Source organism: Actinomadura litoris, from assembly GCF_009733595.1.
Classification (GTDB): Bacteria; Actinomycetota; Actinomycetes; order Streptosporangiales; family Streptosporangiaceae; genus Spirillospora; species Spirillospora litoris.
The window spans coordinates 1-55,545 of the sequence record NZ_WOFH01000015.1; the positions used below are offsets into that span (position 1 = coordinate 1).

Annotated in this window: 51 protein-coding genes (1 of these 51 only partly in view); 20 read left to right on the top strand and 31 right to left on the bottom strand. The window is 75.6% G+C overall.

Annotated elements, in window-relative coordinates:
- The 4 genes from GNZ18_RS33695 to GNZ18_RS33710 all read right to left on the bottom strand — a co-directional run.
- The coding region (locus tag GNZ18_RS33695) for an FGGY family carbohydrate kinase (protein WP_156220711.1) at positions 1-126 on the bottom strand (126 nt) is incomplete at its 3' end.
- A gap of 74 nt (positions 127-200) precedes the next feature.
- Positions 201-1,049 (bottom strand): MIP/aquaporin family protein, encoded by an 849-nt coding sequence (locus GNZ18_RS33700; protein WP_156220712.1) that lies wholly within the window; start codon positions 1,047-1,049, stop codon positions 201-203.
- Positions 1,050-1,133: 84 nt separating this feature from the next.
- Entirely contained in the window at positions 1,134-2,840 is a 1,707-nt protein-coding gene (locus GNZ18_RS43865; RefSeq protein WP_312874890.1) for a thiamine pyrophosphate-binding protein, read from the bottom strand.
- Positions 2,837-3,610, bottom strand: coding sequence for a cyclase family protein (locus GNZ18_RS33710; RefSeq protein ID WP_156220713.1), 774 nt, complete (start codon positions 3,608-3,610; stop codon positions 2,837-2,839). The genes GNZ18_RS43865 and GNZ18_RS33710 overlap by 4 nt, the downstream gene beginning before the upstream one ends.
- A 157-nt stretch (positions 3,611-3,767) precedes the next feature.
- On the opposite strand from GNZ18_RS33710, the gene GNZ18_RS33715 reads away from it, so the two are divergent.
- Positions 3,768-4,613, top strand: coding sequence for a siderophore-interacting protein (locus GNZ18_RS33715; RefSeq protein WP_156220714.1), 846 nt, complete (start codon positions 3,768-3,770; stop codon positions 4,611-4,613).
- A gap of 28 nt (positions 4,614-4,641) precedes the next feature.
- On the opposite strand, the gene GNZ18_RS33720 is transcribed toward GNZ18_RS33715, so the two are convergent.
- Positions 4,642-6,027: an ABC1 kinase family protein gene (locus tag GNZ18_RS33720; protein WP_214620291.1), complete on the bottom strand. Its 1,386-nt coding sequence runs from the start codon at positions 6,025-6,027 to the stop codon at positions 4,642-4,644.
- A 92-nt stretch (positions 6,028-6,119) separates the two neighbouring features.
- Complete coding sequence (locus GNZ18_RS33725; protein ID WP_173390964.1) at positions 6,120-6,860, bottom strand: QsdR family transcriptional regulator; 741 nt, start codon at positions 6,858-6,860, stop codon at positions 6,120-6,122.
- Between the two features lie 127 nt (positions 6,861-6,987).
- Between GNZ18_RS33725 and GNZ18_RS33730 the strand changes: the two genes are divergently transcribed.
- Entirely contained in the window at positions 6,988-7,821 is an 834-nt protein-coding gene (locus GNZ18_RS33730) for a cyanophycinase (protein ID WP_214620293.1), read from the top strand.
- Positions 7,822-7,824: 3 nt separating this feature from the next.
- The gene (gene cphA / locus GNZ18_RS33735) at positions 7,825-10,479 is read left to right on the top strand and encodes a cyanophycin synthetase (protein ID WP_216651525.1); all 2,655 of its coding nucleotides are present in this window, start codon (positions 7,825-7,827) and stop codon (positions 10,477-10,479) included.
- 8 nt (positions 10,480-10,487) lie between these two features.
- On the opposite strand, the gene GNZ18_RS33740 is transcribed toward cphA, so the two are convergent.
- From GNZ18_RS33740 to GNZ18_RS33790, 11 genes are all read right to left on the bottom strand, one after another.
- Positions 10,488-11,315, bottom strand: coding sequence for a phosphatase PAP2 family protein (locus GNZ18_RS33740; protein ID WP_156220715.1), 828 nt, complete (start codon positions 11,313-11,315; stop codon positions 10,488-10,490).
- Positions 11,316-11,594: 279 nt separating this feature from the next.
- Positions 11,595-12,752, bottom strand: a complete 1,158-nt coding sequence (locus tag GNZ18_RS33745; RefSeq protein ID WP_156220716.1) for a 4-hydroxybenzoate 3-monooxygenase — start codon at positions 12,750-12,752, stop codon at positions 11,595-11,597.
- A gap of 54 nt (positions 12,753-12,806) precedes the next feature.
- Positions 12,807-13,643, bottom strand: coding sequence for an IclR family transcriptional regulator (locus GNZ18_RS33750; RefSeq protein WP_308166411.1), 837 nt, complete (start codon positions 13,641-13,643; stop codon positions 12,807-12,809).
- Positions 13,640-14,035 carry a 4-carboxymuconolactone decarboxylase gene (gene pcaC, locus GNZ18_RS43870; protein ID WP_156220717.1) on the bottom strand — a complete coding sequence of 132 codons (396 nt, stop codon included), beginning with the start codon at positions 14,033-14,035 and terminating at the stop codon, positions 13,640-13,642. Before pcaC ends, GNZ18_RS33750 begins: the two co-directional genes overlap by 4 nt.
- A complete protein-coding gene (locus GNZ18_RS43875; protein WP_312874891.1) occupies positions 14,032-14,847 on the bottom strand; it encodes an alpha/beta fold hydrolase in 816 nt (271 codons plus the stop codon). Before GNZ18_RS43875 ends, pcaC begins: the two co-directional genes overlap by 4 nt.
- Positions 14,844-16,037, bottom strand: coding sequence for a 3-carboxy-cis,cis-muconate cycloisomerase (gene pcaB, locus GNZ18_RS33765; protein WP_156220718.1), 1,194 nt, complete (start codon positions 16,035-16,037; stop codon positions 14,844-14,846). The genes GNZ18_RS43875 and pcaB overlap by 4 nt, the downstream gene beginning before the upstream one ends.
- A complete protein-coding gene (gene pcaG / locus GNZ18_RS33770; protein ID WP_156220719.1) occupies positions 16,027-16,632 on the bottom strand; it encodes a protocatechuate 3,4-dioxygenase subunit alpha in 606 nt (201 codons plus the stop codon). Before pcaG ends, pcaB begins: the two co-directional genes overlap by 11 nt.
- Positions 16,632-17,300 (bottom strand): protocatechuate 3,4-dioxygenase subunit beta, encoded by a 669-nt coding sequence (gene pcaH, locus GNZ18_RS33775; RefSeq protein ID WP_156220720.1) that lies wholly within the window; start codon positions 17,298-17,300, stop codon positions 16,632-16,634. The genes pcaG and pcaH overlap by 1 nt, the downstream gene beginning before the upstream one ends.
- Positions 17,297-17,962, bottom strand: coding sequence for a CoA transferase subunit B (locus GNZ18_RS33780; protein ID WP_156220721.1), 666 nt, complete (start codon positions 17,960-17,962; stop codon positions 17,297-17,299). Before GNZ18_RS33780 ends, pcaH begins: the two co-directional genes overlap by 4 nt.
- Positions 17,962-18,714 carry a CoA transferase subunit A gene (locus tag GNZ18_RS33785; RefSeq protein ID WP_156220722.1) on the bottom strand — a complete coding sequence of 251 codons (753 nt, stop codon included), beginning with the start codon at positions 18,712-18,714 and terminating at the stop codon, positions 17,962-17,964. The genes GNZ18_RS33780 and GNZ18_RS33785 overlap by 1 nt, the downstream gene beginning before the upstream one ends.
- 257 nt (positions 18,715-18,971) lie before the next feature.
- Entirely contained in the window at positions 18,972-19,949 is a 978-nt protein-coding gene (locus tag GNZ18_RS33790) for a sigma-70 family RNA polymerase sigma factor (protein WP_156220723.1), read from the bottom strand.
- A 188-nt stretch (positions 19,950-20,137) separates the two neighbouring features.
- On the opposite strand from GNZ18_RS33790, the gene GNZ18_RS33795 reads away from it, so the two are divergent.
- Together GNZ18_RS33795 and GNZ18_RS33800 are read left to right on the top strand one after the other, a co-directional pair.
- Positions 20,138-21,511 carry a B12-binding domain-containing radical SAM protein gene (locus GNZ18_RS33795; RefSeq protein ID WP_156220724.1) on the top strand — a complete coding sequence of 458 codons (1,374 nt, stop codon included), beginning with the start codon at positions 20,138-20,140 and terminating at the stop codon, positions 21,509-21,511.
- Positions 21,512-21,696: 185 nt separating this feature from the next.
- Positions 21,697-22,266 (top strand): universal stress protein, encoded by a 570-nt coding sequence (locus tag GNZ18_RS33800; RefSeq protein WP_173390965.1) that lies wholly within the window; start codon positions 21,697-21,699, stop codon positions 22,264-22,266.
- A 43-nt stretch (positions 22,267-22,309) separates the two neighbouring features.
- Here the strand turns inward: GNZ18_RS33800 and GNZ18_RS33805 are convergent, their stop codons facing one another.
- Positions 22,310-23,182, bottom strand: coding sequence for a LysR family transcriptional regulator (locus GNZ18_RS33805; RefSeq protein ID WP_156220726.1), 873 nt, complete (start codon positions 23,180-23,182; stop codon positions 22,310-22,312).
- Between the two features lie 95 nt (positions 23,183-23,277).
- Here GNZ18_RS33805 and GNZ18_RS33810 point away from each other — a divergent pair, with 95 nt between their 5' ends.
- The 5 genes from GNZ18_RS33810 to GNZ18_RS33830 all read left to right on the top strand — a co-directional run bounded on the left by GNZ18_RS33810 (position 23,278) and on the right by GNZ18_RS33830 (position 27,432).
- Positions 23,278-24,267, top strand: a complete 990-nt coding sequence (locus tag GNZ18_RS33810) for a nitrilase family protein (protein ID WP_216651526.1) — start codon at positions 23,278-23,280, stop codon at positions 24,265-24,267.
- Positions 24,264-25,262: a Gfo/Idh/MocA family protein gene (locus GNZ18_RS43880; protein WP_173390963.1), complete on the top strand. Its 999-nt coding sequence runs from the start codon at positions 24,264-24,266 to the stop codon at positions 25,260-25,262. The genes GNZ18_RS33810 and GNZ18_RS43880 overlap by 4 nt, the downstream gene beginning before the upstream one ends.
- 67 nt (positions 25,263-25,329) lie before the next feature.
- Positions 25,330-25,974, top strand: coding sequence for an adenylate kinase family protein (locus GNZ18_RS33820; RefSeq protein ID WP_156220728.1), 645 nt, complete (start codon positions 25,330-25,332; stop codon positions 25,972-25,974).
- The gene (locus GNZ18_RS33825) at positions 25,971-26,903 is read left to right on the top strand and encodes a 1-aminocyclopropane-1-carboxylate deaminase/D-cysteine desulfhydrase (protein ID WP_156220729.1); all 933 of its coding nucleotides are present in this window, start codon (positions 25,971-25,973) and stop codon (positions 26,901-26,903) included. Before GNZ18_RS33820 ends, GNZ18_RS33825 begins: the two co-directional genes overlap by 4 nt.
- Before the next feature lie 4 nt (positions 26,904-26,907).
- Positions 26,908-27,432 (top strand): SRPBCC family protein, encoded by a 525-nt coding sequence (locus tag GNZ18_RS33830; RefSeq protein ID WP_156220730.1) that lies wholly within the window; start codon positions 26,908-26,910, stop codon positions 27,430-27,432.
- An 18-nt stretch (positions 27,433-27,450) separates the two neighbouring features.
- Here GNZ18_RS33830 and GNZ18_RS33835 read toward each other — a convergent pair whose 3' ends face one another.
- Complete coding sequence (locus tag GNZ18_RS33835; protein WP_156220731.1) at positions 27,451-27,849, bottom strand: nuclear transport factor 2 family protein; 399 nt, start codon at positions 27,847-27,849, stop codon at positions 27,451-27,453.
- 82 nt (positions 27,850-27,931) lie between these two features.
- Here GNZ18_RS33835 and GNZ18_RS33840 point away from each other — a divergent pair, with 82 nt between their 5' ends.
- Entirely contained in the window at positions 27,932-28,594 is a 663-nt protein-coding gene (locus GNZ18_RS33840) for a TetR/AcrR family transcriptional regulator (RefSeq protein ID WP_156220732.1), read from the top strand.
- Here GNZ18_RS33840 and GNZ18_RS33845 read toward each other — a convergent pair.
- The 4 genes from GNZ18_RS33845 to GNZ18_RS33860 form a co-directional block, all read right to left on the bottom strand.
- A complete protein-coding gene (locus tag GNZ18_RS33845) occupies positions 28,584-30,593 on the bottom strand; it encodes a HelD family protein (RefSeq protein ID WP_156220733.1) in 2,010 nt (669 codons plus the stop codon). The two genes, GNZ18_RS33840 and GNZ18_RS33845, sit on opposite strands and share 11 nt — an antisense overlap.
- A 56-nt stretch (positions 30,594-30,649) precedes the next feature.
- Complete coding sequence (locus tag GNZ18_RS33850) at positions 30,650-31,927, bottom strand: M1 family metallopeptidase (RefSeq protein ID WP_214620305.1); 1,278 nt, start codon at positions 31,925-31,927, stop codon at positions 30,650-30,652.
- Between the two features lie 33 nt (positions 31,928-31,960).
- Positions 31,961-35,767, bottom strand: a complete 3,807-nt coding sequence (locus tag GNZ18_RS33855) for a Pls/PosA family non-ribosomal peptide synthetase (RefSeq protein WP_312874892.1) — start codon at positions 35,765-35,767, stop codon at positions 31,961-31,963.
- Positions 35,768-35,968: 201 nt separating this feature from the next.
- Positions 35,969-37,345 (bottom strand): M28 family peptidase, encoded by a 1,377-nt coding sequence (locus tag GNZ18_RS33860; RefSeq protein ID WP_156220735.1) that lies wholly within the window; start codon positions 37,343-37,345, stop codon positions 35,969-35,971.
- 156 nt (positions 37,346-37,501) lie between these two features.
- On the opposite strand from GNZ18_RS33860, the gene GNZ18_RS33865 reads away from it, so the two are divergent.
- From GNZ18_RS33865 to GNZ18_RS33890, 6 genes are all read left to right on the top strand, one after another.
- Complete coding sequence (locus tag GNZ18_RS33865; RefSeq protein WP_156220736.1) at positions 37,502-38,332, top strand: SDR family NAD(P)-dependent oxidoreductase; 831 nt, start codon at positions 37,502-37,504, stop codon at positions 38,330-38,332.
- Between the two features lie 15 nt (positions 38,333-38,347).
- A complete protein-coding gene (locus GNZ18_RS33870) occupies positions 38,348-39,166 on the top strand; it encodes an ATP-binding cassette domain-containing protein (RefSeq protein ID WP_312874893.1) in 819 nt (272 codons plus the stop codon).
- Between the two features lie 44 nt (positions 39,167-39,210).
- Positions 39,211-39,807 (top strand): TetR/AcrR family transcriptional regulator, encoded by a 597-nt coding sequence (locus tag GNZ18_RS33875; protein WP_156220737.1) that lies wholly within the window; start codon positions 39,211-39,213, stop codon positions 39,805-39,807.
- 121 nt (positions 39,808-39,928) lie between these two features.
- Entirely contained in the window at positions 39,929-41,266 is a 1,338-nt protein-coding gene (locus GNZ18_RS33880) for an MFS transporter (protein ID WP_312874894.1), read from the top strand.
- A 10-nt stretch (positions 41,267-41,276) separates the two neighbouring features.
- On the top strand, positions 41,277-41,942 hold the full coding sequence (locus tag GNZ18_RS33885) for a response regulator transcription factor (protein ID WP_156220738.1): 666 nt from the start codon (positions 41,277-41,279) through the stop codon (positions 41,940-41,942).
- Positions 41,943-41,979: 37 nt separating this feature from the next.
- Positions 41,980-43,347, top strand: coding sequence for a sensor histidine kinase (locus GNZ18_RS33890; RefSeq protein ID WP_214620309.1), 1,368 nt, complete (start codon positions 41,980-41,982; stop codon positions 43,345-43,347).
- Here GNZ18_RS33890 and GNZ18_RS33895 read toward each other — a convergent pair.
- The 4 genes from GNZ18_RS33895 to GNZ18_RS33910 are packed head-to-tail and all read right to left on the bottom strand — an operon-like array spanning position 43,338 to position 46,802.
- Positions 43,338-44,270 carry a TAXI family TRAP transporter solute-binding subunit gene (locus GNZ18_RS33895; protein ID WP_156220739.1) on the bottom strand — a complete coding sequence of 311 codons (933 nt, stop codon included), beginning with the start codon at positions 44,268-44,270 and terminating at the stop codon, positions 43,338-43,340. The genes GNZ18_RS33890 and GNZ18_RS33895 overlap by 10 nt on opposite strands.
- 18 nt (positions 44,271-44,288) lie before the next feature.
- Positions 44,289-45,083 (bottom strand): enoyl-CoA hydratase/isomerase family protein, encoded by a 795-nt coding sequence (locus GNZ18_RS33900; protein ID WP_156220740.1) that lies wholly within the window; start codon positions 45,081-45,083, stop codon positions 44,289-44,291.
- Positions 45,080-46,042: an alpha/beta hydrolase gene (locus tag GNZ18_RS33905; protein WP_156220741.1), complete on the bottom strand. Its 963-nt coding sequence runs from the start codon at positions 46,040-46,042 to the stop codon at positions 45,080-45,082. The genes GNZ18_RS33900 and GNZ18_RS33905 overlap by 4 nt, the downstream gene beginning before the upstream one ends.
- Before the next feature lie 16 nt (positions 46,043-46,058).
- A complete protein-coding gene (locus GNZ18_RS33910) occupies positions 46,059-46,802 on the bottom strand; it encodes a gamma-glutamyl-gamma-aminobutyrate hydrolase family protein (RefSeq protein WP_156220742.1) in 744 nt (247 codons plus the stop codon).
- Between the two features lie 505 nt (positions 46,803-47,307).
- On the opposite strand from GNZ18_RS33910, the gene GNZ18_RS33915 reads away from it, so the two are divergent.
- A complete protein-coding gene (locus tag GNZ18_RS33915) occupies positions 47,308-48,594 on the top strand; it encodes a globin domain-containing protein (RefSeq protein WP_156220743.1) in 1,287 nt (428 codons plus the stop codon).
- Here GNZ18_RS33915 and GNZ18_RS33920 read toward each other — a convergent pair.
- The 3 genes from GNZ18_RS33920 to thyX form a co-directional block, all read right to left on the bottom strand.
- On the bottom strand, positions 48,489-49,640 hold the full coding sequence (locus GNZ18_RS33920) for an MBL fold metallo-hydrolase (RefSeq protein ID WP_216651528.1): 1,152 nt from the start codon (positions 49,638-49,640) through the stop codon (positions 48,489-48,491). The two genes, GNZ18_RS33915 and GNZ18_RS33920, sit on opposite strands and share 106 nt — an antisense overlap.
- A 128-nt stretch (positions 49,641-49,768) precedes the next feature.
- On the bottom strand, positions 49,769-50,563 hold the full coding sequence (locus GNZ18_RS33925; protein WP_156220906.1) for a helix-turn-helix domain-containing protein: 795 nt from the start codon (positions 50,561-50,563) through the stop codon (positions 49,769-49,771).
- Between the two features lie 94 nt (positions 50,564-50,657).
- Positions 50,658-51,455: an FAD-dependent thymidylate synthase gene (gene thyX, locus GNZ18_RS33930; protein WP_214620316.1), complete on the bottom strand. Its 798-nt coding sequence runs from the start codon at positions 51,453-51,455 to the stop codon at positions 50,658-50,660.
- A 197-nt stretch (positions 51,456-51,652) separates the two neighbouring features.
- On the opposite strand from thyX, the gene GNZ18_RS33935 reads away from it, so the two are divergent.
- Positions 51,653-53,731, top strand: a complete 2,079-nt coding sequence (locus GNZ18_RS33935; RefSeq protein ID WP_156220744.1) for a molybdopterin-containing oxidoreductase family protein — start codon at positions 51,653-51,655, stop codon at positions 53,729-53,731.
- 46 nt (positions 53,732-53,777) lie between these two features.
- On the opposite strand, the gene GNZ18_RS33940 is transcribed toward GNZ18_RS33935, so the two are convergent.
- A complete protein-coding gene (locus GNZ18_RS33940) occupies positions 53,778-54,338 on the bottom strand; it encodes a GNAT family N-acetyltransferase (RefSeq protein ID WP_156220745.1) in 561 nt (186 codons plus the stop codon).
- A gap of 156 nt (positions 54,339-54,494) precedes the next feature.
- Between GNZ18_RS33940 and GNZ18_RS33945 the strand changes: the two genes are divergently transcribed.
- A protein-coding gene (locus GNZ18_RS33945; RefSeq protein ID WP_156220746.1) for a DUF1266 domain-containing protein crosses the window boundary here: on the top strand, positions 54,495-55,545 show its 5' portion. It continues 182 nt past the right edge of the window; the window shows 1,051 of its 1,233 coding nt (coding positions 1-1,051); it begins with the start codon at positions 54,495-54,497; the stop codon falls past the right edge of the window.

A 55,545-nucleotide genomic window follows, 5' to 3' on the forward strand; every position in this document is an offset into this window, starting at 1 on the left:
CCCCGCCCGCGGCAGGATCTGCTCATGCTCCAACTGATGCCGCGCGACCTCGCCGCCGCCATGGTCGAACACCATGAACCGGGTACTGGTCGTGCCCTGGTCCAACGCACCGACGAACTCAGCCATGCGGGCCCTGCCTCTCTCGCACCGTTTCTCACTTGGTCATGCCGACGGGGGGCGGGGCTCCCGCCGGGTGACGTTCAGGTGACGTCGTATTCGGGCCTCGGCTCGCCGCCGCCCGGCTGCGGCGGCTCGTCCTCGGGGATGTTGCGTCCGATCAGCAGGATGTAGAGCGCCGCTCCGACGATGCTCCCGATCAGCGGCCCGGCGATCGGCACCCAGAAGTAGAGGTCGCCGTTCTGGTCGCGCCAGGCGTCGGCGTATCCGGTGAGGTACTGGGCCAGGCGCGGGCCGAGGTCGCGGGCGGGGTTGATCGCGTACCCGGCGTCGGAGCCGAACGCCATCCCGATCGCCACCACGACCAGCCCGATGACGAGCGGGGCCATGTTCGCCAGCGGCGGGGAGTTGCGCAGGTCGGTGAGCGCGAGCACGAGGAACAGCAGGATCGCGGTGCCGATCACCTGGTCGCGGAACGCGCCCCAGGTGCCCACCGGAAGCGACCCGTTGCCGGGCATGGTGGAGAACACGAACTGCGTCTTGGCGGTGTGGCCGGGGTCGAACTTCGCGAGGATCTCGCTGTAGTCCCACCGGACGATCAGTGCCGCGACGAACGCCCCGAGGAACTGCGCGATCCAGAACGGCCCGACCTTGCGCCAGGGGAACCCCTTGAACACCGCGAGCGCGAACGTCACGGCCGGGTTGATGTGCCCGCCGCTGATCCGGGCGGAGACGTAGACGCCGAGCGTCACCGCGATCCCCCACGCCCAGGCGATGGCGTCGTGCCCGCCGAGGCTCTGCGGTTCGCCGAGCCCGCTCCCGGCGACGGCCTGGGCGACGACGCCCACGCCGAACAGGATGAGGATCAGCGTCCCGGCGAACTCGGCCGCCAACTCCCGGGCGAGTTCCGGCATCGCGGGCCCACGCGTCATCTGTCCCCCTCCGGATGTGACGTAGGGCAGTGATCATGCCCAGCCAGGGGGCGCCTACACGGTCGGTGACCGAGCGATTACACTTCAGTGGCCGCGGAAGGCCTCCTCCAGCCACCAGGCCGCGCGCCCCCGGGTGACCTTGGCGTCGACCAGCATCGGGCGGTCGCGCGGCCCCGCGAGCCAGTCGGCCACCGCGCCGAGGTCCTCGCGCCGCCGGACGGTCGCGGCGGCGCAGCCGTAGCCCCGTCCGATCGCGGCGAGGTCGGCGGGCGGGAAGGTGACGGTGTCCAGCGGGTGGCCGTCCGGCCCGAAGTGGTGCACCTCGGCGCCGTAGGCCTCGTCGTCGTAGACGACGATGAGCAGCCCGAGGCCCAGCCGGACGGCCGTCTCCAGCTCGGCGGCCGCCATCAGCGCGCCGCCGTCGCCGAGCGCGGCGACCGTCAGCCGGTCGGGGCGGGCCACGGCCGCGCCGATCGCGGTGGCGAGGCCCAGCCCGACCGACTGGAACGCCTGGGTGAACACGAGCCCGTCGGCGTCGGGGACGTCCAGGAACATCGCCGGATATCCCATGAAGTTCCCGGAGTCGACGGCGACGGTCCGCTCGCGCGGCAGCAGCGCGTCGAGCGCGATCGTCAGCGTGCGGGGGTCGAGGCGGGGCCCGCCCTCGGCCGGGTCCCCGCCGGAGTCGTCCTCGTAGGGGACGTCCCGCCAGCGGCCCTCGCGGGCGAGCCGCGCGGCGACCGCGCCGGTCCGGTAGCCGGTGGCGGAGTGCCCGCGCGCCTCAAGCTCCGCCGTGACGGCGAGCGCGGTCTCGGCGGCGTCGCCGATCAGGCCGAGGTCGACGGGCCGGTGCGCGCCGAGGGCCTGGGCGTCCACGTCGACCTGGACGACCCGCGTGTCACGGCCCACGAGGGCGCCGTGGCGGGTGGTCCACGCGTTCAGCGAACAGCCCCACCCGACGACGAGGTCGGCGCCGGCGATCAGGTCGGCGGCGGCGGGCGTGGCGAAGCCGCCGCTGACGTCCAGCCCGAACGGGTCGCCGGCGAACAGCCCGCGCGCGACCGCGGAGGTCGCGGGCAGCGCCCCGCAGCGCGCGGCCAGGTCGGCGAGGGCCGGGCCGGCGCCCGCCAGCCGCGCGCCGCGCCCGGCGACGAACACCGGCCGCTCCGCGCCCTGGAGCGCGTCGGCGAACCGGGCGATCGCGCCCGCCGTCGGGACGGGCAGCGGCGGCACCGCGGGCGGCCGGGCCCGCTGCCCGGCCTGGTGCGCGGCGGTCGGGCGCTCCAGGCCCGCGGGCCCGGGGAACGCGGCGCCCTGGACGTCCAGCGGCAGCCCGAGCAGCACCGTGCGGCGCTCGGCGACCGCGACGCGGCAGGCGCGGGCCACGTCGGCGAGCGCGGTCTCGGGCGAGTGGATCCGCTCGGGGACGGCGCCGACGGCGGCGGCGAGCGCGGCCTGGTCGACGCGGAAGTTGGAGCGGACCTCGGCCGCCGCGACCTCCCCCGCCAGCACCAGCAGCGGGGTGCGGCTCTTGGCGGCCTCGGTGATCCCGGTGAGCGCGTTGGTGAGGCCGGGGCCCTGGTGCACCGACAGCACGCCGAGGCCGCCGGTGACGCGCGCGTAGGCGTCGGCCATCGTCGCGGCCCCGCCCTCGTGCCGGGCCGCCACGTACCGGGCGCCGCTCGCGACGAGCGCGTTGGTCACGTGGAAGTTGCCGCTGCCGACGACGCCGAAGGCCGTGTGGGCGCCGAGCCGGACGAGGGCCGCGCCGACCGCCTCCGCGACGTTCACCGCTCGACCAGCGCGAGCACGCGGGCCGGGCTGCCCGAGCCGCCCACGATGGGCAGCGGCGCGGCGAGCAGCACCGCCCCGCGCGGCGGCAGCAGCGCGAGGTTCTGGAGCTGGGTGAGGCCGTACTTGCCCGCGCCGAGGAAGTAGGAGTGGCAGGGGAAGGGCGGGTCGAAGGAGTGCGCGGCGCCCGCGTCGGTGCCGACGGTCTCGGTGCCGAGCCCGAGCAGCGGGGTCTCCTCGGCGAGCCAGCGGGCGCACGCGGCGGAGATCCCCGGCGTGTGCGGGCCGGTCTCGTCGGCGTTGAGGAACCGCTCCTGGTCGCCCGAGCGCGCGTCCCAGCCCGTCCGGTAGAGCAGCCAGCCGCCGGGCGGCAGCGGCCCGTGCGCCCGCTCCCACTCCCGGACGTGGTCGATCTCCAGCAGGAAGTCGGGGTCGGCGGCGGCCTCGGACGAGGCGTCCAGCACCACCGCCGGGGCGACCAGGCGGCCGGGCGGGACCTGCGAGACGTCCTCGCCGCCGCGTCCGGTGGCCCAGTGCACGGGCGCGTCGAAGTGGGTGCCGACGTGCTCGCCGGTCGTGATGTCGTTCCAGTACCAGCCGGGGCCGCGCTCGTCGTACCGGCTGATCTCCCGGAGCGAGAACGGGACGGTGTTGGCGAACGGCTCGGGGAGCCGCAGGATCGGGGTCCGCTCCGACAGGGGCGCGGTCAGGTCGACGACCTCGACCGTCCCTCCGGCGACGGCGTCGAGGAGCTGGGCGAGCACGGACATCGTTCCTCCGGCGGCACGGGCGGCTGAGGGTTCCGGCAGCGTCCACCGAACGTACCGCAGATGGCCCCCTCCGGAGGGTCACCCCGGAGGTCCTCGGTCACGAGGCCCCGCCCCTACAGGTTAGGCTTGCCTAAGACGATCGATCATCGGAGGGCGCATGGCGACGGAACCGGCGCGCAGGAGGCCGAGGCTGCACCGGGGGACGGTGCTGCGCACGGAGCGGATCACCCCGCACATGATCCGCGTGGTGCTCGGCGGTGAGGCCCTGGCCGGGTTCGGCGCGGGCGAGTTCACCGACCACTACGTGAAGCTGCTGTTCCCGCAGCCGGGTGTCACCTATCCCGACCCGCTGGACATGGAGAAGGTCCGGGAGGAGCTGCCCCGGGAGCAGTGGCCGGTCACGCGGACCTACACCGTCCGCTCCTGGGACCCGGACGCGGTGGAGTTGACGATCGACTTCGTCCACCACGGCGACAAGGGGCTCGCGGGGCCGTGGGCGGCGCGGGTCCAGGCGGGCGAGGAGATCTACTTCAACGGGCCGGGCGGCGCCTACGCGCCGAGCGCGGACGCGGGCTGGCACCTGCTCGTCGGCGACGAGAGCGCGCTCCCGGCGATCGCCGCGTCGCTGGAGCGCCTCCCCGTGGGCGCGCCCGCGCGGGTGTTCGTCGAGGTGGCCGGGCCCGAGGAGGAGCAGGACCTGCGGGCGCCCGCGGGCACCGAGATCGTGTGGCTGCACCGGGGCGGCGGGCAGGTCGGCGAGCTGCTGGTCGAGGCCGTCCAGAAGCTCGACTTCCCGGGGGACGACGTGCACGCGTTCGTCCACGGCGAGGCGAACTTCGTCAAGGCGCTGCGGCGCCATCTGCGCGTCGACCGGGGCCTGCCGCTGGAGCGGCTGTCGATCTCCGGGTACTGGCGGCGGGGCCGCGACGAGGACGGCTGGCAGTCCTCCAAGCGCGAGTGGAACCGCCAGGTCGAGGAGGAAGAGGCCAGCGCGCTGAGCTGAGCGCCGAGCACCGGCGGGCCCGGGGGCCTCAGGCGGTCGCCTGCTCGGCGCCGTCCGCGTCCGGGCCCCGCTCGTCGTCGTGCCCGTCGTCGTACTCGTCCTCGGCGAAGCCGGGCAGCCACCGCTCGGCCTCGGCGCGGAAGGGGCCCTCGGCCTCCAGCTGGCACAGCACGCCGCCGCAGCCCGACAGCGCGCGGCTGACCGCGAGGTACTGCGGCGGCAACCGGAACTGCCGGGCGAGGGCGCCGGGCCGCATGTCCGAGGCCAGGCCGAGGCCCCGCGCGGTCTGCTCGCGCAGCCACTCGCGCGAGTAGCGGAACCGGGGGGCGGCGAACGGCGCGGCGTGCGGGGCGACGAACGCGGCGACCTGCTCGGCGTCGACGTCGCCGTCGGGGGCGAGGAAGCCCTGCTCGCGCAGCGCGGCGACGATCTGGTCCGGGTCGCCGAGCGTCCCGATGCGCAGCAGCCGCCCGATCGACCACTGGAGCTCGGCGGGGACGCGCGCGGCGCCGCCGAAGTCCAGGACGCCGAGGCGGCCGTCCTCCAGCAGCCGGAAGTTGCCCGGGTGCGGGTCGATGTGGATCATCTCGCAGCGGGCGGGACCCGACAGCAGGAAGCGGAACAGCAGCAGCCCCGCGCGGTCGCGCCGCTCCTGGTCGTCACCGGCGATCACCTGGGAGAACGGGGTCCCCTCCAGCCACTCGGTGACCAGCACGTCGCCCGCCTGCGCGACCACGGCGGGGACGGCGAAGTCGGGGTCGCCCGCGTAGGCGTCGTGGAAGGCGGTCTGCGCGCGGGCCTCGTCGGCGTAGTCCAGCTCCTTCTCCAGCCGCCGCTTGAGGTCGGCGACGACGGGCTTGACGTCGACGCCGGGGAACAGCGGGGTGAACAGGCGGCTCAGCCGGGAGATCTGGTTGAAGTCGCTCATCAGCGCCTGGGCGGCGCCGGGGTACTGCACCTTGACCGCGACGGCGCGCCCGTCGTGCCACACGGCCCGGTGGACCTGCCCGATCGACGCAGCGGCGGCGGGCCGGTCGTCGAACTCGGCGAACCGGTCGCGCCAGCCGTCGCCGAACCCCTCGGCCAGCACCCGGTGCGTGGTCGCGGCCGACATCGGCGGCGCGGCCTCCTGGAGCCGGGTCAGGCTCGCGCGGAAGGGCCCGGCGATCTCCTCGGGCAGCCCCGCCTCGAAGATCGACAGCAGCTGCCCGACCTTCATCGCGCCGCCCTTGAGCTCGCCGAGCACCGCGAAGAGCTGCTCGGCGGTCCGGCGCTGCACCTCCAGCGCGACGGCCTCGGCGGGCCGGCCGATCGTGCGCTTGCCGAACCCGAGGGCGGTGCGCCCGGCGAAGCCGAGCGGCAGCGTCGCGAGCTTGGCGGTCCGCGTCACCGCGCGGCGGGGGATGTCGGTCACGGCCTGCCCTCCCTCGATCGACGAAGCCTCCGGTGGTCCAGCCTCTCACGGCGACCGAACACGACAAAGCGGTCATCCGCCCTGCGGGGGATTCAGCGTCCGGGACGGCGCGGAGATTCCCCGGCGCCTCCCCCGCCCGCCTCCGCGGCCCCGTCGGGCGCGGGCCGCAGCAGCAGCGCCACGACCTCCAGCGCGGTGTCGATCTCGGGCCGGTTCCCGCCCAGGTAGTGGGCGTACATGAACGAGTCGGCGACACGGACGATGGCCTGCGCGAGCGTCCGGGTCGGCAGCGGCGCCGCCAGCGCGCCCCGGTCGATCTCGGCCTGCAGTTCGCGGGCGAGCAGCCCCGCGGCGCGGTCCTCGACCGCGCCGGGCATCGTCGCCAGCCGGACGAACAGCCGGGGCTCGCGCTCGGTGAAGGCTCGCAGCGGCGGCGCGTCCACCACCGCGCGCATGAACCGGTCGAGCACGGTGAGGATCCGGTCGGGGCCGCTGCCGTCCACGCCGCGCGCGGCGGCGTGGTAGGTCCGCTCGGTCATCTCGGCGAGCACCGCGGCGACCAGCCGCTCCCGGCTGCCCACCCAGCGGTAGAGGGTGGCGCGGCCGACGCCGAGGTCGGCGGCCAGCGCGGACATGTCGATCGGCTCGCCGCGCAGGTAGCGGGCGGACGCGGCGGCCAGCGCCCCCTCGGGCCCGTGCGCGCGCACGGCGGCGCGCACGGCGGCGCGGCCGGGTGCGGGGCCGGGTGCGGGGCCCGGCGCGGGCGAGGGGTCGCGCGCCGGCGGCCGGGACAGGCCGTCCGTGGTGGGCGGGCGGGGCGGGCTGCCGCTCATCCGCTCAGCATGGCACGCCGCGGATGGGCGCGGGGAGGTGCCGGAGCGACCGGCCCCGGATCGGATGCGCCGGCGACTCCTCGCGATCAAAAGACTACCGACCGTGATCAAAGGGTAGCTACGGGAGGTGACAGCGAATCAGGGGGGCGCCGGACGCAAGGGCCGGCTGCTCATCATCGGCGGCGCCGAGGACCGGACCTGCGGCGCCGGCCCGCTGGAGACCTTCGTCGGCCTCGCGGGCGGCGAGGACGCCCGCATCGTGGTGGTGACGACGGCCACCGAGGTCCCGGACGAGGTCGTCGAGGAGTACACCGGCGTGTTCGGGCGGCTCGGCGTGGCCTCCGTCCGCGAGCTGCGGCTGCTCGGCCGCGCCGCCGCCGACGACGCGGCCACGCTGCGCGCGCTGGAGGCGGCCGACGGGGTGCTGTTCAGCGGCGGCGACCAGTCCCGGATCAGGACACTCGTCGGCTCCCGCACCAACGAGCTGCTGAAGCGGCGCCTCGACCAGGAGGGCCTGGTGATCGCCGGGACGAGCGCGGGGGCGACCGCGATGGGCCACTGGATGATCCTCGGCGGCCACGGGCACGAGGTCGCCGCGTCCAGCGTGCGGGTCGGCCCCGGCCTCGCGCTGCTGGACAACGTCCTGATCGACATGCACTTCAACGAGCGGGGCCGGCTGCCGCGGCTGATGAGCGGGATCGCGCTGGACACGCGGCTGCTCGGCGTCGGCATCGACGAGGACACCGCGATCGTGGTGGGCGACGGCCAGTTCGGCGTCGTCGGCACCGGCGTCGTGACCGTCGTGGACGCCGGGCAGGCCACCGTCGCCTACGCCGCCTCGGACGACGAGCCGATGGCGATGTTCGATGTGTCGCTGCACCTGCTGCCCGCCGGATGCTCGTTCCAGATGAACGACAAGCTCCCGGCGATCGGCACCATGCGCGGCCCGGAGGAGGGATAGCCCGTGCGGCTCGACCATGTGCGCCGCCTGAGCGGCCCCAACGTCTACCTGTCCCGTCCCGTCGCGGTCGCGCGGCTGGACCTGCGGGGCCTGACCGGCCACGAGACCACCGACCATCCGGGGTTCGCCGACCGGCTGGTGGCGGCGCTGCCGGGGCTGACCTCGCACCACTGCTCGGCGGGCCGCCCCGGCGGGCTGCTGGAGGCGATGGCCCGGGGCACCTACTTCGGCCACGTCACCGAGCACGTCACGCTGGAGCTGTCCGGGCTCATCGGCCGGGAGGTGTTCTTCGGCCGGACGGTGCGCGCGGGCGGGCCCGGCGACTACGAGGTGGTGCTGGAGTGCCCGCGCGACGAGCCGCCCGGCTCGGCGGTGGTGGAGGACCTGGTCGGCATCGCGATCCGGCTGGTGAACGGCGCGATCGCGGGGGCGGTGCCCGACCCGGCCGCCGACCTCGCGCGGGTGGCGGCCGACCACGAGGCGGGGCGGCTCGGCGTGAGCACGGCGGCGCTGGCGCGGGCGGCGCGGCGGCGCGGGATACCGGTCCGCCGCGTCGGCGGGCTGAACCTGCTGCGGCTCGGATACGGGCGGCACCGCCGGACGGTGTGGGCGGCGATGACCGACGCGACGTCCGCGATCGGGATGGAGGTCGCGGCCGACAAGCGGCTCACGCACCGGCTGCTCGCCGACGCGGGCCTGCCCGTCCCGGAGGGGCGGGTCGCGGGGTCGGCGGCGGAGGCGCTGGAGGCGCTGCGCGAGATCGGCGGGCCGGTGGTGGTCAAGCCGCTGGCGGGGCACCAGGGCGAGGGCGTGCACATCGAGCTGACCAGCCCGCCCGAGGTGGTGGCGGCGTTCACGGCGGCGGCGGGCGCCGGGGACGGGGGCGCGGGCGGCGAGGTGCTCGTCGAGACCTACGTCCCCGGCCGCGACTACCGGGTCCTGGTCGTCGGCGGGCGGGTGGCGGCCGCGGCCGAGTTGACGGCCGCGCGGGTGACCGGCGACGGCGCCGCGACGGTCGCCGCGCTGGTGGAGCGGGTGAACGCCGACCCGGCGCGCGGCGCGGGGCACGACCGCCCGCTGACCCGGCTCGCGCTCGGCCCGGCAGAGCTGGCGCTGCTGGCGCGGCAGGGGCACGGCCCGCTGACCGTCCCCGCGGACGGCGAGACGGTGTGGCTGCGCCGCAACGCCAACCTGTCCACGGGCGGCACCAGCCGCGACGTGACCGGCGACGTCCACCCGGACGTGGCGGGCGTGTGCGTGCGCGCCGCCGCGACCGTCGGGATGGACGTGTGCGGCATCGACCTGCGGCTGCCCGACATCGGCTCCGCGCCGCCCGAGGAGCGCGGCGCCGCCGGGATCCTGGAGGTCAACGCCGCGCCGGGGCTGCGCATGCACCTGGCCCCGCACGAGGGCGACCGGCGGGACGTCGCCGCCGACATCATCGGCCTGCTGTACCCGGAGGGGGCGCCCTCGCGGGTGCCGGTCGTGTCGGTCACCGGCACCAACGGCAAGACCACCACGGTCCGGATGATCGCCCACATGCTGGAGCTGCGCGGGCTGCGCACCGGGATGACCAGCACCGAGGGCGTGTACGTCGGCGGACGGCTCGTCCACCGGTCCGACGCGTCCGGGCCGAGGTCGGCGGAGATGGTGCTCGGCGACCGGTCGGTGGAGGCGGCGGTGCTGGAGACGGCGCGCGGCGGGATCGTCCGGCGCGGCCTCGGCTACGACCGCGCGGACGTCGCGGTCGTCACCAACATCACCCGCGACCACCTCGGCATGGACGGCACCGAGTCGCTGGACGACCTGGTGGAGATCAAGGCGCTGGTCGCCGAGGAGATCCGCCGCGGCGGGCACCTCGTGCTCAACGCCGAGGACGCGGCGGCGGCGGGCCTCGCGGAGCGCCGGGCGGTCCGCGAGCGGGAGCCGGTGCTGCGCTACTTCGCGCTGTCGCCCGGCGCGCCGGGGATCGCCGCGCACCTGCGCGGCGGCGGCACCGCCTACTTCGTCGAGCGCGGCCGGCTGACCGAGGCGCGCGGCGACCGCCGCGTCGGGGTCCTGCCGGTGGAGGAGGTGGCGGGGGCGTTCGGCGGGCACGCCCGGCACGTCGTCGCGAACGCGCTGGCCGCCGTCGCCGCCGGGCGGGCCCTCGGCGTCCCGGTGGAGGTGGCGGCGGAGGCGCTGCGCTCGTTCGAGCCGCACGGCCGCAACCCGGGCCGGGGCTGCGTCTACCGGGTCGGCGACAACCCCGTCCTGGTCGACTACGCGCACAACCCGGCGGCGGTCGCCGCGATGGGCGCGTTCGTGGAGCGGCGCTGGGGGCGGAACGGCGTCGCCGCCGTCACGCTCCCTGGCGACCGGTGCGACGCGCTGGTCACCGAGACCGCCCGCGCCGTGTCCGGGACGTTCGGCCGCGTCGTCGTCTACGAGGACGAGGACCTGCGGGGCCGCCGGTCCGGGGAGATGACCCGGCTGATCGTCGAGGGGCTGCGGGAGGGCCGCCCGGACGTGCGCCCCCACCCGGCGGGCGACCTCAAGGGGGCGCTGACCTCGGCGCTCGACATCGCGGGGCCGGGCGAGCCGGTGCTGCTGCTCTACGAGAAGCTGCAGCCGGTCACCGAGCTGCTCGACACGCTCGGCGCCGTCCCCGTGCTCTAGCCCGTCCTCTAGCCCGTCCTCGCCTCCTGGTCCGTTCCCGCACCCCGGTCCGCCCCGGCCTGGACGCCGCCGGGCCGGCAGAGTGCGCGCGGCGGGCGCAGGAAGACGGTGGCGACGGCCAGCAGCGCGAGCGCGACGGCGCCGTCGAGCCAGTAGTGGTTGGCGGTGGCGACGACGACCGCGAACGTCATGACGGGGTGCAGGATCCACAGCCACCGCCACCGCGTCCTGGACGCGGCGATGAGCCCGAGCGCGATGACGGCGGCCCAGCCGATGTGCAGCGACGGCATCGCCGCGTACTGGTTGGCCATCGTGTCGGTCTGCGGCGCCCCGTACACGGCGGGCCCGTACCGCGCGCCGGTGTCGATCAGGCCCGTCGCCGTCAGCATCCGCGGCGGGGCGAGCGGGACGACCAGGTGCAGCACGAGCCCCGCGCCGGTGAGCGCGACCACGATCCGCCGGACCCACCGGTAGTGGGCGGGCCGCCGCAGGTAGATCCAGAGCAGGAACGCCGCCATCGCCGGGAAGTGCACGAACGCGTAGTAGCAGTTGGCGGCGTGCACGAGGAACTCGCTGTGCAGCAGGCCGTGCTGGACGTCGGTCTCGCTCGGCAGGTCCAGCGCGCGTTCCATGTCCCATACGCGGTGGGCGTTGCCGAACGCCTCCGACACCCGCCCGCTGGACAGCAGCCGCCCGAGCTTGTAGACGCCGAACAGGGCGGCGATCAGCACCAGCTCGCGGACGGGCCGGGGCCGGCCGCCCGGCGACGGCCGCGCGGGCCCGCGCAGCCGGGGGAACGGCCGGGCGGGCCGGGACGGCCGGTCCAGGAGCCTCATCCGCCGTCCTTCCTCCCGTCGGGCACCGCCGGGCGGCGGGTCGCCCTGCGGATGCCGAAGCCTCTCACCTCCGGCGCCCGCGCGGGAACCGGCGCGCGCCGGTCACCCCGGGCGCGGCCGGCGGGAGGAGGGCAAGGAGACCACCGTAGAGCCGCCTTGCAGTTGCAGCAAAGTTTCACGAACTGCCAAAATACGTGACCTGTATCTCAGTGATCAGTTCGGTGAAGGAAGAATGGCCTCTTCCGGCCGGGGCTCCGGCCGGGGTCCCGGCCGGCGCCGTCAGTCGAACGGCAGTCCGACGTAGTTCTCGGCCAGCGTGGTCGCGGCGGCCTCGGAGGAGGCCACGTAGTCCAGGTGCGAGCGCTGGAGCCGCAGCGCGAAGGGGTCGGCGGCGGGGTCCACGTGCAGCAGCGTGGTCATCCAGTACGAGAAGTGCTCGGCCCGCCAGGCGCGCCGCAGGCAGGTCGCGGAGTAGCCGTCCAGCAGCGTCTCCGAGCCCGAGGCGTACCGCTCGGTCAGCGCCCGCGCGAGGACGGTCACGTCCGCCACCGCCAGGTTCAGGCCCTTGGCGCCCGTCGGCGGGACGATGTGCGCCGCGTCCCCGGCCAGGAACAGCCGGTCGTGCCGCATCGGCTCGGCGACGAAGCTGCGCATCGGGGTGATCGACCGGTCGGTGACCGGGCCCTGCCGCAGCTCCCAGCCGTCCCCCGTCGCGAGCCGGGCGGCCAGCTCGTCCCAGATGCGGGTGTCGGGCCAGGCGCCGAGGTCCTCGTCCGGGGGGACCTGGAGGTACAGCCGGCTGACCTTCGGGGAGCGCAGGCTGTGCAGCGCGAACCCGCGCTCGTGGTTGGCGTAGATCAGCTCGTGGGTGGACGGCGGGACGTCGGCGAGGATCCCCAGCCAGGCGAACGGGTACTCGCGGGAGAACGTCCGCAGGCCCGGCACGGTGGGGCGGCTGACGCCGTGGAACCCGTCGCAGCCCGCGACGTAGTCGCACTCCAGCGTGTGCGTCCGGCCGTCCTGCCGGTAGGTCACGCTGGGCGCCGACGCGTCGATCTCCAGCACCTCCGCCTCGAACCGGACGTCGCCGCCGTCGGCGAGCCGCAGCGCGACGAGGTCCTTGACGATCTCGGTCTGGGCGTAGACGGTGACGGTCCGGCCGGTCAGGTCGGTGAGCGGGATCCGGTGGCCCGCCCCGCCGAAGCGCAGTTCGAGCCCGTGGTGGACGAGGCCCTCCCGGTCGAGCCGCTCCCCCGCGCCGCTCTCGCGCAGCACGTCGGTCGTGCCCTGCTCCAGCATCCCGGCGCGCTGCCGCCGCTCGACGTAGGCGCGGTCGCGGCCCTCCAGCACCACCGAGGCGATCCCCCGCCGGTGCAGCAGATGGGACAGCAGCAGTCCGGCGGGGCCGCCGCCCACGATCGCGACCTGGGTACGCATCGAGCCTCCTCGTCTTCGCCTCACCCGGAGATGCTCGCGGGTGTCGCCGCAGGTTCAGGCCCTGGCGTTCCGGTCAACGGAAAACATGTCCGGACGCCCGCGCCAGTGCGCGGCGACGTCGCGCGACAGCGCCCGGGCCGCCGTCGTCAAGGGCGGCAGCAGCCGGCGCGGGTCGGCGCTGCGGGTCCGCGCGACCAGCGACAGCGCGGCGACGACCTCGCCGTCGAAGTCGCGGACGGGCGCGCCGACGGAGGAGGCGCCGAGCGTCATCTCGTCCCGGGTGATCGCGTAGCCGGTGCGGCGGACCTGCTCCAGGCTCTCGCGCAGCTCGTCGGGGTCGGTGATGGACCGGGCCGCGTGCCGGGTCAGCCCGCCCGCGATCAGCTGCTCCAGCACCTCCGGCGGCGCGTGCGCGAGCAGCACCTTGCCGAGGCCGGTGGTGTGCAGCGGCAGCGTCTGCCCGACCTGGGTGAGGACGGGCACCGACCGGGTGCCGCGCAGCCGCTCGACGACCAGCACCCGCAGGTCGCGCCGCACGGCGAGCTGGACGTTGTCGTGCGTGGCCTCGTACAGGTCCTCCATGTGGGGCAGCGCCAGCTCCCGCAGGCCGGTGACGGCGGGCGCCTGGCTGCCGATGCGCCAGAGCCGGGTGCCGATGCGGTACGTCCCGTCGGGCACCCGCTCCAGGAAGCCGCCCGCGGCCAGCTCCCCGACGAGGCGGTGGCCGGTGGCGAGCGGCAGCCCGGCGCGGCGGCAGATCTCGCTGAGGTTCAGGCGCACGTCGCCGAGGGCGAAGGCGTTCAGGATCGCCATCACCTTGCCCGTCACGCTGCTCGGGCGCCCCCGCTCCACCGCCGTTCCCTTTCCGGTCGCCGCGCGCGCGGCGCTCACTCCTCCTCGGCCAGTACCCGCTGAGCGACGGCGAAAGCCGAGTTCGCGGCCGGGACCCCGCAGTAGATCGCCGTCTGGAGGAGCACCTCCTTGATCTCCTCGCGGGTCAGCCCGTTGCGGCGCGCGGCGCGGACGTGCATGGCCAGCTCGTCCAGGTGGCCGCCCGCGACCATCGCGGTCAGCGTGATGCAGCTCCGCGTCCTGCGGTCCAGGCCGGGGCGGGACCAGATCTCGCCCCACGCGTACCGGGTGATCATGTCCTGGAAGTCGGCGGTGAAGGCGTCGGTGCGGGCGACCGCCCGGTCGACGTGGGCGTCGCCGAGCACCTCCCGCCGGGTGGCCATGCCCTGCGCGTGCCGCTCGGCGTCGCCGCCCGCTCGTTCGTCGCTCATCGGACGGATCCCTTCGCCGTGCGGTCGAGGTGCGCGGTGATCGCGGCGGTGACGGGGCCGGGCCGCTCGGCGTTGGCCAGGTGCGCGGCGCCCTCCACGACCGTCAGCGCGGCCCCCGGGATCCCGGCGGCGAGCACGTCGGCGTGGCCGGCCGGCGGGGTCGCGACGTCCAGCTCCCCGGCGATCACGAGGGTGGGCGCGGTGATCTCGCCGAGCCGCCCGGTGGCGTCGAAGCGGCCGAGGGCCTCGCAGCAGGCGGCGTAGCCCCCGGGGTCGGTCGCGCGGAGCATCGCCACATACGGCGCGGCGCCGGTGAAGCCGGGCGTGAACCAGCGGCCGGGGGACGTGGCGGCGAGCGGCTCCACGCCCTCGCGGCGGACCAGCGCGGCCCGCTCGCGCCACGGCTCCGGCCCGCCGAAGGTGGGGGAGGTGCAGCACAGCACGAGCGAGGCGACGCGGGACGGGTGGCGCAGCGCGAGCGCCGTGCCGACGCCGCCGCCCAGCGACACCCCGGCGTAGGCGGTCTCGGCGACGCCGAGCCCGTCCAGGAGCGCGGCGACGCCGTCGGCGAGGTCCTCGACGGTGAACGGGCCGTCGGTGGGTGGCGCCTCGCCGTGGCCGGGCAGGTCGTAGCGCAGGACGCGGCGCGTCCGGGCCAGCTCGGGGAGCTGCGGCAGCCACAGGTCGGCCGAGGTGCCGAGGGACGGGCCGAGGACGACGAGCGGGGCGCCGTCCGGGCCGTCGAGCCGGTACCGGGGCACGCCCGACGGGCCGAACGCCCTGAAACGGCCGGGCTGGTCTGGCTGGGTCACGCGGGGTTCCTCCGGTAGGCGTCGAGGGCTCGGTCGACGAGGGCGGGCGCGGCGCCGGGGCCCGGGTCCTCGCCGAGGACGTCCAGCAGGGCGTCGAGGTTGGCGCGCATGCGGTCGGTGCGGACCTCCAGGCCGCCGGCCAGCTCGGCGGCGGTCTCGGCGGCGCCGCCGGTGAGGCGCAGGCACTCGCGCAGCGGCTGCCACTCGGCGTGCCACTCCCCCGCCGGCCGCTCCAGCGGCGCGGCCTGCGCGGCCAGCACGACCTGCGCGTAGGCGGGGACCTGCAGCGCGGCGGACCGCACCAGCGTCGCCAGCGCCGGGTTCCGCTTGTGCGGCATGGCCGACGAGCCGCCCCGGCCGGGCCCGGCGGCCTCGGCGACCTCGTCCACCTCGCTCTGGGCGAGCAGCCACACATCGGTGGCGATCTTGCCGAGCGCCCCGGCGACCAGCGCCAGCGCGGCGGCGAGGTCGGCGACCGGGCCGCGGCGGGTGTGCCAGGGCAGGACGGGCCGCGCGAGGCCCGCCTCGTCGGCGAACGCGTCGGCGAGGTCGAGGGCGAGGTCGCCGTGGGCGTCCAGCGTCCCGGCGGCGCCGCCGAGCTGCGCGGGCAGCGGGACGGAGCGGAGCCGGTCGCGGGCCTCCAGGCAGCCGACCAGCCATCCGGCGGCCTTCGCGCCGAACGTCGTCGGCAGCGCCTGCCGCCCGAGCGTCCGGCCCGCCATCGGGGTGTCGCGGTGCCGCTCGGCGAGCCCGGCCAGCGCGTCCAGGGCCCGGCCGAGGTGGGCGAGCGTCCCGCGCCGGGCGCGGGACGCGACGATCATCGCGCCGGTGTCGACGATGTCCTGGCTGGTGGCGCCCTTGTGGACGTGCCGACCCGCGTCCCCGGCCAGCTTCCGCAGGTCCGCGACCAGCGGGACGACCGGGTTGCCCGCGCCCCGGGCCCGCCGCGCGACGCTCACCAGGTCGATCCGGCCGGACGCGGCGGCCGCCGCGATCGCCTCCGCCGCGTCCCCGGGGATGATGCCGAGGCGCGCCTGCGCGCGGGCGAGGGCCGCCTCGGCGTCGAGCATCGCGGCCAGGTAGGCGGCGTCGCCGGTGGCGGCCTCCGCCTCCGTCCCGGCGCGGACGGGCGACAGCAGCCCCGCGTCCGGCGCCGGCGCCGGACCCTCGGCAGAGCCCTCAGAACGCAAGGAAGACCGTCTCCCGCTCGCCCTGGAGGCGCACGTCGAACCGGTACTCGCGGTCCCCGGCGGGCTCGGCGACGAGCGTCGCGCGGCGGTCCTCGGGGAGCTCGGCGAGCAGCGGTTCGGCGGCGTGGGACGCCGCGTCCTCGGGGAAGTACAGCCGGGTCGCGACGGGCTTGAGCAGGCCCCGGGCGAACACGAGCACGGCGATGTAGGGCGCCCCGGCCCCGGGCGCGCCGGGCTTGACGGTGCGGAACCAGAAGCCCCCGGCGGGGTCGGTGCCGCAGCGGCCGAAGCCGGAGAACCCGTGCCCGGCCCGCTCGATCGCGCCGGGCCGGGCCGGGACCTCGCCGGTCTCGTCGGCCTGCCAGATCTCCACCAGCGCGTCGGGCACCGGGTCGCCGGCGCCGTCGAGCACCCGGCCCCGGACGGTGATCGCGTCCGCCCGCCAGCCGGGGACGACCTCGGGGCCCGAGGCGTAGGGCAGCGCGTAGCCGAAGAACGGCCCGACGGTCTGCGAGGGCGTGAGGCCCGGCGTCGTGCGCGCCGCCGCGGGCGCCTGGGGCGCCTCCGCCGGCGCCGCCTGTGCTGGGGTGGTCATCAGGTCGTCTCCATCGGGGTGTCGCCGAGCACGATGTCCCACTGGTAGCCGAGCGCCCACTCGGGTTCGGTGGTGTCCATGTCGAACCGGGAGACGAGCCGCTCGCGGGCCTTCACGTCCGGGATCGACTGGAAGATCGGGTCGTAGGCGAACAGCGGGTCGCCCGGGAAGTACATCTGGGTGACCAGCCGCTGCGTGAACGCGGTGCCGAACACCGAGAAGTGGATGTGGGCGGGCCGCCAGGCGTTCGGGTGGTTGCGCCACGGGTACGCGCCGGGCTTGATCGTGACGAACCGGTAGCGGCCGTCGGCGCCGGTGAGGCAGCGGCCCGCGCCGGTGAAGTTCGGGTCGAGCGGCGCGGGGTGCTGGTCGCCGAGGTGGGCGTAGCGGCCCGCCGCGTTCGCCTGCCAGACCTCCACCAGCGCGTCCGGGACGGGGCGCCCGGCGCCGTCCAGCACCCGGCCGGTCACGATGATCCGCTCGCCGAGCGGCTCGCCGGCGTGCCGGCGGGTGAGGTCCTCGTCCAGCCGTCCGAGCTCGTGGTGGCCGAACACCGGCGAGGTCAGCTCGACGCTGTCGGGGCCGAGCTTCGGCATGACGAGGTCGCGGGCGGGAGCGCGCAGGACCGTGCTCCGGTAGTCCGGCGACAGGTACGGGGGGTGCGTCATGCCGTGCCTCCTTCCGCGGCGGTCTCGGGTACGCGCACGTCCAGCGCGGGCCCGGTGGCCGCCTGGACCTCCTCCGGCGACACGCCGGGCGCGGTCTCGACGAGGACGAGGCCGCCGCCGGTCACGTCCAGGACGCCGAGGTCGGTGATGATCCGGTCGACGCAGCGGGCGCCGGTCAGCGGCAGCGTGCACTCCTCCACGATCTTGGGGGAGCCGTCGCGGGCGGTGTGCCCCATCACGACGATCACCTTGCGGGCGCCGTGCACGAGGTCCATCGCCCCGCCCATCCCCTTGATCATCTTACCGGGGACGGACCAGTTGGCCAGGTCGCCGCGAGCGGAGACCTGCATCGCGCCGAGCACGGCGATGTCGATGTGGCCGCCGCGGATCATGCCGAACGACAGCGAGGAGTCGAAGCAGGCGGCGCCGGGCAGCGCCGTCACCGTCTCCTTGCCCGCGTTGATCAGGTCGGGGTCGACCTCGTCCTCGGCCGGGTAGGGCCCGACGCCGAGGATCCCGTTCTCGGCGTGCAGCACCACGTGCCTGCCGTCCGGGACGTACCCGGGGATCAGCGTCGGGAGCCCGATGCCGAGGTTGACGTAGGCGCCGTCGGGCAGCTCGGCCGCGGCGCGGGCGGCGATCTCGTTCCTGGACCAGGGCATCAGCGCACCGTCCGCTTCTCGATGGGCTTGTCGGCGGCCTGCTCGGGGGTCAGCTCGACCACGCGCTGGACGAACACGCCCGGCAGGTGCACGGCGTCCGGGTCGATCTGGCCGGGCTCCACGAGCCGCTCGACCTCGGCCAGCGTCACCCGGCCCGCCATCGCGGCGAGCGGGTTGAAGTTGCGGGCGGCCTTGTCGAACACGAGGTTGCCGTGCCGGTCGCCGACCGCCGCGCGGACGAGCGCGAAGTCGGTGCGGATGCCCTCCTCCAGCACGTACTCCCGGCCGCCGAACTCGCGGACCTCCTTGGCGGGCGAGGCGACCGCGACGGTGCCGTCGGGGGCGTAGCGCCACGGCAGGCCGCCGTCGGCGACCTGGGTGCCGACCCCGGCGGGGGTGTAGAAGGCGGGGATGCCCGCGCCGCCCGCGCGCAGCCGCTCGGCGAGCGTGCCCTGCGGCATCAGCTCGACCTCCAGCTCCCCTGCGAGGTACTGGCGGGCGAACTCCTTGTTGTCGCCCACGTAGGAGCCCATCGCGCGGGCGATCGCGCCCGCGGCGAGGAGCTGCCCGAGGCCGCGTCCGTCCAACCCGCAGTTGTTGGAGACGATCCGCAGATCCCGCGCGCCTCGGTCGTGCAGGGCCGCGATCAGGACCGTGGGCACTCCGCAGAGCCCGAACCCGCCGACGGCCAGCGACGCGCCGTCCCCGACGTCCGCGACGGCGTCCGCCGCCGAGGCCACGACCTTGTCCATGTGCCTCCCATTCCCCCCGGCGGGCCGACCTGGCACGCCTGCGCGGCGCGCCACGCGGACGGCCGCCGAGTCCCACCCTGGCAGCCGCCGGGGCCGGTGGGGCTCCCGGGTTTCCGGTCACCGGAAAATCCGGGGTGCGGGCGGAGCGACGGGAGGTGGACGGAGCGTGGACGGAGCGTGGACGGATTGCGGCCAGGGACCGAGTGAGCGGACCGCGTCGGCGCACCGCGTCGGCGCACCGCGTCGGCGCACCGCGGTCAGATCGTCTCGGGGAGCCCGAACGTGGGGAACAGGGTCGTGTCGAAGAACGCGGAGACCTGCGCGAGGCCCTCGCCGGTGACCGACAGCACGTGCAGCTGGTAGGGGCGGTGCACGCCCTCCTCGTCGCGCTTGTAGACCCCGAACGCGGGCTGGCCGTTAGCGGCGGCCGGGCGGGTGCGCAGCTCGCCGGGCTCGGGGCCGCACTGGGCGATGATGAGCCGGACGATCGTGTCGACGCCGACGTACCACTCGGGGAAGGGCGGCATCTCCCACACCGCGTCCTTCTTGAAGATGGCGACCAGGCTCTCGATGTCGGCGTCCTCGAACGCCTTCGCGTAGCGCTCCAGCAGGTCGCGCTGGGCGGGGTCGGTGGGCTCGACGAGCTCGTCCCGCAGCGGGGCGACCTCCTCCAGCTGCGCGCGGGCCCGCTGGAGCGCGCTGTTGACGGCGGCGGTGGAGGTGCCGAGCAGCTCGGCGGCCTCGGCCGCCCGCCACTTCAGCACGTCCCGCAGGATCAGCACGACCCGCTGCTTGGCGGGCAGGTGCTGGAGCGCGGCGACGAACGCCAGCCGGGTGCTCTCCCGCGCGGCGACGATCGTGGCCGGGTCGGCGGGGTCGGCGCCGAGGACGGCGTCGGGCGCGGGCTCCAGCCACGGCACCTCGGGCGAGGCCACCACGGGCCGCTCGGGGTCGTCGGTGGGCCCGCCGAGGCCGGAGGGCATCGGCCGGTTCCCGCGCTGGTCGATCGCGGTGAGGCAGACGTTGGTGGCGATCCGGTACAGCCACGTCCGCAGCGAGGAGCGGCCCTCGAAGTCGCCGTAGGAGCGCCAGGCGCGCAGGTAGGTCTCCTGCACGAGGTCCTCGGCGTCGTGGATGGAGCCGAGCATCCGGTAGCAGTGCGCCAGCAGCTCCCGCCGGTAGGGATCGGCCTGGTTCTGGAAGTCGTGGTCTGTGTCCAGGGTGCTGTTCGCCATACTGGTGATCACCTTCACTCGGCGTCGCCCGGGCGGCACCGCTCGTCCGCCTCCGGAGGTCCTGCGGGAGACGGTAGGCGCCGGCACCGACAAAACGCGTGCGCGAGCCCCCATCCTATGCGCTGACCTGCACAGAATCTTCACACGGCGACCACGAATCACGCGCGGGCCGCGGTGATCGTGAGGGTATGCGCGTCACGATGATCCTGCCCGCCCTGACCGAGGCGACGTCCCCGTTCTTCCGGCCGGTGAAGTACTCGCTGTTCCCCCCGCTGGGCCTCGCGACCCTCGCCGGGTACCTCGACCCGGACGACGAGGTGCGGCTGGTCGACGAGCACGTCGACACGCTCGACCCGGCCGACGAGCCGGACCTGGTGGTGATCCAGGTCTACATCACCTCCGCCCGCCGCGCGTACGCGCTGGCCGACCGCTACCGGGCGCGGGGCGCGCACGTGTGCCTGGGCGGCCTGCACGTGACCTCGCTGCCGGAGGAGGCCGCCCGGCACGCCGACACGGTCTTCCTCGGGCCGGGCGAGGACACCTGGCCGCGCTTCCTCGCCGACCTGCGCGCCGGGCGCCCGGCGCCGCGCTACGACTCGACGGAGCGGACGCTGGCGGGGCTGCCGCCCGTCCGCCGCGACCTGATCGACCGGCGCCGCTACCTGGTGCCGAACTCGATCGTGGTGTCGCGCGGCTGCCCCCACGTCTGCGACTTCTGCTACAAGGAGGCGTTCTTCGAGGGCGGCAAGTCGTTCTACACGCAGACCGTGGACGCGGCGCTGGCCGAGATCGACCGGCTGCCCGGCCGCCACCTGTACTTCCTGGACGACCACCTGTTCGGCAACGCCCGGTTCGCGGGCGCCCTGTTCGAGGGGATGCGGGGCATGGGACGGCTCTGGCAGGCCGCCGGGACCGTCCAGGCGGTGCTGCGCCCGGGGCTGCTGGAGAAGGCGGTCGAGTCGGGCCTGCGGAGCCTGTTCGTCGGGTTCGAGACCGTCAACGCCGCCAACCTCACCGAGCAGCGCAAGTGGCAGAACATCGACCGCGACTACGGCCAGGTGATCAGGCGGCTGCACGACCACGGCGTCATGGTCAACGGCAGCTTCGTGTTCGGCATGGACGAGGACGACCCCGACGTGTTCGGCCGCACCGTCGACTGGGCGGTCGGCCAGGGCGTCGAGACCGCCACCTTCCACATCCTGACCCCCTATCCCGGGACGCGGCTCTACGAGCGCATGGCGAAGGCGGACCGGCTGCTGCACAGCGACTGGGACCGCTACGACACCCGCACCGTCGTGTTCAAGCCCGCGAAGATGACCGCGCGGCAGCTGGAGGACGGCTACTGGCGCGCCTACAAGGACTTCTACCGGTGGGGGGCGATCATGCGCGGCGCCGCGTCCAAGCCGACGCTGCGGGGCAAGGCCCGGCACGCCGCGTACGCGGGCGGCTGGAAGAAGTTCGAACCCGCGTGGGACGTGCTCATCCGGGCGAAGCGGGCGGGGCGGGCGCTGCCGCTGCTGGAGTCGATCCTGTCCGGATTCGGGACGCGGCCCGCCTCCTGAGCGCGACGCGCCGCCCGCCGCCGCAATGGCCCCAATATTTCGCCCAAACGGGAAATCCCGCCCTTCTCGCAGGCCACGGTCCCGTCATTTCGCGGGAACTCTTCATTCCTCCTCGCGAAACACTTCCGCCGGAGCGGGTATGCCTGCACCCTAGGAACCCCGCACCGTCGGCCTCGGGAGGGACCGTGATCGCCAGACCGGAGGGCGGCCCCCGCGTCGTCGTGGGGGTCGACGACTCCGCGGGCGCCCGCTGCGCGCTCTCCTGGGCGGTCGGCGAGGCCCGGCTCCGCAGGCTGCCGCTCCTGGTGGCCCACGCGGCGCCGCTGCCGCCGCACGTCTCGGCGGCGGGCCAGCTGGGCTCGGGCGTCACCGAGGCGCTGCGCGCCTCCGGCGCCGAGCTCATCGCCCGGCTGCTGGAGGAGGTGTGCGGCGGCCCGCCGGACGGCGTGGACCTCACGGCGCTGGCGCTCGTCGGGGAGCCCGGCGCGACGCTGGTCAGGCTCGCGGGCGACGACGACATCCTGGTCGTCGGGCACGGCGCGCGGGGCCCGTTCTCGCGGCTGCTGCGCCCCTCGGTCCGGCTGCACTGCGCCCGCCGCGCCCACGCCACCCTGGTCTGCGTGCGCCCGCCGGCGTTCGACACGCTGCTGGAGTGCCTGGCCGCCCAGGACACCGCCCCGCCGCGCGAGGCCGGGCGCGCCCCCGACCGGTTCCGCTTCCGGCGCCTCGGCCGCCGCCTCCGCCTGCCGCGCTGACCCAGGACGCGGCACCGGCCCGGCCGAGCGCGTCACCAGGGCTTCACGGGTTCTGCGCCAGGGCCAGGAAATCGGTGGTCATGGCCGTGACGCGGCGAGGATTCCAGGCGGCGCCGATCTGCCATTCCGCCGCCGGGTGCTCGATCGGCATGATGGTCACCGCCGGGGGCGCGATGCGGCCGGCGCTGGCCGGCACGAACGCCGTGCCGACTCCGGCGGCCACGAGCGCCAGCACCGTCTGGAGGTCGTGCGCCTCCTGGATGACGTGCGGGCGGGTGTCCAGCGCGGCGCAGAGGCGGTCGATCTGGCCGGACAGTCCGGGGCCCTTGGAGCGGGCGAGCTGGATGAACCGGTGGCGGCCGGCCCAGCGCGGAACGTCCGCCGCGCTGCCGGGCGGCTGCTCATGCGGGTCGGACGCGGCGAGGGCGAGGCGGTCGGTGGCCAGCGGCACGTGACCCCAGGTGCGCGCGATGGGAAGGCGGACGAAACCGACGTCGAGCTCGCCCGCCGCGAGCCGGTCGAGCTGCACCTGGGAGGACATGTCGTCGAGGGTGACGTCGACGTCGGGATGGCGGCGCCGGAAGGCGGCCACGGCGCGCGGGGCGAGCTCGATGCTGGAGAGCCCGAAGCCGACGGACAGCCGTCCCGCCTCGCCGCGCGCCATCCGGTCGATCCGGTCGGCGAGCGCGTCGGCCCGCCGCACGAGGTCCCGCGCCTCGGGCAGCAGGACCGCGCCGAGGTCGGTGAGCCTGGCGCCGTGGCGTCCGCGCTCGAACAGCCGGCCCCCGACCCGCGACTCCAGGGACTGGATCTGCTTGGTGAGCGTCGGCTGCGTCATCGACAGCTCGTGCGCCGCGCGGCCGTAGTGCCCGTGCTTGGCGATCGCCAGGAAGCCGCGGAGCAGGACAACATCCATTCCACGACTCTATCGAACAGAAGGAAGTATTCATTGGACGAATGGGAGCGCGGTGCGGTGTGCTGGCGATCGACACGAGGACGAGGAGGCGGCGGGTGAGCCCAGAGTCGACCCTGCGCTGCGCGAGCGTGCAGTTCGAACCCCGGCCCGACGACAAGGCCCACAACCTGTCGAGGGTCGAGCACTTCATGCGGCGGGCGGCCGCCGAGGGGGTGCGGGTCGTCGTCTTCCCGGAGATGTGCCTGGTCGGCTACTGGCATCTGCGCCGGCAGCCGGCCGCGCGGTTGCGCGAGCTCGCCGAGCCCGTGACCGGGCCGTCCGTCACCTTCGTCCGCGAGCTGGCGGCCGAGCTCGGCATCGGCGCCGGGGTGGGCTTCCTGGAGGTCGACGACCAGGGACGCCTGTTCAACAGCTATGCCGTGTGCCTGCCGGACGGCGTCGTCCACCACCACCGCAAGCTGCACGCGTTCGAGCACCCGGCCATCGACAGCGGCGACGCCTACACGGTCTTCGACACCCCCTGGGGCGTGCGGCTGGGCGTGCTCATCTGCTGGGACAACAACCTGGTCGAGAACGTCAGGGCGGTCGCGCTGATGGGCGCGTCGGTGCTCCTGGCGCCGCACCAGACCGGCGGCACCGCCTCGCGCAGCCCGCACGGCATGCGGCCGATCCCCGCGCGGCTGTGGCACCGCCGCGACCGCGATCCGGAGGCGATCGAGGCCGAACTGCGGGGGCCGAACGGACGCGAGTGGCTCCTGCGCTGGCTGCCCGCCCGCGCCCACGACAACGGGTTGTTCATCCTGTTCAGCAACGGCGTGGGGGTGGACGACGACGAGATCCGCACGGGCAACGCGATGATCCTCGACCCGTACGGCAGGATCATCGAGGAGACCTGGGCCGCCGCCGACGCCATGGTCGTGGCCGACCTCGACCTCGGCCTGCTGCCGATGTCGACCGGCCGGCGCTGGATCCAGGGGCGGCGCCCGGAGCTGTACGGGATCCTCACGCGCCGGTTCGGGGACGAACGCGACCCCCGCACCGCCCGCTTCTCCACCGAGCCGGTCGCCGTGGAGCGCCGTCCGTGAGCGCCGCGCCGATCCGGTGGGGGATCGTGGGCACCGGGAACATCGCCCACCGGTTCACCGAGGACCTCCTGCGGCTGCCCGACCACGCGGTCGCGGCGGTCGGCTCCCGCTCCCCCGCCACCGCCGCGGCCTTCGCCCGGCGCCACGGCCTGCCGCGCCACCACGGCTCCTACGCCGACCTGGCCGCCGATGACGAGGTGGACGTGGTCTACATCGCCACGCCGCACAACGTGCACCACTCCGCCGCCCGGACCTGCCTGGAGGCCGGGCGGGCCGTCCTGGTGGAGAAGCCCTTCACCACGACCGCCGCCGAGGCCGACGACCTGATCGCGCTGGCCCGCGCGCGAGGCCGGTTCGCGATGGAGGCGATGTGGACCCGGTTCAACCCCGTCATGGCCCGGCTGCGGCGGCTGGTGGGCGACGGCGCGATCGGCCGGGTCCAAGCGGTCTACGCCGACTTCAGCATCGACGTCCCCTACGATCCGCGGCACCGGGTCTGGTCGGCGGAGCTGGCCGGCGGCGCCCTGCTGGACCTGGGCGTGTACCCCGTGTCGTTCGCCTGGATGCTGCTGGGCCCGCCCGACCAGGCGCGCGCCGTCTCCGTCCCCGCGCCGACCGGCGTGGACGCCAACACCGCGATCGTGTTCGGCTACTCCTCCGGGGCGGTGGCCATGCTGCACTGCGGCCTGCGGGCCGAGTCGCCCCAGACGGCGACGGTGATCGGCACCACCGGCCGCATCCACGTCGCGGCGCCGTTCTGGCGCCCCGACGGCCTGACCCTGATGCGCGACGGCGCGCCGCCGGAGACCTTCGGCGTCACGCTGGACGGCCACGGCTACACCTACCAGGCCGCGGAGGTCGCCGCCTGCCTGCGCGCCGGACGCCTGGAATCGGCCCTCGTGCCCCTCGACGAGACCCGCGACATCCTGGGCGTCCTCGACGAACTGCGCCGGTCGCCGGAACACGCCTGGGCGCCGAGATCGGCGGACCGCTAGGGAAAATTGCTCCCGCACGATGAGAAGCTTGGCCCAATGTTCTACTTGCCCTGCATAGGGTGCGGAGATGCGAAAGTACGTCATCATCGGCGCCCAGGGCAGCGGCAAGGGGACCCAGTCCCTGCTGCTCGCGCGGGACCTGGACCTGGTGCACATCAGCGTCGGCGACATCTTCCGCTGGCACGTCAAGAACCACACCAAGCTCGGCGCGCAGGTGCGGCGCACGATGGCGGCCGGGGAGCTGGTCGGGGACGACCTCGTGGAGGGCGTCGTCCGGGACCGGCTCGACCAGCACGACTGGAACTGCGGGTTCATCATCGACGGGTTCCCGCGCAGCCGCCGGCAGACGGAGTTCTTCCTGGAGGGCTACGACATCGACGGGGTGATCCACCTGGACCTGCCGGACGCGGAGGTGCGCCGCCGCGTGCTGGCCCGCCGGCTGTGCTCCCGGTGCGGGATGGACTACAACCTGATCGCCGACCGGCCCACGCAGGAGGGCCGCTGCGACGTGTGCGGCGGCGACCTCGTGGCCCGCGAGGACGACACCGAGGAGGCGGTCGCGGAGCGGCTGCGGACCTACCGCGAGAAGACCGACCCGATCCTGGAGCTGTTCGGCCGCAAGGAGTACGTGGTGACGGTGGACGCGACGCCCGACATCGCGACCGTGCAGCGGACGATCCGGGAGCGGCTCGGGCTGCCCGCGCCGAAATGACCCCGCCCGGGGCCGCGCCCTCGCCGGTGGTGGAACTGGAGGACGACCGGATCGCCGCGCACGGGGTGCGGCTGTTCCTGAAACGGGACGACCTCGTCCACCCGGATCTGCCTGGCAACAAATGGCGCAAGCTGCGCCACAACATCGCGCCCGCCAGGGAGCGGGGGACGCTGCTCACCTTCGGCGGGGCCTACTCCAACCACATCCGGGCCGCGGCGGCAGCCGGGCGGCTCTACGGGTTCGCCACGATCGGGGTGATCCGGGGCGAGGAGCACCTGCCGTTGAACGACTCCCTCGCCCACGCGCAGGGGATGGGCATGCGCCTGGACTACCTGGACCGCGCCGCCTACCGCCGCAAGCACGAACCCGACGTGGTGGCGATGCTGCGCGAGCGGTGGGGCGACTTCTACCTGCTGCCGGAGGGCGGGAGCAACGCGCGCGCCGTGCGGGGGTGCGCGGAGCTGGGCGCCGAGCTGCGCGGCTTCGACGTGGTGTGCTGCCCCTGCGGGACGGGCGGCACGCTGGCGGGGCTCGCGGCGGGCCTGGCGCCGGGGCAGCGCGCGCTGGGGTTCGCGGTGCTGCGGGGCGGCTTCATGGACGGCGAGGTCGAGCGCCTCCAGCGCGAGGCCTACGGGACGCGGCGGGGCGCGTGGAGCGTCGAGCACGGCTTCCACTTCGGCGGCTACGCCCGCCGCACCGCCGCGCTGGACGCGTTCGCCGACGGCTTCGCCGACCGCCACGGCCTCGTCCTGGAGCGCGTCTACGTGGCGAAGATGATGGCCGGGATCTACGCCCTCGCGGCGCGCGGGAGGTTCCCTCGCGGCACCCGCGTCGCGGCCGTCGTGACGGGGCCGGCGGGCGCGTCCGACACCGGCCTTTCCGGCCCGTCCGGGACTGTTGCGCCGGGGAAGCGGGCCTCTCTACCGTGAGGCCATGACCGACGCGCCCCGCTACGCCGACTGTCCCGTCATCGAGGTCGACGTCCTCGTCGACGCCCCGCCCGCCGCCGTGTGGGAGCTGGTGTCCGACCCCGGTCTGCCCGCCCGGTTCAGCCAGGAGCTCAAGGGAGCCCGGTGGGTCGGCGGCGCGGGCGGCCCGGCGCCGGGCCACCGCTTCGAGGGCAGCAACGAGCACCCGGTGATCGGCGCCTGGACGAGCCACTGCACGGTGGTGGAGTGCGAGCCGGGGCGGGTCTTCTCCTTCACCGTCGGCGATCTGGACGGCGTCCAGCCGTCCTCGGCCTGGAAGTACACGCTCACGGCGGAGGGCGCGGGCACGCGGGTGCGCCAGTCGATGCGGCTCGGCCCCGGCCGCTCCCACCTCAGCACCGTCATCGAGGCGATGCCCGACCGCGAGGTCGAGCTGGTCGCGGGCCGCATGCGGGACCTGCGGCAGAGCATGTCCGACAACCTCAGCGGCGTGAAGGCGCTGGCGGAGGCCGGGGCGGCCCGCGCCTGAGCCCCGGCGGGACTCCCGCTAGGCCATCGCCTCCTCGAACGCGCGGTGCTGGGTGTAGTCGCGCGACTCCACGATGCGCCCGTCGCGGACGCGCAGCACGAAGACGTTCGGGACCACGAACCCGCGCCCGGTCTCGGTGTTGCGGCCCGCGTACTCGAACTCGGCGACGATCACCTCGGGGTCGGCCGTCTGGTGGACCACGAGGTTGCGCGTCGTCATCTCCAGCGGCAGGCGCTCCAGCCGGGCGTAGTGCTCGCGCAGCGCCGCGCGGCCCTCGATCCGGGCGGCGGGCTCGGCGAGGGGGTGCACGACCACCGCGTCCTCGGCGTACAGCCTCGGCAGCCCCTCGTGCCTGCCTGCGGTCACCCCGTCGAGGAGCCGCAGGAGGACGGCGCGGGGGCTGGCGAACTCGGACATGGCTTCTCTTCCCTACAATCGGAGGTCCTGCTGCGTAGGAAAATATGGAGCCACGACTCCGCTTGTCAATCGGAAGGCGACGATGACCCCTGCCGCACCCGGCGCCGCGTCCGGCGCCGTGCCAGGAGCCACATCGAGTTCCGCGACCGGCCGGCCGCTGCGCGCCGACGCCCTGCGCAACCGCGCCAAGGTGCTCGCGGCGGCGGAGGCGGTGTTCGCCGCGCGGGGCACCTCGGCGTCCACCGAGGAGGTCGCGCGGGAGGCGGGCGTCGGCATCGGGACGGTGTTCCGGCACTTCCCGACCAAGGAGTCGCTGCTGGAGGCGGTGCTCGCGGCCCTGCTGGAGCGCCTCGCCGACGACGCGCGCGGCCTGCTGGCGGCCGACGACCCGGGCGCGGCGTTCTTCGGCTTCTTCACGCGGGTGGTCGGGCAGGCGGCGGCCGAGCGCGCGGTGGCGGAGGCGGTCGCGGAGGCGGGCCTCGACGGCGCGGGCGGCCGGGCGCGGCCCGCGCTGCGCTCGGCGGTCGGGGCGCTGCTCGCGCGGGCGCAGGAGGCGGGCGCCGTCCGCGCCGACGTGGGCCCCGCGCAGGTGATGGCGCTGCTGGCGGGCCTGTCGTACGCCGCCGCGCGCGTGGGCGCTGGCGAGGACGTCCTCGCGATCGCCTTCGACGGGCTGCGCCCGCCCGCGCGCCGCGAGGGGCCCGCGCCGCGCGTTCCGGCCCCGGGCGGCCCGGTCAGGCGCTGAGCTCGGCGGGCAGGTCGCCCCGGTGCAGGACGGTCAGCGACGTCACCGCGCGGGTCAGCACGACGTACAGGCGCGCCAGGCCGCGCGGCTCGGCGGCGGCGATCGCGGCGGGCCCGGCCACGACCACGTGGTCGTACTCCAGGCCCTTGGCGAGCGTCGCGGGGATGACCAGCAGGCGCCCGGAGCCGTCGGAGTCGGCGCTGAGCACGGTGGGCGCGAGCCCGGCCTCCTCCAGCGCGGCGGCGTGCGCGGCGGCCTCCGCGTCCGGGACGATCAGGCCGACCGACCCGGGTCGCTCCAGCGCCTCGCGCGCGGCCTCGATGGCGCCCGCGACCAGGTCCGGGACCTGGCGCACCTCCAGCGCCCCCGCCCCCAGGCGCAGCGAGCGCGGCCGCTCCAGGCCGGGCGCGACATGCGGGAGCAGCCGGGCGGCGTAGTCCAGCACGGTGCCGGGCACGCGGAACCCGAGGGTCAGCTCGGTGACCTCGCCCTCCTGCCCGAGGTGGGTCAGCACCTCCGCCCAGGAGCGCGCCGACCACGCCGTCGTGCCCTGCGCGAGGTCGCCGAGGACGGTCGCCGAGCCGGTCCCGCAGCGGCGGCCGAGCGCGCGGAGCTGCATCGCCGACAGGTCCTGCGCCTCGTCCAGGACGAGGTGGCCGATCGACGCCGTCCGCTCGGTCAGGTCGGCCAGCTCGTCGAGGAGGGCGCGGTCGGCGGCGGTCCAGCGGGCGGAGCGGTGCGAGCGGGCGGGCCTGGCCCACAGCAGCGCGGCCTGCTCGTCCTCGTCCAGGACGCCCTTGGCCGCGGCGCGCAGGAACCCGGCGTCCGACAGCAGCCGGTGGAGCACCTGCTCGGGGGTGACCTTGGGCCACACCTGGTCGAGGAGCGTCTTCACGGGCCTGCTGCGCGCGACCTGGTCCTGGACGCGGTCGTCGGGCGCCTCGCCGCGCTGCTCCATCCGCACCAGGATCTGGTGGGCGAGCCGCTGGGCGAGGGCGGCGCGCCCGCTGCCGTAGCGGGTGGTGCCGCGCAGCGCCGCCGTCAGCTCCCTGACCTCGTGGTCGGCGAGCCGGTAGCGGGAGGCGCCGCGCGTGACGACCAGCCCCTCCTCGGGCTTGCGGACGTGCGCCCACAGCGCCTTGCGCAGCACGCGCGCCATCCGCGCGTCGCCCTTCAGCGCCGACACGGCGGCCGGCTCCTCCCCCGACGGCGCGCCGAGCAGGTCGTCGATCGTGGCCTGGTCGACGCGGACCTCGCCGAGCGCGGGCAGCACCGCCGCGATGTAGGCGAGGAACGCGCGGTTCGGTCCGACGATCAGCACGCCCGACCGCGACAGCCGCTCGCGGTGGGTGAACAGCAGGTAGGCGGCCCGGTGCAGGCCGACGGCGGTCTTGCCGGTGCCGGGTGCGCCCTGCACGCACACGGTGCGCGGCAGGTCGGCGCGAACGAGGACGTCCTGCTCGGGCTGGATCGTCGCGACGATGTCGCGCATCGGGCCGGTGCGGGGCCGCTCGATCTCGCGGGTGAGGATCTGCGAGGGGCCGGACCCGCCCCGGTCGCCCCGGTCGAGCGGCTCGTCCTCGAACGCGGTCAGCTCGCCGCCCTCGAACCCGAACCGGCGCCGCAGCCGCCAGCCCATCGGGTCGGAGGGGCCGGCCTGGTAGAACGCCCGCGACACCGGGGCCCGCCAGTCCAGGACGAGGGGCCGCCCCTCGGGCCCGTCGTGGACGTGCCGCCGCCCGACGTACATGACGGCCGGCAGATCCGGCGGGCCGTCCTCGTCGCGGTCCATCCGGCCGAAGAACAGCGGGGTGTCGGGATGGTCGGCGAGCGCGGCGACCCGCTGGTCGAGCAGGGACTCCAGGAACTGCTTGGACACCCAGTCGGCCGCGACGTCGGCGGAGAGTCCCTGAGCGTGCTCGCGCATCCGGCGCAGCGCGGCGCGGGACTCGGCGAGATGCGCCCGTTCGGCTGCGAGGGTCGACGGTTCGGCGGGCATGCGCGCGGACCTCCTGAGACGAGGGGGACGTGGGCGAAACCCACGACCTTACCGACTCAGGGCAGCGGCGGCAGCTCCTTTTCCCGCAGCCAGGCGGTGAAGAACGCCTCCAGGGAGCGCCCGGCATGGCGGTCGGCGAGCGCGGTGAAGGCGTCGGTGGTCACCGTCCCGTGCCGGTTCTCCGAGGTCCACTCGCGCAGCGCGCCGAAGAACGCCTCGTCGCCCATGACGCCGCGGAGGGCATGCAGGGCGAGGGCGCCGCGCTTGTAGACGCGGTCGTCGAACATGTCCCCGGGGCCGGGATCGGCCAGCACGAGGTCCTGCGGCTGCCCGGCCAGGCGGTGGTGCCAGCGGCGGGCGTGCGCGGCGGCGGGCTCGCCGCCCGACTCCTCCGACCACAGCCACTCGGCGTGGGTGGCGAACCCCTCGTGCAGCCAGATGTCGCTCCAGGACCCGACCGTGAGGCTGTTGCCGAACCACTGGTGGGCCAGCTCGTGCGCGACGAGCCGCTCCTGGCCGCGCTCCCCGTCCACGTGGTTGGTCCCGAAGATCGACATTCCCTGGGCCTCGACGGGGATCTCCAGCTCGTCGTCGGCGACCACGACCGTGTACAGGCCGAACGGGTAGGGGCCGAACAGGCGGGTGAACGCGCTGAGCATCGCGCCCTGGCGGCCGAAGTCGTGCCGGACGTCCCGCTCGGCCGACGAGGGGAAGAAGACGTGCTGCGGGACGGGACCTTCCAGTTCGAGGAACTGGTAGCGGCCGATCTGCACGCTGGCCAGGTAGGGCGCCATCGGCTCGTCCTGCTCGTACACCCAGGTGGTGTTCGCGCCGGTGCGGCGCCTGCCGGTCAGCCGCCCGTTGGCGACGACCTCGTAGGCCGACGCGGTGGTCACGGTGATCCGGTAGCGGGCCTTGTCGTCGGGGCGGTCGTTGCAGGGGAACCAGGACGGCGCGCCCGTCGGCTGCCCCGCGACGATCGAGCCGTCGGTGAGCTGCTCCCAGCCGAGCCCGCCCCACGGGCTCGGCACCGGGGAGGGGTTGCCGGTGTAGCGGACCTCGACGGTGAACTCCGCGCCGGAATCGATCGGCCGGGCCGGGGTGAGGTGCAGCTTCCCGCGCCGGTGCCGGAACCGGGCGGGCGCGCCGTCCACCAGCGCCTTGCCGACGCGGAACGTTCCGAGGTCGAGGGCGAGGCGGTCGAGCCCGCCCGCGGCGGTGGCCGACAGCCGCGCGGTGCCGGCGAGCCGGTTGGGGCCGACGCGGTAGTCCAGGCCGAGGTCGTAGCGCCCGACCTGGTAGCCGTCGTCGCCGTGGTCGGGGAAGTAGTTCACTGGGCGGTCGGGTCCTCCGGGTCGGTCGCGGCCTCAGGCAGGGCGCCGGGCGCGGCGTCGGTCGCGTGCGGGCGGGGCCCAGGCCGCGATCGGGTTGCCGAGCCACCGGGTGCGGGCGGGCAGCTGCTCGCCGCGCGTGACCAGGGACGCGGGTCCGACCGTGGTGTCCGCCCCGATCGAGGCCGCGGGGAGGACCACCCCGCCCGAGCCTAGCGTCGCCCCGCCCTCCAGCACGACGGTATCGACCCTCATGATCCGGTCGTGGAACAGGTGGGTCTGGAGCACGCAGCCCTGGTTGACGCACGCGCCGTCGCCGAGCCGGACGAGGTCGGCCTCGGGCAGCCAGTAGGTGGCGCACCAGACGCCGCGTCCGATCCGGGCGCCGAGCGAGCGCAGCCACAGGTTGAGCGGGGCGGTGCCGAGCCACGGCTCGGCGAACCAGGGCGCGGCGAGCACCTCGACGAAGTTGTCGGCCAGCTCGTTGCGCCACACGAACGAGCTCCACAGCTCCCGGTCGCCGGGGGCGATCCGGCCGACCAGCGCCCACTTGGCGGCGGTCGCGACGGCGGCGGCGAGCGCCCCGGCGGCCGCCAGCACCAGGCCGGAGGCGAGCACCGCGACGGCGGGCCCGTAGGAGGAGGCGAGCCAGGCGAGGGCGGCGGCGGCCAGCACGCCGACGGCGACGCATCCCATCGCCGGGACGACCCGGCACGCCTCGACGGCCGCGCGCGCCGCCTTCAGCCGCCGGGAGGGCCGGTAGGTGCGGGACTGGTCGGCGGTGTCGGCGGTGCGGTGCAGCCGCACCGGCGGCAGGCCGAGGTAGGACGCGCCGGCCTTGGCCTTCTTCGGCGCGGCCGACAGCACCCCGATCAGCCCGCCCTTGGGCACCTTGCGGCCGGGCGCCGCCATGCCCGAGTTGCCGAGGAAGGCGCGCTTGCCGATGCGGGCCCGCGCGACGCGCATCCGTCCGCCGCCCAGCTCGTAGGGGGCGACCATGGTGTCGTCGGCGAGGAAGGCGCCGTCGGCGACCGAGGTCATGGCGGGCAGCGCGAGGACGGTGGAGGCCTCCACGTCCCGCCCGACGCGCATGCCGAGGGCGCGCAGCCAGGCGGGGGTGAGGATGCTCGCGTACAGCGGGAACAGCCAGACCCGCGCCATCCCCATCAGCCGGCTGGAGGCCCACGCCCGCCACGCCTGCGCGCTGTGCACGGGGTGCTCGCCCTCGCGGAGGCCGGCGCCGAGGAGCCGCACGGCCGCCAGGGTCGCGGCGGCGAACGTCGCGAGGCCCGCGAGCGTGGCGGCGGGGACGGCCAGGAGCGCGGCGGCCAGCGCCTCTCCGAGGGTCGCGGTGCCGCGCAGGGACAGGCCGAGGACGGCCAGGCCCGGCAGCGCGGCCAGCAGCGGGAGGAGGCCGAGGAGCACGGCGGTCGCGCCGTAGGCGAGCGTCCAGCGGCGGGTGCGGGGCGGTCGGCCGGGGCCCTCGGGCCGGCGGGCCTTGCCGCGGCGGACGGCGGGGGCGCCCGCCCACCGCTGCCCTGCCGGGACCCGTCCGGTCACCGCGGCACCGGCCGCGACCTGGGCGTTCTTGCCGACGCGTGCGCCGGGGAACAGGACGGCGCGGGCGCCGACGACGGCTCCGGCGCCGACGCGGATCTCCCCGACCCGCAGGATGTCGCCGTCGAGCCAGTGGCCGGTCAGGTCGGCCTCGGGCTCGATCGCGGCCTCGCGCCCGATCCGGAGCATCCCGGTGATCGGCGGCGGGGCGTGCAGGTCGACATCCGGGCCGACGCGGGCGCCGAGCGCGCGGGCGTAGAAGGCGAACCAGGGTGCCGCCGACAGCTCGGCCGCGCCGAGCCGGGCCGCGAGCTGCTCGGCCGTCCACAGCCGCAGGTGGACCGACCCGCCGCGCGGGTACGCGCCGGGACGCAGGCCGCGCAGCAGCAGCCGGGCCCCGGCGGCGGCGAGCGCCATCCGGCCGACCGGCGCCACGAACAGCAGCGCGCCCGCGAGCACCGCCCACCACGACACCCTCGGCGCCCACGCGAACCCGGCGAGGTTGCCGAACGCGGCGAGGCCGGTCGCCCAGCGCATCGCGCCGAGGGTGAGCAGCGGGACCATCAGCAGGGTCTGGGCGGCGGCGAACCGGCGCGGCACCGGCCGCACCGGCTCCCGCCGCGCCGGGGCCGGTGCCTCCTCCTGCGGCTCGCCGTCGCCGAGGTGGTCGGCGAGGCCCCGCAGGGTCGGGTGCTCGTAGACGTCGCCGACGGCGACGGACGGGTGGCGCGGGCGCAGCGCCGACACCAGCCGGGCGGCGCCGAGGCTGCTGCCGCCGAGCGCGAAGAAGTCGGCGCCGGGGCGGTCGGGCGTCTCCCCCAGCACCTCGGCCCACCGCGCGGCCAGCCACTCCTCGGCGCCGGTGAGGGGCTCGGCGCCCGCCTCGTCCGCCGGGTCGGCGCCGGGCAGCGGCCACGGCAGCGCGTCCCGGTCGACCTTGCCGGAGGTCCGGGTCGGGAGGGTGGCGACGGTCGCGAGCCGGGGGACGAGGGAGGCGGGCAGCGCGTCCCGGAGCCGCTCGCGGGCGGCGTCGCCGTCGAACTCCTCGCCGGTGACGAGGTAGCCGACGAGGACCTGGTGGCCGGTCGGGGTCGCGCGGACGGCCGCGGCGGCGCCGGTCACGCCGGGCAGCGCCTGGAGCGCGGCGTCGACCTCGCCGAGTTCGATCCGGCGGCCGCCGAGCTTGACCTGGTCGTCGGCGCGTCCGGCGAAGACCAGCCCGGCGGGGTCGGCGACGACGAGGTCGCCGCTGCGGTAGGCGCGGTCCCAGCCGAGGGAGGGCAGCGGCGCGTACTTCTCGGCGTCCTTGGCGGGGTCGAGGTAGCGGGCCAGGCCGACGCCGCCGATGACCAGCTCGCCCGTCTCGCCGGGCCCGACGGGTTCGCCGGAGGCGTCGACGACGGCGAGGTCCCAGCCGTCCAGCGGCAGCCCGATCCGGACCGGGGCGCCGCCGCCGAGCGGCGCGGCGCAGGCGACGACGGTCGCCTCGGTGGGGCCGTAGGTGTTCCAGACCTGACGGCCGGGGACGGCGAGCCGGGCGGCCAGCTCGGGCGGGCACGCCTCGCCGCCGAAGATCAGCAGCCGGACGCCGTCCAGGCATCCGGCGGGCCACAGCGCGGCGAGGGTCGGGACGGTCGAGACGACCGTGATCCCCCGCTCGGCGAGCCAGGGCCCGAGGTCGACGCCCGCGCGGACGAGCGCGCGCGGCGCGGGCACCAGGCAGGCGCCGTGCCGCCACGCCAGCCACATCTCCTCGCAGGACGCGTCGAAGGCCACCGACAGGCCCGCCAGGACCCGGTCGGACGGGCGGGCGGGGAACAGCCGCGCCTCGGCGTCGGCGAACGCGGCGGCGGAGCGGTGGGTGACGGCGACGCCCTTGGGGCGGCCGGTGGAGCCGGAGGTGAAGATGATCCAGGCGTCGTCGTCCGGTTCCGGCCGCCCGGCGCGCCCGCCGGGCACGCCGGTGAGGGTGATCGCGCGGCCCTCGCCGACGACGGCGCAGACGTTCGCCTCGCCGAAGACCAGCGCGGCGCGCTCGTCGGGGTCGTCGGCGTCCACCGGCACGTAGGCGGCGCCCGCCGTCAGCACGGCGAGGATCGCGACGTACAGGTCGGCGGTGCCGGAGGGGACGCGGACGCCGACCCGGTCGCCGCGCCCGACGCCCGCCGCCTCCAGCTCCTTGGCCAGCAGCGACGCCTCGGCGAGCAGCCCGGAGTAGTCGAGCGGGGCCGCCCCGTCGTCCAGCGCGGGGGCGTGCGGGTGCCGCAGCGCGGTCGCGTCGAGCACGTCGAGCAGGGTGCGCGGGGGCGGCGCGCTCCGTGTCGATCGGTAGACGGCACGCGCGGTCTCAGCGAGAAGCGGACTCAAGTCTCCCCCGGTGTCCAGGTGGCCGGCGGCCCCTCTTCCGCCGCCAAACCGGACACTGTACTTGACGCCCGTGAACCACTCGGCTACGGGACGCGAGCGTCCCGTAGCCGAGCGTGCCGGTCAGCCGTTGAGGGCGACGTCGTAGGCGGCGCAGCCGATCAGCTCCAGGGAGATCTGGAGGCGTTCGAGGCTGATGTTCCCCTCCACGGTGTCCTCGGGGGTGTGGTAGACGGGTTCGAGCTGGCTCGGGGCCTCCCCGCGCCAGCTGAAGTTGCCCGCGGCGATGCCGCGTTCGTGGAAGGCCTCGTGGTCGCTGGAGCCGCGCGCGGCGGGGCCCTTGGTCCGGCCGGTGTAGCCGAGCCGCTCGGCGGCGCCCGCGATCGCGGTGGTGGTGGTGTTGGGCTTGCCGTCGACCGACAGGAGCCAGTAGGTGTCCGCCGCCGGGTGGCTGGTGGCGACCATGTCGTTCTGGAAGCAGCCGGTGATCCGCGCGGCGGCCGCGTCGTCGAGCCCCTTGACGTAGTGCCGCGCCCCGACGAGCCCGAGCTCCTCGGCGCCCCACAGGCAGAACCGCAGGTCCTGCTGGGTGGGCAGGCGGCGGGTGGCGCGGGCCAGCTCCAGGCACAGGGCGGTGCCGCTGCCGTCGTCGTTGCCGCCGGGCGAGCCGGGGACGCTGTCGTAGTGGGCGCCGACGATCACGGCCCGGCCGCCCGGGTTGGGCCGGGTCGCGCGGCGTTCGGCGATGACGTTGTGGGAGGTCAGCCCGGTGTGCGCGGTGACCTCCAGGGACAGGGCGCGCACGCCCTCGCGGATCAGCTCGCCGTGGTGCTCGGCCAGGCCGAGCACCGGGACCTGGACGGGCGCCTCCAGGGCGGGGAAGAACGTGGCGGCCTTGCGCTCGGGGTAGGTGGTGCTGCGCACGTTGACGATCAGGACGGCCCGCGCGCCCTTGGCGGCGGCGGCCTGCGCCTGGGCCTGCTCCTTGCCGGGGACGCGGGTGAACAGCGCTATCCGCCCGGTGAGGTCGGCGGTGACCTCGGTGGCCTCGCCGAGGTCGGTGACGCGGCCCTTGGCGCGGCCCGCCGCGCCGAGGGTCGCGGCGGCGCTCTGCCAGTGCTCCCCTCCGGCGCGCAGTTCGGCGAGCTTCTTGTCGGGGACGGAGAACGGCTGGAGCTCGACGGTGTAACCGAGATCACGGAGGGTCCCGGCGATGTAGTGCGCCGCGCGGTGCTCCCGGCGGGTGCCGGTGACGCGCCAGCCGATGTCGTCGCTCAGCACCCGCAGGTGCCGGAGCGCGCGGCGGGCGCTGACGCGGGTGGTGACGGCGGTGTCGCCGGGGGTGGGGGCGGGGCCGCGCGCCGCGCCGGGGCGCTGCCCGGCCGCGGAGGCGGTGCCGGGAAGCAGGCCCACGGTCGTGAGACCGGCGAGGGCGGCGGCGCCGGCCAGCAGTTCGCGGCGGGGGAACCGGTCGAGCGGGCGACGGGGGGACTCGGGCATGGCGTCTCCTCGGGTGGTGTCGACAGGGGGCGCCTGATGGCCGCGAAACTACGTTTAACACTCATTGCGGACAAGATCATGAAGGTTCCCGCAACCGAACCGTGACCGGCGCGCTGCGCCTTGCCCCACGGGGATCCGTGCGGAACCGTGGTCCCCATGACCACGCTAAGTGATGGAGTGAGCACGCTCGCGGGGAGGTCCGCGCTGGTGACGGGCGCCTCGTCGGGGATCGGCGCCGCCACCGCGCAGGCCCTCGCCCTGGCGGGCGCGCGGGTGGGCCTGGTCGCGCGGCGCGCGGACCGGCTCGCGCGGGTGCTGGAGCGGTGCCGGGCGCACTCCCCCGGCTCGGTGAGCTGGACGGCGGACCTGGCCGGTCTCGACGGCCTCCCGGGGCTCGCGGCGGCGGCCGAGGAGGCGCTCGGCGGCGTCGACGTGCTGGTCGCGTGCGCCGGGATGCCGAAGCGGCGCCGCGTCCAGGACCTGTCGGCCGCCGAGGCCGAGGAGGTGATGCTGCTGAACTACCTGTCGCCCGTCCGGCTCGCGCTGGCGCTGCTGCCGGGGATGACCGCCCGGGGGCGCGGGGACCTGGTGGCGGTCGGCTCGGTGGCGGCGCGGCTCGGGCCCCCGCACGAAGGCGCCTACGCCGCGTCCAAGGCGGCGCTGACGGCGTTCTGGGAGAGCATGGCGGTCGACCTGGACGGGACGGGCGTGCACGCCCACGTCGTCCAGCCCGCGATCATCGACACCGAGTTGTTCTCGCGGCCGGGGGACGAGCCGCCGCTGAGCGACCTGTCCGACGCGCTGCCGCCCGAGGACGTCGCCGCCGCCGTCCTGGAGGTCCTGGAGACGGGCCGGTTCGAGCGGTACGTCCCGGCCTGGTTCGAGGAGATGGCCTCGGGCAAGGCCGCCGACGTCGAGGCGTTCGTCGCGGGCGTCAAGGAGTGGGCGCGGAAGCGGAGGATTGCCCGGTCCGGGGACGCTGGGTAAGGTGAGGGCCCGACCGTGACCCACGTCACATCGATGGCCCCGGAGGTGCGGATGACGGTGCTGGAGGGGCTGCGGGTGGCGGACGTGACGGTGCGGTTCGGCCCGCTGACCGCCGTGGACGGCGCCGGGCTCCTCGCCCCGCCCGGCGCGGTGACCGGCCTGGTCGGGCCGCGCGGCGCGGGCAAGACCACCCTGTGCGACGTCATCGCCGGCGTGCGCCGCCCGGCGGAGGGGACCGTCCACCTCGACGGCGAGGACCTCACCGGCACCGCCGCGCGGGCGCGGGCCCGGCACGGGATCGCCCGCGCGTTCCAGCGGCCCGCGCGCCCGAGGGCGTGGCCGTTCCCCGGTCCGACCCTGCGGGAGAGCGTGCGGGCGGCGGCCGAGCGGTCCGCGCGGGACCGGTTCGGGCGCGACCGCCTCGGCCGGGACCGGCGCCGCCGCCCCGACGCGGCGGGGCGCGCCGAGGAGGCCCTCGCCCGCGCCGGCGTCGCCGAGTTCGCCGGCTGGCGCGCCGCCGAGACGCCGCCGGAGGTCGCCGCGCTGGCGGGGCTCGCCCGCGCGCTGGCGTCCGAGCCGTCGGTCCTGCTGCTGGACGAGCCGTGGACGGCCCTGCCCGAGCGCCGCTCGCGGGCGCTGGAGGTGCTGCTGCGCGACCTCGCCGCCGAGGGCCTCGCGGTACTGGTCGCCTGCGACGGGCTGGAGCCGGCGATGGGGGTCTGCGACGTCCTGCACGTCCTGGACGCCGGGAGGGTGGTCGCGGCTGGCCCGCCCGTGGAGGTCCGCGCGGAGGTCGGCGCGACCGCCGCGCCCCGCGTGTCCCGCCGGGGATAATGGGCCGAACTCCCGCCCCCCGACCGGCACCGGAGGGACCACCCATGGGCACCGCAGGCCGCTCCGTGCGCGACTCCCTCCTGGACGCCGCCGCCGAGCTGCTCGTCGAGCGCGGGTACCGGGGCGTCCGGATGCGCGACGTCGCCGCCGCCGCGAATGTCAGCCGCCAGACCGTCTACAACGAGTTCGGCGACAAGTGGGGCCTCGCGCGCGCCGTCGTGGTCCGCGACAACGACCGCTACCTCGACGGGATCGACCGGGTGCTGTCCGAGCACGCCGACCTGTACTCGGCCGTCACGGCGGCGGTGCTGTTCACGCTGGAGGTGTCGGCCGACGACCAGCTCAAGAAGGCGGTGCTGACCGGCGCGGGCGGCGACGAGCTGCTCCCGCTGCTGACCACCCGCGCCGAGCCGGTGCTGTTCACCGCCAGCGCCCGGATCGCCGAGCACGCGCTCGCGCAGTGGCCGGGCCTGGACCGCACCGCGCTCACCGAGATCACCGACGCGGCCGTCCGGCTGACGGCCAGCCACATCATGCTGCCCTCCGTCCCGCCGGACGAGGTCGCCCACCTCATCGCCCGGATGGTGACGCGCTACGTCGGCGCCCCGGTCACCGGCGCGGACCCCGCGCTGGCGGGCTGACCCCCGCCTCTTCCGTCTTCGTTAACCGGACGTTAGATCTCCGGCGGACCCCCTGGACCGGGCCCGCCCGGCGGGCGAGCCTCCTTGCACAGACCCGGCAGACCGGCAGCAGGAGGTTCCCGTGACGGCTCCCCCACCCACCGCGCGTCCCGCCCGCGTCCCGTGGAAGGCGGTGATCGGCGGCTCCGTCGGCAACATGGTCGAGTGGTACGACTGGTTCGTCTACGCGAGCTTCGCCACCTACTTCGCCTCGGCGTTCTTCCCCAAAGGCAACGAGACCGCGCAACTGCTGAACACCGCCGGGATCTTCGCGGTCGGGTTCTTCATGCGCCCGGTCGGCGGCTGGCTGCTCGGCCGGTTCGCCGACCGGCGCGGGCGCAAGGCCGCACTCACCCTGACCGTCACGCTGATGTCGGGCAGCGCGCTGCTCATCGCGGTCGCGCCGACCTACGGGTCGGTGGGGTACCTCGGCGCGTTCGTCCTGCTGGTGGCGCGGCTGCTGCAGGGCCTGTCGGTCGGCGGCGAGTACGCGGCCAGCGCCACCTACCTCACCGAGGCGACGCCGCCGGGACGGCGCGGGTTCGCCTCCAGCTTCCAGTACGTGTCGATGACGGCGGGGCAGCTCGTGGGGCTCGGGCTCCTGATCGTCCTGCAGCACGCGATGACCGAGGAGGCGCTGAAGTCCTACGGCTGGCGGATCCCCTTCGCCGTCGGCGCGGTCGCCGCCGCCGTGATCCTCTACCTGCGGCGGAGCCTGCTGGAGACCGAGGCGTTCGACGAGCAGGAGCGGGCGCCGGAGGAGGCCGGCGCCGGGCGCGGCACGCTGCGGGAGCTGGCCGCCCACCGGCGGGAGGCGGCGCTGGTGGTCGCGCTGACGATGGGCGGGACGCTCGCGTACTACACCTACACGACCTACCTGACCAAGTACCTGTCCAACACCGCCGGGCTGGAGAAGAGCACGGCGTCGCTGGTGAGCTTCTGCGCGCTGTTCGCGTTCATGTGGCTGCAGCCGCTCGCCGGGGCGCTGTCGGACCGGATCGGCCGCCGCCCGCTGCTGATCGGCTTCGGGATCGGCGGGACGCTCGGCACCGTCCCGCTGATGACCGCGCTGTCGCGGGTGGACGGCTTCGGCGGGGCGCTCGCGCTGTCGCTCGTCGGCCTGGTCATCGTCACCGGGTACACCTCGATCAACGCGGTCGTGAAGGCGGAGATGTTCCCCACCCACGTCCGGGCGCTGGGCGTGGCGCTGCCGTACGCGGTCGCGAACGCGCTGTTCGGCGGGACCGCGGAGTACGTCGCGCTGTGGTTCAAGAAGGCGGGCGCCGAGTCGGGCTTCTACTGGTACGTGGCGGGCTGCGCGGCGGTGTCGCTGGTCGTGTACGTGTGCATGCGCGAGACCCGGGACGCGGCGCTGTCGCGGCGCGAGAGCGCGCCCGGCGACGTCCCGGCGCACGCCTAACCTTGTCGGCATGCGGGTACTCCTGGTCGAGGACGACGACCGGCTCGCGTCCGCGCTGACCACCGCCCTGACCTGGCACGGCCACACCGTCGAGCGCGCCGCGCTCGCCGTCGACGCCCTCCGGCTGGCGGGCGGGGCCGACTTCGTGCTCCTGGACCTCGGCCTGCCCGACATGGACGGCATGGACGCGCTGCGCCGCGTCCGCCGGGTGTCCGCCGTCCCGATCATCGTGGTGACGGCCCGGACGCGGGAGCGGGACGTGCTGCGCGGGCTGCGCTCGGGCGCCGACGACTACCTGGTCAAGCCGTTTCGGACGGCGGAGCTGATGGCGCGGATGGAGGCGGTCGTCCGGCGCGGCACGCGGCCGCTGCCGGTGCCGCCGCCGCTCGTGGCGGTGGGGGACGTCCGGATCGACCTGGCGCGGCGGCGGGTGGCCGTCGCGGGCCGCCCGGTTCCGCTGACCCGCCGCGAGTTCGACCTGCTGGCGCTGCTCGCGCGGGAGCCGGGCGTCGTGCGGGGGCGGGAGGAGATCCTGGACGCCATCTGGGGCGACCCGCTGCTGTCGGCGTCCCGGTCGCTGGACGTGCACGTGGCGGGGCTGCGCTCCAAGACGGGCCGTCCGTGGCTGGTGGTGACGCTGCGCGGCACCGGCTACCGGCTAGGGACCGCGCCGTGAGCGGGGCCGTGAGCGGGGCCGTGAGGGGCGCCGCGCCGTGAGGCCGCGGCTCGTCGCGACGTTCACGGTGCTGATCGTCCTGGTGGTCACGGCGCTGGCGGTGCCGCTCGGCCTGGCCTACGCCGCGCACCGCGCGAACCGGCTGCTGCTCGACCGCCGCGCGGACGCGACCCGGTTCGCCGAGCTGGCCGACCGGGCCGCGCGGGAGGGCGACCGGAGCGCGCTCGTCCCCGAGGTGACCCGCTACGCCGCGCTGTACGGGGCGGCCGTGCGGATCCGCGACCGGGACGGGACGCTGCTCGCCGAGGCGGGCCGCATGGACGTCGACGACACCGCCGCGACCCGCACCGCGCTGTCGGGGCGCACCACCGAGGACCTGCCCGCGCTCGGCCCGTTCGGCCCCCGCGCGGTGCTGATCGCCGAGCCCGCCGGGCGGGACGCGCAGCTGTCGGGCGCGGTGCTGCTGCTCGCGCCGACCGAGCGGGCCCGCCGCGACATCGCGCTGGTGTGGGCGGCGCTGGCGCTGGGCGCGCTCGCGGTGCTCGGCTGCTCGACCCTCGCGGCGCGGTCCCTGGCCCGGTGGATCCTGCGGCCGGTCACCGACCTCGACCGCACCGCGGGCGAGATCGCCGGAGGACGGCTGGACGCCCGCGTCGATCCCGGCGTCGGCCCGGCCGAGCTGCGCCGCCTCACCTCCCGGTTCAACGCGATGGCGGACGCGGTGTCGGCCGCGATGGAGCGCCAGCGCGTCTTCGTCGCCGACGCCTCGCACGAGCTGCGCACCCCGCTGGCCGTGCTGTCGCTGCGGCTGGAGAACCTCCTGCCGCACCTGGACGCCGCCGGGACCCCCGAGCACGAGGAGGCGATGGCCGAGATCGACCGGCTCGCCGCGCTCGTGGAGGCGATGCTCGCGCTCGCGCGGGTCGAGTCCGGCGCGGCGGCCCGCGAGGTCGACGCGGCCGCCGAGCTGCGCCCCCGGCTCGCCGGGTGGCGGGAGGTGTTCGCGGCCCAGGGCCTCACCCTCGCCGTGGAGCTGCCGGAGTCCTGCCCCGCCCACGCCGTGCCGGACGCGGTCGCCCGCGTCGCCGACACCGCCCTGGACAACGCGCACAAGTTCGTCCCCCCGGGCGGGACGGTCACGGTGACCCTGGAGGAGGCGCCGGAGGGGGCCGTCCTGCGCGTCGCCGACGACGGGCCCGGCCTCGGCGGCGCCGAGCGCGCGGACGCCGCGTCCCGCTTCTGGCGCTCCCCCGACCACGCCAACGTCCCGGGCAGCGGCCTCGGCCTCGCGATCGCCGCCGAGCTGGCCAAAGCGAGCGGGGGGACGCTGCGCCTGCTGCCGGGCAGCCCCTCCGGCCTGGTCGTCGAGCTGCGCCTTCCCGGCCCGGCGGGCCCTCAGCCGTAGGTGGAGCGGTAGTAGCGGGCCGCGCCCGGATGCAGCGGGACGGCGCCGGTGCCGATCGCGTAGCGCCGGTCGAGGCGCCCGCCGGGCGCGTCGGGGGCCTCCAGCCGGTCCCGGCTCGCGAACAGGATCCGCGTCGCGGTGAACGCGACGTCGCCCGGCAGGGACGCGCCGCACACCAGGTAGCTCGGCGTGCCGACGGTCGGGACGGGCCCCGCCCCGCCGTACTCCCCCGCCGGGACGGCGGCGTGCTCGTAGACCGGGCCGTACGCGCGGCGCAGCGGCGCCACCAGCCCGTCGAGGGGCAGCAGCCGGATCGGCGTCGTCCGCGCGAACGCGGCGAGCGCCGGGGTCGGCACCCCGCCCGACCAGAAGAACGCCGCGACGCGGCCCGCGCGCAGCGCCCGCGCCGAGGCGTCCAGGCCGAGCGTGGAGACGACCGCCGGACGGCGCAGCCGCGCCGCGTCCAGGACCCGCCCGGCGCTCACCGCCGTGCCCGACAGCGCCGCGCCGACCGACACCCGGCGCCCGGCCAGGTCGGCGGGCGAGCGGACCGGCGACCCCGCCGGAACCACCAGGTGGACGTAGTTCATGTACATGCGGGCCAGCGCCGCCACCGGGAGCCGCTCGGCCAGGACGGCGCGGTCGGCGCTGTCGGCCAGCGCGAAGCCCAGCTCGGCGCGGCCGCCGGCGAGCATCGCGAGGTTCTCCACGCTCGCGGCCGTCCGCAGCACCCGCGCGTCCAGGCCGCCGCGCCGCAGCTCGGCCGCGAACCGCTGGCCGAGCACCTCGTAGGCGCCGCCCGCCTCGCCCGTGGCCAGCCTGAGCCGCGCCCTCGGCCCGGACCGGCCTCCGCAGCCCGCCGCGGCGGCGGGGACGCCGGCGGCCAGCGCCAGGAACGCCCGGCGTCCAGGTGCGGCGCTCATCGGGCGCTCATCGGGCGCTCACCCGAACGCGGGCGGGCGCTTCTCGCGCAGCGCCGCCACGCCCTCGCGGACGTCCGGGCCGGTGAACCCGAGGAACTCCATCGCCAGCGACGCCTCGAACGTCGGCCCCGCCAGCCGCAGCCAGTTGTTCAGCGCGTGCTTGGTGAGCGACAGCGCCTCCGCCGGACCGGCGGCGAGCCTCCCGGCGATCTCCAGCGCCCGCTCGTGCACCTCGGCGTCCTCCACGCACAGCGAGACCAGGCCGATGCGCTCGGCCTCCTCGCCGGTCATGACCTCGTTGAGCAGCAGGTAGTACTTCGCCTTCGCCAGCCCGCACAGCAGCGGCCACACGATCGCCGCGTGGTCGCCCGCCGCGACGCCGAGCCGGGTGTGCCCGTCGATGATCCGCGCCGTGCGGCCGACGACGGAGATGTCGGCCAGCAGCGCCACCGCGAGCCCCGCGCCCACGGCCGGGCCCTGGACGGCGCTGACCACCGGCTTGGAGCAGTTCAGCACGTTCATCACGATGTCGCGGGCCTCGCGCATGATCCGGCGCCGCGCGGCGTGGTCGTCCATCATCCGCTCGATCATCGCGAGGTCGCCGCCCGCCGAGAACGCCGTGCCCGCGCCGCGCACGAGGACGGCGCGGACCTCGTCGTCGGCGTCGGCGTCCCGCCAGATCTCCGCCAGCTCCCGGTGCCCCGCGGCGTCGACCGCGTTGAGCCTGCCGGGCGTGCTGATCGTCACCCGGAGCACCCCCGGCGCCGCCCAGTCGATGTCGAGCCGCTCGTAGGCCCCGTACCGTCCGCTCATACCGCCCCGCCCTCCTGTGCCAGGTCTCCGAGACCCTCGAACGCCGCGCGGAGCCGCCGCACGGCCAGGCGCATGGCCTCGGCCCCGGCGTCGAAGATCTCCGGCAGCAGGAAGAACGAGTGGACGACGCCGTCGAAACGGCGCACCTCCACCGGGACGCCCTCCGCCGCCAGCCGCCGCGCGTACGCCTCCGCCTCGTCCCGCAGGATGTCGCACTCGGCGGTGATCACGGTAGCGGGCGCCGTGCCCGCCAGCCGGGGCGCGCGCAAGGGGGCCAGGCGCGGATCGGCGGGGTCGGCGCCGCCCCGGTACAGCTCCAGGAACCGCGCGAGCGTCGCGGCGTCCAGCCCGTACCCCCGGCCGTACTCGGCCCAGCTCGGGGTGTCCATCGCCGTGTCGGTCACCGGGTAGACCAGGAGCTGGTGCGCCAGCGGCACGCCCCGGTCGCGGGCCAGCAGCGCGAGCGCGGCGGCCAGGTTCCCCCCGGCGCTGTCGCCCGCGACCGCGACCGCGCCGGGCAGGGCGCCGTAGCGGCCCGGGTCGCGGGTGAGGGCCGCCAGGGCCGCCCACGCGTCCTCCACCGCCGCCGGGAACGGGTGCTCGGGGGCGAGCCGGTAGTCGACGCCGAGCACCGCGCATCCGGCGCCGGCCGCGATCTCGCGGCACGCCGCGTCCACGTTGTCGACGCCGCCCAGCACCCAGCCGCCGCCGTGCAGGTAGACCACGGCGGGCAGCGCGCCCTCGCCCTCGGGCAGCGGGCGGTAGAGGCGCACCGGAACGCGGCCGCCCGGCCCCGGCACGGTCAGGTCGCAGACGTGCGGCAGCTCCCGCGTCACCAGCGGGAACGCGGCGGCGATCGCGCGGCGCATCTCCTCGATCGGGGGCTCGTCCGGCGGGGCTCCGGCCGTCCAGGAGGCGAGCAGTTCCAGGAAGTCCTCGGCCTGCGGGTGCAGGGGCATGCGGCGGCCTCCCGGGTCAGCGCGCGGCGGCGGCGACCAGCGCCTCGAACAGGCGCCGGTCGTCGCCCTCCTCGGGGTGCCACTGGACGCCGAGCCCGAACCGGTGCCCCTGAAGCTCGACGGCCTCGACGACCTGGTCCTCGGCCCACGCGACAGCGGACAGGCCCTTGCCGAGGCGGCTCACCGCCTGGTGGTGGTAGGTCGGCACGTCGGACTCCTCGCCGAGGATCCCGCCGATCGTGCTGCCCGCGCTGAACTGCACCCGGTGCGAGCCGACGATGCCGGTCTCCGGGGCGTGGCCCTTGTGGCCGACCGCCTCCGGCAGGTGCTGGACGAGCGCCCCGCCCCGCGCGACGTTCAGCACGTGCATGCCCCGGCAGATCGCCAGGAACGGCAGGTCGGCGTCCACCGCCGCGCGGACGAGCGCCAGCTCGTAGCGGTCCCGCTGGGGCTGCGGCGGGCCGGTCTCGGCGTGCCGGTCCGCGCCGTACAGGTCGGGGTCGACGTCGCCGCCGCCCGCCAGGACGATGCCGTCCAGCCGGGAGACCAGGGCGCCGAGGCCGCGCAGCGTCGCGGCCGGGGGGAGCAGGACGGCGACGCCGCCCGCGCGCTCGACCGAGCGCGGGTAGGACACCGGCAGGAGCGCGGCCTCGCGCACCCACACGCCCCAGCGGGCCGGTTCCTGGTAGGTGGTGACGCCGATGAGGGGCAGCCCGCCGGCGCTCGGTGCCGTCGGTGCCCCCCGGATCGCCTCTGACATGCGTGGTTCCCCTCTCCACGGCTCTGGCCGCGCTCCGGTCACGATATGTGGTGAGTTGCCACCTTTGCGACGTCATCATCGCGCACCACCGGGCCTCCCCCGGGCCGGGCCGCCCCGCCCCGCGGTGGCCCTCCGCAGCGAACAGATCACGCCGCCTTTCCTCCACCGGGGTGGAGATTACTCTCCCGCCGCCGCCCGGTCCGTTCCCAGGCGCCGCGCGGCGCCGCGGCGGGAAATTCCGCGGGCCGCCACGTCATCAATTCGCCGGTACTACATAACCGACCAATCACTCTCTTTCAGTACTGATCGGTATTCGTCCTCTTTGCCAGAAATGTTGGTACCAATACCGCCCGATACGCGACTACGCTCCGTCATACCAGCCCGGAGTTGGCGTGAACCGCTTGAGGACCGGCGGATCCGGGTGCGAGAATCTCACCGAGCCGGGCACCCGACGCCGCGCGCGGGGCGGAACCGGCCCCCGATGACCCAAGAGGGCGAGCCTGACATGTCATTGGATCCCCGCATTCTCAAAGAGAGCTTCAGCCGTCTGGAAAACGAGCCGGGAAAGGCGGCGGGCTATTTCTACGGCCGCCTGTTCGCCGAGAATCCGCGGCTGCGGGCCCTGTTCCCGCCCGCGATGGGCGCCCAGTGCGACCGTCTCTTCCATGCGCTCGGCCGGATCGCCTGGAGCCAGGACAGCCCCGACGAGCTGAGCGCCTACCTGGCCCGGCTCGGCCGCGACCACCGCCGGTTCGGGGTGCTGCCCGAGCACTACCCCGCCGTCGGCGCCGCGCTGATCGCCACCCTGCGGACGTTCGCCGCCGAGGTCTGGAGCGCCGAGGCGGAGGCGGCCTGGAGCGCCGCCTACCGGTCCGCGTGCGACACCATGATCGCCGCCGCCGAGCGGGACGCCGCGACCGCGCCGCCCTGGTGGGTCGCCGAGGTCGTCGAGCACGACCGCCGCGCGGCCGACCTCGCCGTCCTCACCCTGCGGCCGGACGCGTCGCTGCCCTACACCGCCGGCCAGTACGTCCCCGTGCAGACCGCGCGCTGGCCCCGGGTCTGGCGGCCCTACTCCATCGCCAACGCCCCGCGCCCGGACGGGCTGCTGAGCCTGCACGTCCGCGCGCTGCCCGCCGGGTGGGTGAGCGGCGCCCTCGTCCGGCACACCCGGCCCGGCGACACCGTCCTGCTCGGCCCGGCCATGGGCACGATGACGCTCGACCCCGACTCGGACCGCGACCTGCTGCTCGTCGCGGGCGGCACCGGCCTCGCGCCCGCCAAGGCCCTCGTCGAACAGCTCGCCGCCTCGGGGCACCGGCGCGACGTCCACCTGCTGATGGGCGCCCGCACCGCGCGCGACCTGTACGACCTGGCCGACCTGCGCCGGCTGGAGTCGGAGCACCCGTGGCTGAAGGTCGTGCCCGTCCTGTCGGACGCCCCGGACGGCGAGCGCGACGGGGACGTCCCGCACCGGCCCCACGGCCCGCTGCCCGACGTCCTGGAACGGCTCGGCGGCTGGGACGGCCACGACGCCTACGTCGCCGGGCCCGCCCCGATGGTGCGGCGGACGGTGACGGCGTTACAGCGGCTGGGCCTGCCGCTGACCCGCGTCCACCACGACCTTCTCCGGGCCGAGGAGATCCCCTCCCCCGACGGGCCGCGACCGCGCGTCCAGCCGCCCGGTCAGGCCGGGTCGGCCGGGTCGGCCGGGTCGGCCGGGTCCGCCGTGTCGACTGTGTCGACTGGGTCGGGCGGGACGGGCGTGGCCCGCCAGCGGCACGGCGGCTGACCGTCCGCCGCCGCACCGGCCGCCCGGGCGCCGTCCACGGTGTCCACCCGCCCCTGCGCCTCCAGCATGACCAGGTGCGCGAGCGTCTCCAGCATCGCCGCGCGGCGCATGAACGGCTGGATGTCGGCCCACGGCCGCGACCAGGTGAGCCGCCGGGCGAGGTCCCAGGCCGTCGCGCCGTCCGCGCCCGCGCGGATCACCTCCAGCGCGATCTCGTCAAGCCGCGCCGTGTGGTGCTCGGCGAGCGCCCCGACCCGGTCGGCGAGGCCCGCGAACCGGTACTCGTGCCCCGGCAGGACCTCCTCGGCGTCCAGGCCGCGCACCTTGTCGAGCGAGTCGTAGAAGTCGGCGAGCGGGTTGTGCCGCTGCTGCGGGTGCACGCCGATCGCCGGGGTGATGCGGGGCAGCACGTGGTCGCCCGACAGCAGCAGCCGCCGGTCGGGCTCGAAGAAGCACACGTGCCCGGGCGAGTGCCCCGGCGTCCACACCGTCCGCAGGTTCCAGCCCGCGATGGGGACCTGCTCCCCGTCCTCCAGCAGCAGTTCCGGGTCGGTGTGCCGGACGAGCGGCAGGATCGCCCGGGACGCCTCGGCGAGCGGACCCGCCTCCTCGTCCGGCACGCCGTGCAGCGCCATCTGCCGCCGCATCGCCGCGATCAGCCCGTCGAAGTCGCGGTACCGGTCGCGCAGCAGGCCCGCGTCCGCCGGGTGCAGCGCCACCCAGGCGCCCGACGCCTCGCGCACCCGTCCGGCCAGCCCGTAGTGGTCGGGATGCAGGTGCGTGACCAGCACGGCCTTGACGTCGCCGACCTCGTACCCGGCGATGCCGAGCCCGGCGCGCAGCGCGTCCCACGCCTCGGGGGTGTCCCAGCCCGCGTCCACGAGCGCGATGCCGTCCGGCACCTCCAGCCCGTACACCAGTACGTACCGGAGCGGGTTGTCCGGCAGCGGAACCGGGATCGACCACAGCCCCGGGCGCACCTGTTCCACCGGCGGGAGCACGCGCTCCTGCCACGCCTGGTGCTGCAAGATGCCGGTGATCTTCATCGGTTCTCCGGGGACGGAAGCACGGTCGGCACAGCTGTCTATCACGTCGCCGCGCCCGCTCCGTCGCCAGCCCGCTCCGTCGCCAACCCGCTCCGTCACCGGGCCGCACGGTCACCGGCCCGCGCGGGTCACCAGCCCGCGCGCTCCCGCAGGAACGCGGTCGTGCGCTCGTCCGCCGGGTAGAACGACTCGATCGCCAGCTCCGCGAGCGTCACGTCGACCGGGGTGCCGAACGTCGCGATCGTGCCGAAGAACGACAGCTCCTGCCCGTCCTTGCGGACCCGCAGCGGGACGAACACCTCGTTGCCCGCCGGCGGCGCCATCGCCTCGCCCACGTCGCCCGGGAAGCTCCGCAGCTCCCGGTACAGCCGCTCCAGCGCCGCGTCCGCCGTCAGCGCCACGTGCCGCCGCACCCGGTCGATCATGTGGGCGCGCCATTCGGCGAGGTTCAGGATGTTCTTGGCGAACCCGTCCGGGTGCATGCTGAGCCGCAGCACGTTCAGCGGCGGCTCCAGCAGCTCCGGCGGCGCGTCCTCCATGAACAGGCCCGCGGCGTCGTTGGCGTCGATCAGGTTCCAGAAGCGGTCGACCACCACCGCCGGGTAGGGCTCGTGCCCCCGCAGCACCTGCTTCAGCGCGGCGCGGACGGAGTCCATCCTCGGCTCCTCCATCGGCGTCTCGGTGAACACCGGCGCGTAGCCCGCCGAGACCAGCAGCAGGTTGCGGTCGCGCAGCGGCACGTCCAGGTGCTCGGCGAGCCGCAGCACCATCTCCCGGCTGGGCGCCGACCGCCCGGTCTCCACGAAGCTGAGGTGCCGCGTCGAGACGTCCGCCTCCGAGGCCAGTTCGAGCTGGCTCAGCCTGCGCCGCTGCCGCCACGCCCGCAGCTGGTCGCCGATCGGCCGCGTGTCGCCCAAGGTCATCGTCGTCACCGCGCCGACGCTACCCAGCGGAGGTCATCGAGGCGATGACCTCCCGGGTAATGGACACCGGCGGCCGCCTTTATGTTGTAGATCTCTAGACCTTCCGCCACTTCGGGACCCAGGAGCCGTCCTCGACCTCGTAGTCGCCGAACAGGTCGGGGGCCTCCCGGCGCATCACCTCGCCGATCCGGCCGAACAGCAGCCGGATCTCCTCCTCGGCCCCGGGCGCGGTGCGGTTCTCCAGCGTGTGGCGCAGCGTGCGGACGTTGGCCGTCCAGACCAGGCCGGTGCCGACGCCCTCGGGCGCGAACCGGCGCATGAACGAGGTCTTGTGCTTCTTCTCCTTGAACGGCACGCCCTCGTCGTCGAGCCCGAAGTGACCGGCCATCCAGCCCTGGAACTCCTCCATCTGCTCCAGCATCGCGGTCGCGCGCTTCATCAGCTCGGGGTCCTCGCGAGCCCACTCGGGGAACCAGAACGGGATGTCCTGGAGGCGGACGAACCGCAGCGACTCCTGCGAGATCGCCACGCCGGGCCGGTGCCGGACCAGCTCGTGGGTCAGCACGCGGCTCACGTTGTGCAGGACGAAGCTGAAGCTGACGTGCTCCAGCACCGAGCCGTGCAGGCTCCGGAGGATGTTCTCCAGGTACTGCCCCTGGTCGGTGCGGACCCTGACCACGTTGGGGTTGAGGCCCGGCTCCCAGGACCGGTAGCACAGCCGCCCGGCGAACTCGGCCAGGTTCTGCGGGTCGTTCAGCTCGGCGTCGAGGTCGCCCCGGTCGAGCCGCTCCAGCCAGCTCTCGCCGCCCACCTCCCGCAGGTAGCGGGCCACCTCGCCGTAGTCCAGCTCGGGCCGCGCTACGAGGAACACCTCAGGCTCGACGCTCTTCACTGTCGTATCTCCCCTTGGGTCGAGTGGTCCGCCCCATAGGAAACCACCCTGGTCCGGGGACCGGTAACCCGGCACCCCGGGCACGCGGACCAGCGCCCGAGCGGCGGCGACCTCCGCCGTCATGTGCGTCCCATGGTGACACTCATGAGGGCTATGGCGCAGACTGGGTGGGTCCGCCCAGAACGGAGAGGAATCCGATGCCGGCCGAGCTGAAGGTGCTGGGCGCGTGCCCGCTGGACTGCCCGGACGGCTGCTCGTGGGTCGTCACCGTCCGCGACGGCAAGGCCGTCCGCATCCGGGGCAACCCCGACCACCCCTACACCCGCGGCGCCCTCTGCGCGAAGGTCAACCGGTGGCTGGAACGTGCCGAGCAGCCCGACCGGCTCCTGCACCCGATGCGCCGCACGGGCCGCAAGGGCGAGGGCCGCTTCGAGCGCGTCGGCTGGGACGAGGCGCTCGACGAGATCGCCGAACGGCTGGAGGGCGTCGTCCGCGAGCACGGCGGCGAGGCCGTCTGGCCCTACTGGGGCACCGGCACACTCGGCTACCTCCAGGGCCTGGAGGGCTACTCCGGGCGGCGGTTCTTCAACGTGCTCGGCGCCTCCGCCCACGACGCGAACATCTGCTCGGCGGCGGGCGCCGCCGGCCTGGAGGCGACGATCGGGTCGCCGGGCGGCATGGACCCGCAGGACCTCGCGCACGCCCGGCTGCTGATCCTGTGGGGCACCAACCCGCTGACCAGCGGGCACCACGTGTGGGCGTTCGTCCAGGCGGCGCGGAAGGCGGGCGCGCACCTGGTCGTGATCGACCCCGTCCGGACGCGGACGGCGCGGCAGGCCGACGAGCACCTCGCCCCGCTGCCCGGCACCGACGCCGCGCTCGCGCTGGCCCTCCTGCACGTCGTCGTGGGCCTCGGCGCGCAGGACGAGGAGTTCCTGGCGCGCCGCACCCAGGGCTGGGAGGAGTTCCGGGCGCGGATCGCGGAGTTCCCGCCCGAGCGCGCCGCGGAGATCACCGGCGTCCCGGCGGACCGGATCCGCGCGCTGGGCGAGCGGCTCGCGCGGACCCGCCCCACCGCGATCCGCGCCACCCAGGGCATCCAGCGCAACGCGGGCGGCGGCTCGACGCTGCGCGTCCTCGCGTCCATCCCGGGCGTGACGGGAGACTGGGCGCGGCTCGGCGGCGGGCTGTCGTTCTCCACCTCCGGGCACGTGAAGCTGAACAAGGCGGCCCTGTACCGCGACGACCTGCGGCCGCGCCCGGTGCGGACGCTGTCGATGAGCCGCCTCGGCGAGGGCCTGCTGGACGTGCGGGACCCCCCGGTCAAGGCCCTGTTCGTGATCGCCGCGAACCCGGTCGGCAGCACCCCGCACCAGGGCCGGGTGCGGCGCGGCCTGGCCCGCGAGGACCTGTTCACGGTCGTGCTGGACCAGTTCCCCACCGACACCGTGGACTACGCCGACATCGTGCTGCCCGCGACGTCCCAGCACGAGCACACCGACCTGCACGAGGGCTACGGCCACCTCTACCTGACGTGGAACGAGCCGGCGGTCGCGCCGCCCGGCGAGTGCCTGCCGACCGCCGAGACGTTCCGGCGGCTGGCGCGGCGGATGGGACTGGAGGAGCCGAGCCTCTACGACTCCGACGAGAGCCTCGCCGAGCAGCTCCTGGACTCCGACCACCCCTGGATGGCGGGCGTCACGCTCGACCGGCTGCGCGAGGAGGGGTTCGTGCGGATGTCCGTGCCGGACCCGTTCCTGCCGTACGCCGACGGGTTCCCGACGCCGTCCGGGCGGCTGGAGTTCCGCTCCGCCCTCGCGGCCGCCGCCGGCGCCGACCCGGTCGCGGGCTACACTCCCCCGGCCGAGGTCGCGGACGCGGCGCGCGCCGCCCGCTACCCGTTCGCGCTGGTCTCGGCGGCCTCCCACGAGTCGCTGAACACCCAGTTCGCCAACAACCCCGAGCTGCGGCGGCGCCGGGGCGGCCCGTCGGTGCGACTGCACCCCGGCGACGCGGAGCGGCTCGGCCTGCGGGACGGGCAGCGCGTCCGAGTGGCCAACGACCGCGGCGCGTTCGAGGCGACCCTGGAGCTGACCGACCAGGTCAGGACGGGCGTCGCGGCGACCGCCAAGGGCCACTGGCCCAAGCTCTCCGGCGGTGCGAACGCCAACGCCGTCGTGGACGAACGCGACACCGACCTCGGCGGCGGCCCCGTCTTCCACGACACCCGCGTGGAGATCACCGCGATCCCCGATGACCAAGAGGACGAGCGCTGAGCGCAGGCGCGGCCACGCACGTCGCAGTGGACAAGCGCAACGGCGCTCAGGAAGCGCCCCGCCAGTCGTCGTCCTCAAGGATGGAATGGACTACCGAATCCCGCCACGCCCCCCGCACCCGAAGATGCCCCCGGATCCGGCCCTCCTCCACCATGCCGAGCTTGGCCATCAACCGCGCGGCCGCGACGTTGTCGGGGCCGCGGGCCCCCCACAGCCGGTGCAGCCCGAGGTCCTCGAACCCGAGCCGGAACAGCAGCCGCCCCGTCTCGGCGGCCAGCCCCGCACCCCACCGGTCAGGGCGCGAGGCGAACCCGAGCTGGGCGCTCGACTGCCCCGGGTGCTGGACGTCCACGGCCAGCCGCGCGACGCCGATCACCTCCCCGGACGCCGCGTCCGCCACCGCGAGCGAGTACTCGACCCGCGGCTCATGCCCGGCCGCGTCGATCAGGTGGGAGAGCGTCGCGGCGACCCGGTCGCGGCTCCGCGGCTCGAACGACAGGTGCTCGACGACATGCGGGTCGCCGTACACCTTCGACACGGCATCGAGATCATCCGCGGTGAACTCCCGCAGCGCCACACCGGCGCCCGTCATCGAAACGGGGTACATGGGCAGGAGGCTAGCGCCCGCCGTGACGCGGCGACAGAGGGCCGGCGCGCGGCCACGCCGGCGCCCTCGCCAACGAGCACGACACCCGCCCTGGAGGCGGTGAGTTGATCCTCTGGTGAGCGGCCGACCGGTACGGTTTGGCGCGGAGGAGAAGTCATGACGTATCAGGCCATGCTCGACCGTGCCCGCAAGTTCGAGCGGCAGGGGCGCGCCGGGGAGGCCGCGGCGGCCTACGCGGACGCGGCGAAGGCGATGGAGGCGCGCGGCGACTGGACGTCCGCCGTCGCGGTGCGGGCCCGGCAGGCCCGCGCGCTCGCGGCGGCCGGGCGGACCGGGGAGGCGCAGCGGATCCTCGACGCCGTCGAGCGGGCCGCCGCGTCGATGACCGGTGAGGTCCGCGCGGTGCTGGACGCGCAGGCCGCGCACGTGCTGGCCGCCGCGGGGCGGACCAGCGAGGCGGCGCGGCGGGCCTGGGCCGCGATGACCGGCTTCGGGTCGCTCCAGGACCACCGGCGGGCGGACGCGGCGGGCGTCCACGCGGCGCGGCTCATCGTGCGGGACGCGGGCCCGCGCAAGGCGCTGCTACCCCTGCGCGAGCTGCTGGCGCAGATGCCGCCGGGTGGGGACGGGCACCGGCGGGTGGCCGAGCTGCTCGCGGACGCCGAGCGGCGTCCCGACCGCGACCACGACATCCTCGTCACCGACCCCGACGGCGCCCCCTGGGGGCGGCTCGCCGCCGCACTGGCCGTCGGCGCGCACCTCGCGGTCGGCAACGGCGTCGCGTGGAACGCTCTCACCGACGACGGGAACGACCGGGAGCTGCTGGAGCGGGACTGGGGCATCACCGACACGGCGAGCTGGCGCGAGCAGATGGACAGGCTGCTCGACGCGAACAACAGCGACCCGGCGATCCAGATGGTGCTCGACCGGCGGGGCCGGGGCACCGACGAGCGGACGTGGCGGTCGGCGATCGCCGCCTGGTGCGAGGAGCGCGACATCGGGCGGGAGACCGTCCGCGAGGTCGTCGAGCTGTCCGGGACGATCCTGCGGTATGAGTCCCGGTTCCGCGCCGACGGCCTGCTCCCTCCGGGCGGCCTGGTCGAGAGCGTGTACGGCTACGACTTCGGCCGCGCGGTGAACATGGCGCGCTGGGGCCTGAACAGCGGGTACTGCGACGCGGAGGAGGCCGAGAAGTGCGTGCTGACGG

Excerpts from the sequence above, each read along its gene's own strand:
- GNZ18_RS33885 (WP_156220738.1), top strand. The coding sequence starts at position 41,277 with ATGCGGGTACTCCTGGTCGAGGACGACGACCGGCTCGCGTCCGCGCTG.
- GNZ18_RS33715 (WP_156220714.1), top strand. The coding sequence starts at position 3,768 with ATGGCGACGGAACCGGCGCGCAGGAGGCCGAGGCTGCACCGGGGGACG.
- GNZ18_RS33860 (WP_156220735.1), bottom strand. The coding sequence starts at position 37,345 with ATGCCCGAGTCCCCCCGTCGCCCGCTCGACCGGTTCCCCCGCCGCGAA.
- GNZ18_RS33710 (WP_156220713.1), bottom strand. The coding sequence starts at position 3,610 with ATGTCCGTGCTCGCCCAGCTCCTCGACGCCGTCGCCGGAGGGACGGTC.
- pcaG (WP_156220719.1), bottom strand. The coding sequence starts at position 16,632 with ATGACCACCCCAGCACAGGCGGCGCCGGCGGAGGCGCCCCAGGCGCCC.
- GNZ18_RS33895 (WP_156220739.1), bottom strand. The coding sequence starts at position 44,270 with ATGAGCGCCGCACCTGGACGCCGGGCGTTCCTGGCGCTGGCCGCCGGC.
- GNZ18_RS33785 (WP_156220722.1), bottom strand. The coding sequence starts at position 18,714 with ATGGACAAGGTCGTGGCCTCGGCGGCGGACGCCGTCGCGGACGTCGGG.
- GNZ18_RS33910 (WP_156220742.1), bottom strand. The coding sequence starts at position 46,802 with ATGTCAGAGGCGATCCGGGGGGCACCGACGGCACCGAGCGCCGGCGGG.
- GNZ18_RS33725 (WP_173390964.1), bottom strand. The coding sequence starts at position 6,860 with ATGAGCGGCAGCCCGCCCCGCCCGCCCACCACGGACGGCCTGTCCCGG.
- GNZ18_RS33740 (WP_156220715.1), bottom strand. The coding sequence starts at position 11,315 with ATGAGGCTCCTGGACCGGCCGTCCCGGCCCGCCCGGCCGTTCCCCCGG.
- GNZ18_RS33700 (WP_156220712.1), bottom strand. The coding sequence starts at position 1,049 with ATGACGCGTGGGCCCGCGATGCCGGAACTCGCCCGGGAGTTGGCGGCC.
- GNZ18_RS33835 (WP_156220731.1), bottom strand. The coding sequence starts at position 27,849 with ATGTCCGAGTTCGCCAGCCCCCGCGCCGTCCTCCTGCGGCTCCTCGAC.
- GNZ18_RS33780 (WP_156220721.1), bottom strand. The coding sequence starts at position 17,962 with ATGCCCTGGTCCAGGAACGAGATCGCCGCCCGCGCCGCGGCCGAGCTG.
- pcaC (WP_156220717.1), bottom strand. The coding sequence starts at position 14,035 with ATGAGCGACGAACGAGCGGGCGGCGACGCCGAGCGGCACGCGCAGGGC.
- GNZ18_RS33805 (WP_156220726.1), bottom strand. The coding sequence starts at position 23,182 with ATGGATGTTGTCCTGCTCCGCGGCTTCCTGGCGATCGCCAAGCACGGG.
- GNZ18_RS33920 (WP_216651528.1), bottom strand. The coding sequence starts at position 49,640 with ATGAAGATCACCGGCATCTTGCAGCACCAGGCGTGGCAGGAGCGCGTG.
- GNZ18_RS33865 (WP_156220736.1), top strand. The coding sequence starts at position 37,502 with ATGACCACGCTAAGTGATGGAGTGAGCACGCTCGCGGGGAGGTCCGCG.
- GNZ18_RS33915 (WP_156220743.1), top strand. The coding sequence starts at position 47,308 with ATGTCATTGGATCCCCGCATTCTCAAAGAGAGCTTCAGCCGTCTGGAA.
- GNZ18_RS33875 (WP_156220737.1), top strand. The coding sequence starts at position 39,211 with ATGGGCACCGCAGGCCGCTCCGTGCGCGACTCCCTCCTGGACGCCGCC.
- GNZ18_RS33845 (WP_156220733.1), bottom strand. The coding sequence starts at position 30,593 with ATGCCCGCCGAACCGTCGACCCTCGCAGCCGAACGGGCGCATCTCGCC.
- GNZ18_RS33795 (WP_156220724.1), top strand. The coding sequence starts at position 20,138 with ATGCGCGTCACGATGATCCTGCCCGCCCTGACCGAGGCGACGTCCCCG.
- GNZ18_RS33840 (WP_156220732.1), top strand. The coding sequence starts at position 27,932 with ATGACCCCTGCCGCACCCGGCGCCGCGTCCGGCGCCGTGCCAGGAGCC.
- GNZ18_RS33900 (WP_156220740.1), bottom strand. The coding sequence starts at position 45,083 with ATGAGCGGACGGTACGGGGCCTACGAGCGGCTCGACATCGACTGGGCG.
- GNZ18_RS33830 (WP_156220730.1), top strand. The coding sequence starts at position 26,908 with ATGACCGACGCGCCCCGCTACGCCGACTGTCCCGTCATCGAGGTCGAC.
- GNZ18_RS33820 (WP_156220728.1), top strand. The coding sequence starts at position 25,330 with ATGCGAAAGTACGTCATCATCGGCGCCCAGGGCAGCGGCAAGGGGACC.
- GNZ18_RS33825 (WP_156220729.1), top strand. The coding sequence starts at position 25,971 with ATGACCCCGCCCGGGGCCGCGCCCTCGCCGGTGGTGGAACTGGAGGAC.
- GNZ18_RS33745 (WP_156220716.1), bottom strand. The coding sequence starts at position 12,752 with ATGCGTACCCAGGTCGCGATCGTGGGCGGCGGCCCCGCCGGACTGCTG.
- pcaH (WP_156220720.1), bottom strand. The coding sequence starts at position 17,300 with ATGACGCACCCCCCGTACCTGTCGCCGGACTACCGGAGCACGGTCCTG.
- GNZ18_RS33935 (WP_156220744.1), top strand. The coding sequence starts at position 51,653 with ATGCCGGCCGAGCTGAAGGTGCTGGGCGCGTGCCCGCTGGACTGCCCG.
- GNZ18_RS33940 (WP_156220745.1), bottom strand. The coding sequence starts at position 54,338 with ATGTACCCCGTTTCGATGACGGGCGCCGGTGTGGCGCTGCGGGAGTTC.
- GNZ18_RS33790 (WP_156220723.1), bottom strand. The coding sequence starts at position 19,949 with ATGGCGAACAGCACCCTGGACACAGACCACGACTTCCAGAACCAGGCC.
- GNZ18_RS33905 (WP_156220741.1), bottom strand. The coding sequence starts at position 46,042 with ATGCCCCTGCACCCGCAGGCCGAGGACTTCCTGGAACTGCTCGCCTCC.
- GNZ18_RS33925 (WP_156220906.1), bottom strand. The coding sequence starts at position 50,563 with ATGACCTTGGGCGACACGCGGCCGATCGGCGACCAGCTGCGGGCGTGG.